50 protein-coding genes (2 of these 50 cut by a window edge) are annotated in these 57,671 nt (G+C 60.5%); 21 read left to right on the forward strand and 29 right to left on the reverse strand.

The features are described from left to right. The 8 genes from ACQZ5F_RS13810 to odc2 all read right to left on the reverse strand — a co-directional run. A protein-coding gene (locus tag ACQZ5F_RS13810; protein ID WP_046800872.1) for a methionine ABC transporter permease crosses the window boundary here: on the reverse strand, window positions 1-304 show its start. Its footprint begins 365 nt before the window's first position; only the first 304 of its 669 coding nucleotides appear in the window; the start codon lies at window positions 302-304; its stop codon lies beyond the left edge, outside the window. Next, window positions 294-1,334: a methionine ABC transporter ATP-binding protein gene (locus tag ACQZ5F_RS13815; RefSeq protein ID WP_052820841.1), complete on the reverse strand. Its 1,041-nt coding sequence runs from the start codon at window positions 1,332-1,334 to the stop codon at window positions 294-296. Before ACQZ5F_RS13815 ends, ACQZ5F_RS13810 begins: the two co-directional genes overlap by 11 nt. 370 nt (window positions 1,335-1,704) lie before the next feature. Then, entirely contained in the window at window positions 1,705-2,334 is a 630-nt protein-coding gene (locus tag ACQZ5F_RS13820) for an NAD(P)H-dependent oxidoreductase (RefSeq protein WP_137086289.1), read from the reverse strand. Window positions 2,335-2,702: 368 nt separating this feature from the next. Beyond that, window positions 2,703-4,082 carry a GH1 family beta-glucosidase gene (locus ACQZ5F_RS13825; RefSeq protein WP_448730641.1) on the reverse strand — a complete coding sequence of 460 codons (1,380 nt, stop codon included), beginning with the start codon at window positions 4,080-4,082 and terminating at the stop codon, window positions 2,703-2,705. Window positions 4,083-4,644: 562 nt separating this feature from the next. Further along, window positions 4,645-5,940 carry an MFS transporter gene (locus ACQZ5F_RS13830; RefSeq protein ID WP_225338913.1) on the reverse strand — a complete coding sequence of 432 codons (1,296 nt, stop codon included), beginning with the start codon at window positions 5,938-5,940 and terminating at the stop codon, window positions 4,645-4,647. An 89-nt stretch (window positions 5,941-6,029) separates the two neighbouring features. Continuing rightward, window positions 6,030-6,431 (reverse strand): MarR family winged helix-turn-helix transcriptional regulator, encoded by a 402-nt coding sequence (locus ACQZ5F_RS13835; RefSeq protein ID WP_046800867.1) that lies wholly within the window; start codon window positions 6,429-6,431, stop codon window positions 6,030-6,032. Between the two features lie 475 nt (window positions 6,432-6,906). Continuing rightward, window positions 6,907-7,476, reverse strand: coding sequence for a GNAT family N-acetyltransferase (locus tag ACQZ5F_RS13840; protein ID WP_046800866.1), 570 nt, complete (start codon window positions 7,474-7,476; stop codon window positions 6,907-6,909). Between the two features lie 247 nt (window positions 7,477-7,723). Beyond that, entirely contained in the window at window positions 7,724-8,857 is a 1,134-nt protein-coding gene (gene odc2 / locus ACQZ5F_RS13845; RefSeq protein WP_046800865.1) for an ornithine/lysine decarboxylase, read from the reverse strand. A gap of 537 nt (window positions 8,858-9,394) precedes the next feature. Between odc2 and ACQZ5F_RS13850 the strand changes: the two genes are divergently transcribed. Then, a complete protein-coding gene (locus ACQZ5F_RS13850; protein WP_046800864.1) occupies window positions 9,395-10,288 on the forward strand; it encodes a LysR family transcriptional regulator in 894 nt (297 codons plus the stop codon). Between the two features lie 222 nt (window positions 10,289-10,510). Here ACQZ5F_RS13850 and ACQZ5F_RS13855 read toward each other — a convergent pair whose 3' ends face one another. From ACQZ5F_RS13855 to ACQZ5F_RS13895, 9 genes are all read right to left on the reverse strand, one after another. Continuing rightward, window positions 10,511-11,464 carry a substrate-binding domain-containing protein gene (locus ACQZ5F_RS13855; RefSeq protein WP_046800863.1) on the reverse strand — a complete coding sequence of 318 codons (954 nt, stop codon included), beginning with the start codon at window positions 11,462-11,464 and terminating at the stop codon, window positions 10,511-10,513. 70 nt (window positions 11,465-11,534) lie between these two features. Next, a complete protein-coding gene (locus tag ACQZ5F_RS13860; RefSeq protein WP_052820818.1) occupies window positions 11,535-12,536 on the reverse strand; it encodes an ABC transporter permease in 1,002 nt (333 codons plus the stop codon). 52 nt (window positions 12,537-12,588) lie between these two features. Next, window positions 12,589-14,112: a sugar ABC transporter ATP-binding protein gene (locus ACQZ5F_RS13865; RefSeq protein WP_448730640.1), complete on the reverse strand. Its 1,524-nt coding sequence runs from the start codon at window positions 14,110-14,112 to the stop codon at window positions 12,589-12,591. A 194-nt stretch (window positions 14,113-14,306) separates the two neighbouring features. Beyond that, on the reverse strand, window positions 14,307-14,930 hold the full coding sequence (locus tag ACQZ5F_RS13870) for a TetR family transcriptional regulator (protein WP_225338502.1): 624 nt from the start codon (window positions 14,928-14,930) through the stop codon (window positions 14,307-14,309). A gap of 119 nt (window positions 14,931-15,049) precedes the next feature. Beyond that, window positions 15,050-18,184, reverse strand: a complete 3,135-nt coding sequence (locus tag ACQZ5F_RS13875; RefSeq protein ID WP_046800860.1) for an efflux RND transporter permease subunit — start codon at window positions 18,182-18,184, stop codon at window positions 15,050-15,052. A gap of 12 nt (window positions 18,185-18,196) precedes the next feature. After that, on the reverse strand, window positions 18,197-19,411 hold the full coding sequence (locus tag ACQZ5F_RS13880) for an efflux RND transporter periplasmic adaptor subunit (protein ID WP_225338503.1): 1,215 nt from the start codon (window positions 19,409-19,411) through the stop codon (window positions 18,197-18,199). A gap of 440 nt (window positions 19,412-19,851) precedes the next feature. Further along, window positions 19,852-21,357, reverse strand: a complete 1,506-nt coding sequence (locus tag ACQZ5F_RS13885) for a sensor domain-containing diguanylate cyclase (protein ID WP_225338504.1) — start codon at window positions 21,355-21,357, stop codon at window positions 19,852-19,854. Between the two features lie 168 nt (window positions 21,358-21,525). Further along, window positions 21,526-22,350, reverse strand: a complete 825-nt coding sequence (locus ACQZ5F_RS13890; protein WP_046800857.1) for a bifunctional allantoicase/(S)-ureidoglycine aminohydrolase — start codon at window positions 22,348-22,350, stop codon at window positions 21,526-21,528. A 197-nt stretch (window positions 22,351-22,547) separates the two neighbouring features. Beyond that, window positions 22,548-23,594, reverse strand: a complete 1,047-nt coding sequence (locus ACQZ5F_RS13895) for a class I SAM-dependent methyltransferase (RefSeq protein WP_225338505.1) — start codon at window positions 23,592-23,594, stop codon at window positions 22,548-22,550. 316 nt (window positions 23,595-23,910) lie between these two features. On the opposite strand from ACQZ5F_RS13895, the gene ACQZ5F_RS13900 reads away from it, so the two are divergent. Continuing rightward, a complete protein-coding gene (locus ACQZ5F_RS13900; RefSeq protein WP_225338506.1) occupies window positions 23,911-25,905 on the forward strand; it encodes a putative bifunctional diguanylate cyclase/phosphodiesterase in 1,995 nt (664 codons plus the stop codon). A gap of 18 nt (window positions 25,906-25,923) precedes the next feature. On the opposite strand, the gene ACQZ5F_RS13905 is transcribed toward ACQZ5F_RS13900, so the two are convergent. The 3 genes from ACQZ5F_RS13905 to ACQZ5F_RS13915 all read right to left on the reverse strand — a co-directional run bounded on the left by ACQZ5F_RS13905 (window position 25,924) and on the right by ACQZ5F_RS13915 (window position 30,360). Continuing rightward, on the reverse strand, window positions 25,924-27,000 hold the full coding sequence (locus tag ACQZ5F_RS13905; RefSeq protein ID WP_225338507.1) for an Ldh family oxidoreductase: 1,077 nt from the start codon (window positions 26,998-27,000) through the stop codon (window positions 25,924-25,926). A gap of 192 nt (window positions 27,001-27,192) precedes the next feature. Continuing rightward, window positions 27,193-29,982: a DNA translocase FtsK gene (locus tag ACQZ5F_RS13910; protein ID WP_448730639.1), complete on the reverse strand. Its 2,790-nt coding sequence runs from the start codon at window positions 29,980-29,982 to the stop codon at window positions 27,193-27,195. A 153-nt stretch (window positions 29,983-30,135) separates the two neighbouring features. After that, complete coding sequence (locus ACQZ5F_RS13915) at window positions 30,136-30,360, reverse strand: hypothetical protein (RefSeq protein WP_162249040.1); 225 nt, start codon at window positions 30,358-30,360, stop codon at window positions 30,136-30,138. Here ACQZ5F_RS13915 and ACQZ5F_RS13920 point away from each other — a divergent pair. The 10 genes from ACQZ5F_RS13920 (at window position 30,359) to ACQZ5F_RS13965 (ending at window position 38,086) form a co-directional block, all read left to right on the forward strand. Continuing rightward, entirely contained in the window at window positions 30,359-31,966 is a 1,608-nt protein-coding gene (locus tag ACQZ5F_RS13920) for an ABC transporter substrate-binding protein (protein WP_448730638.1), read from the forward strand. The genes ACQZ5F_RS13915 and ACQZ5F_RS13920 overlap by 2 nt on opposite strands. Window positions 31,967-31,975: 9 nt before the next feature. Beyond that, the gene (locus ACQZ5F_RS13925) at window positions 31,976-32,965 is read left to right on the forward strand and encodes an ABC transporter permease (protein ID WP_448730637.1); all 990 of its coding nucleotides are present in this window, start codon (window positions 31,976-31,978) and stop codon (window positions 32,963-32,965) included. After that, window positions 32,962-33,792: an ABC transporter permease gene (locus tag ACQZ5F_RS13930; protein WP_046800849.1), complete on the forward strand. Its 831-nt coding sequence runs from the start codon at window positions 32,962-32,964 to the stop codon at window positions 33,790-33,792. The genes ACQZ5F_RS13925 and ACQZ5F_RS13930 overlap by 4 nt, the downstream gene beginning before the upstream one ends. Then, window positions 33,789-34,592, forward strand: a complete 804-nt coding sequence (locus tag ACQZ5F_RS13935; RefSeq protein WP_448730636.1) for an ABC transporter ATP-binding protein — start codon at window positions 33,789-33,791, stop codon at window positions 34,590-34,592. The genes ACQZ5F_RS13930 and ACQZ5F_RS13935 overlap by 4 nt, the downstream gene beginning before the upstream one ends. Further along, the gene (locus ACQZ5F_RS13940) at window positions 34,589-35,374 is read left to right on the forward strand and encodes an ABC transporter ATP-binding protein (RefSeq protein WP_448730635.1); all 786 of its coding nucleotides are present in this window, start codon (window positions 34,589-34,591) and stop codon (window positions 35,372-35,374) included. Before ACQZ5F_RS13935 ends, ACQZ5F_RS13940 begins: the two co-directional genes overlap by 4 nt. Before the next feature lie 3 nt (window positions 35,375-35,377). Continuing rightward, window positions 35,378-36,496 carry a pyridoxal-phosphate-dependent aminotransferase family protein gene (locus tag ACQZ5F_RS13945; RefSeq protein WP_448730634.1) on the forward strand — a complete coding sequence of 373 codons (1,119 nt, stop codon included), beginning with the start codon at window positions 35,378-35,380 and terminating at the stop codon, window positions 36,494-36,496. Window positions 36,497-36,660: 164 nt separating this feature from the next. Beyond that, a complete protein-coding gene (locus tag ACQZ5F_RS13950) occupies window positions 36,661-36,849 on the forward strand; it encodes a hypothetical protein (protein ID WP_046800845.1) in 189 nt (62 codons plus the stop codon). Between the two features lie 105 nt (window positions 36,850-36,954). Beyond that, window positions 36,955-37,401, forward strand: coding sequence for a helix-turn-helix domain-containing protein (locus ACQZ5F_RS13955; RefSeq protein WP_448730633.1), 447 nt, complete (start codon window positions 36,955-36,957; stop codon window positions 37,399-37,401). Between the two features lie 14 nt (window positions 37,402-37,415). Further along, on the forward strand, window positions 37,416-37,820 hold the full coding sequence (locus ACQZ5F_RS13960; protein ID WP_137086321.1) for a VOC family protein: 405 nt from the start codon (window positions 37,416-37,418) through the stop codon (window positions 37,818-37,820). 38 nt (window positions 37,821-37,858) lie between these two features. Beyond that, a complete protein-coding gene (locus ACQZ5F_RS13965) occupies window positions 37,859-38,086 on the forward strand; it encodes a hypothetical protein (protein ID WP_046800842.1) in 228 nt (75 codons plus the stop codon). A 165-nt stretch (window positions 38,087-38,251) separates the two neighbouring features. Here ACQZ5F_RS13965 and ACQZ5F_RS13970 read toward each other — a convergent pair whose 3' ends face one another. Beyond that, window positions 38,252-40,063 (reverse strand): IlvD/Edd family dehydratase, encoded by a 1,812-nt coding sequence (locus ACQZ5F_RS13970; RefSeq protein ID WP_225338515.1) that lies wholly within the window; start codon window positions 40,061-40,063, stop codon window positions 38,252-38,254. Between the two features lie 521 nt (window positions 40,064-40,584). Between ACQZ5F_RS13970 and ytfQ the strand changes: the two genes are divergently transcribed. The 5 genes from ytfQ to ACQZ5F_RS13995 all read left to right on the forward strand — a co-directional run bounded on the left by ytfQ (window position 40,585) and on the right by ACQZ5F_RS13995 (window position 46,142). After that, the gene (gene ytfQ / locus ACQZ5F_RS13975) at window positions 40,585-41,544 is read left to right on the forward strand and encodes a galactofuranose ABC transporter, galactofuranose-binding protein YtfQ (protein ID WP_046800840.1); all 960 of its coding nucleotides are present in this window, start codon (window positions 40,585-40,587) and stop codon (window positions 41,542-41,544) included. Between the two features lie 301 nt (window positions 41,545-41,845). Then, window positions 41,846-43,369, forward strand: a complete 1,524-nt coding sequence (locus ACQZ5F_RS13980) for a sugar ABC transporter ATP-binding protein (protein WP_225338516.1) — start codon at window positions 41,846-41,848, stop codon at window positions 43,367-43,369. After that, complete coding sequence (locus tag ACQZ5F_RS13985; RefSeq protein WP_225338914.1) at window positions 43,369-44,412, forward strand: ABC transporter permease; 1,044 nt, start codon at window positions 43,369-43,371, stop codon at window positions 44,410-44,412. The genes ACQZ5F_RS13980 and ACQZ5F_RS13985 overlap by 1 nt, the downstream gene beginning before the upstream one ends. Beyond that, window positions 44,409-45,389, forward strand: coding sequence for a galactofuranose ABC transporter, permease protein YjfF (gene yjfF / locus ACQZ5F_RS13990; protein ID WP_080842777.1), 981 nt, complete (start codon window positions 44,409-44,411; stop codon window positions 45,387-45,389). Before ACQZ5F_RS13985 ends, yjfF begins: the two co-directional genes overlap by 4 nt. Window positions 45,390-45,407: 18 nt before the next feature. Next, window positions 45,408-46,142, forward strand: coding sequence for a FadR/GntR family transcriptional regulator (locus tag ACQZ5F_RS13995; protein WP_046800837.1), 735 nt, complete (start codon window positions 45,408-45,410; stop codon window positions 46,140-46,142). 60 nt (window positions 46,143-46,202) lie between these two features. Here the strand turns inward: ACQZ5F_RS13995 and ACQZ5F_RS14000 are convergent, their stop codons facing one another. The 3 genes from ACQZ5F_RS14000 to ACQZ5F_RS14010 all read right to left on the reverse strand — a co-directional run bounded on the left by ACQZ5F_RS14000 (window position 46,203) and on the right by ACQZ5F_RS14010 (window position 48,110). Beyond that, window positions 46,203-46,640, reverse strand: a complete 438-nt coding sequence (locus tag ACQZ5F_RS14000) for a YqaA family protein (RefSeq protein ID WP_046800836.1) — start codon at window positions 46,638-46,640, stop codon at window positions 46,203-46,205. Between the two features lie 97 nt (window positions 46,641-46,737). Further along, complete coding sequence (locus tag ACQZ5F_RS14005; RefSeq protein ID WP_225338517.1) at window positions 46,738-47,007, reverse strand: hypothetical protein; 270 nt, start codon at window positions 47,005-47,007, stop codon at window positions 46,738-46,740. Beyond that, entirely contained in the window at window positions 47,004-48,110 is a 1,107-nt protein-coding gene (locus ACQZ5F_RS14010) for a CobW family GTP-binding protein (RefSeq protein WP_225338518.1), read from the reverse strand. The genes ACQZ5F_RS14005 and ACQZ5F_RS14010 overlap by 4 nt, the downstream gene beginning before the upstream one ends. A 360-nt stretch (window positions 48,111-48,470) precedes the next feature. On the opposite strand from ACQZ5F_RS14010, the gene ugpB reads away from it, so the two are divergent. The 4 genes from ugpB to ACQZ5F_RS14030 all read left to right on the forward strand — a co-directional run bounded on the left by ugpB (window position 48,471) and on the right by ACQZ5F_RS14030 (window position 52,651). Then, window positions 48,471-49,781 carry a sn-glycerol-3-phosphate ABC transporter substrate-binding protein UgpB gene (gene ugpB, locus ACQZ5F_RS14015; protein WP_170979857.1) on the forward strand — a complete coding sequence of 437 codons (1,311 nt, stop codon included), beginning with the start codon at window positions 48,471-48,473 and terminating at the stop codon, window positions 49,779-49,781. 68 nt (window positions 49,782-49,849) lie between these two features. Further along, window positions 49,850-50,731, forward strand: a complete 882-nt coding sequence (ugpA, locus tag ACQZ5F_RS14020; RefSeq protein WP_046800832.1) for a sn-glycerol-3-phosphate ABC transporter permease UgpA — start codon at window positions 49,850-49,852, stop codon at window positions 50,729-50,731. 10 nt (window positions 50,732-50,741) lie between these two features. Further along, window positions 50,742-51,590 (forward strand): sn-glycerol-3-phosphate ABC transporter permease UgpE, encoded by an 849-nt coding sequence (gene ugpE / locus ACQZ5F_RS14025; protein ID WP_052820799.1) that lies wholly within the window; start codon window positions 50,742-50,744, stop codon window positions 51,588-51,590. Continuing rightward, window positions 51,590-52,651, forward strand: coding sequence for a sn-glycerol-3-phosphate import ATP-binding protein UgpC (locus tag ACQZ5F_RS14030; RefSeq protein WP_046800830.1), 1,062 nt, complete (start codon window positions 51,590-51,592; stop codon window positions 52,649-52,651). Before ugpE ends, ACQZ5F_RS14030 begins: the two co-directional genes overlap by 1 nt. Window positions 52,652-52,722: 71 nt before the next feature. Here the strand turns inward: ACQZ5F_RS14030 and ACQZ5F_RS14035 are convergent, their stop codons facing one another. The 5 genes from ACQZ5F_RS14035 to ACQZ5F_RS14055 all read right to left on the reverse strand — a co-directional run. Continuing rightward, window positions 52,723-53,166 (reverse strand): glyoxalase superfamily protein, encoded by a 444-nt coding sequence (locus ACQZ5F_RS14035; protein WP_225338519.1) that lies wholly within the window; start codon window positions 53,164-53,166, stop codon window positions 52,723-52,725. Between the two features lie 209 nt (window positions 53,167-53,375). Then, on the reverse strand, window positions 53,376-54,074 hold the full coding sequence (locus ACQZ5F_RS14040; protein WP_225338520.1) for an OmpW/AlkL family protein: 699 nt from the start codon (window positions 54,072-54,074) through the stop codon (window positions 53,376-53,378). Between the two features lie 373 nt (window positions 54,075-54,447). Then, window positions 54,448-55,758 (reverse strand): xylose isomerase, encoded by a 1,311-nt coding sequence (xylA, locus tag ACQZ5F_RS14045; RefSeq protein WP_225338521.1) that lies wholly within the window; start codon window positions 55,756-55,758, stop codon window positions 54,448-54,450. A 234-nt stretch (window positions 55,759-55,992) separates the two neighbouring features. Then, window positions 55,993-57,447: a xylulokinase gene (gene xylB, locus ACQZ5F_RS14050; RefSeq protein WP_225338915.1), complete on the reverse strand. Its 1,455-nt coding sequence runs from the start codon at window positions 57,445-57,447 to the stop codon at window positions 55,993-55,995. Between the two features lie 105 nt (window positions 57,448-57,552). Beyond that, window positions 57,553-57,671: the final stretch of a LacI family DNA-binding transcriptional regulator gene (locus tag ACQZ5F_RS14055; protein ID WP_225338522.1), read on the reverse strand. 904 nt of this gene lie beyond the right edge of the window; the window shows 119 of its 1,023 coding nt (coding positions 905-1,023); its start codon lies off the right edge, out of view; it ends in the stop codon at window positions 57,553-57,555.

Consider the following 57,671-nt stretch of genomic DNA (forward strand, 5'->3'; position numbering starts at 1 on the left):
CGGTCGCGACCGTCAGCGGCACGATGGCCGCATTGGTGCCGATCGACGTGCCGGCGACGAGACGGGTGAAGGGAATGATCGCCACCACCAGAATGATGAAGGGGGTGGAGCGCGCCGCATTCACGATGAGGCCGAGAATACGGTTGGTCATCGGGGCGGGAAACAGTTCGCCCTTGCCGCTGGTGGCGAGGAAAACGCCCATGGGCACGCCGATGATGGAGCCGACGATGCCGGCGACCGCGACCATGTGCATGGTCTGTAGCAGGCCCTTCAGCAGAAGGTTGAAGATCATATCAGGCGACATAACCGAGCACCTCCGTGTGAAGACCGGTTTCCGCATAAAAGCGGCCGGCGCGGGCCGTGACGTCAGCCGAAGCCGGATAGGAGACAACGAGCGAGCCAAAGGGTTCGCCGGAAATTTCCTCGATGGTGCCGGCGAGAATGTTCACGTCGGGGCCGATTTCAGCGACCAGACGGGCCGTCAGCGGCTGGAACGCCGTTTCGCCGAAGAAGACGAGACGCACCAGAACGCGATCGCCTTCCGCCGCCTGCGGCTTCAGACCCGAAGTGACCCAGTGCGGCAGCTTCACGCCGACCGAGGACGACAGCAGGCTGCGGGTCGTCTCGTGTTTCGGCGCGGTGAAGATATCGAAGGTCGTGCCTTCCTCGACGATCAGGCCCCTGTCGATGACAGCCACCTGCGAGGCGATGGTCTTTACCACTTCCATTTCGTGGGTGATGAGCAGCACGGTCAGGCCAAGTTCGGCATTGATGCGCTTGAGGAGTTCGAGAATGGATTGCGTCGTTTCCGGGTCAAGCGCCGAGGTCGCCTCGTCGGAGAGGAGCAGCTTCGGCTGGGTGGCGAGCGCGCGGGCAATGCCGACACGCTGCTTCTGGCCACCGGAAAGTTCGGCCGGATAACGCCTCGCCTTGTCGGAGAGCCCGACGAGATCAAGCAGCGGTCCAACGCGGGTCTCGATTTCCCTTTTGCCCATGCCTGATATTTCGAGCGGCAGCGCCACATTGTCGAAAGCGGTGCGCGACGACAAAAGGTTGAAGTGCTGGAAGATCATGCCGACCGAGCGGCGCAGCGTGCGCAGGCTCTTTTCATCCAGCGCCGCGACATCGACGCCATCGACGACCACACGGCCGGACGAGGGTTTTTCAAGGCCGTTGGCGAGGCGGATGAGCGTCGACTTGCCGGCACCGGAGCGGCCGATGATACCGGTGATGGAGCCTTTCGGCACGACATAATCGATACCGGCCAGAGCGGCAAAGCCGGGCTTGCCGCTCGTACCGCCGAATGTCTTGGTCACGCCTTCAAACGTGACCATCGGGTCGTTGACCGCCCGCTCCGGGGCCGCCTGTGGCCGGGTCGCGGGCGGTGCCGCGGATGATGGAAAACTCATTGTAAACTCTGGGAAAACGCGTGACGGATCGGGTCTCAAAAAATCCTGTTGCGGTACGAAACCGCTCTCTTCATGCAGCCTAGGGGCACATTCGATAACAGCTGATTTTCCGGGTCATTTCGTCAGGCTTTCACTCAGAAATGCCGGGGATCGGCAATTCGATGGCGCATACTTGCCCGCACGCGCCACCTTTTAACAGGGATGTTTTTTCAATTATCTGAAAAGAGAGAAAAAATCTACCGCAAAGCCGCCTTGGCGACCCTGCGGCAGTCAAGATTTCGCGACGATATGAAAATCACACGCGGCTGGTGAATTCCGCAAGCGGGCGGCGCACCTTTTTCAGGTTCACCAGCCAGTCGCCATCGGGCTGGCGATAACCCAGCGGCAGGATGGTAACGGAGCGTAGACCCTTTTCTCGCAGGCCCAGAATTTCATCGAGCTTCGCCGGATCAAAACCTTCCATCGGGGTGGAATCCACACCCTCGAAAGCGGCCTGCGCCACCGCCATGCCGAAACCGATATAGGCCTGACGGGCGGCATGTTCGAAATTCACCTGCTGGTCGCGCTGCGGATAGGAGGTAAGAAGCATCTGGCGATAGGCTTCCCAGCCTTCATTCTTGATGCCGCGTTCTTCATTGACCAGATCAAACATGTGGTTGATCCGCTCTTCGGTGTAGTTGTCCCACGCCGCAAATACCAGCAGATGCGAGCCTTCGGTCACCTGCGCCTGGTTCCAGGCGATTTCACGGATCTTTGCGCGCACGTCAGGATCGGTGACGACGATCACCTCGAAGGGCTGAAGACCGCTGGAGGTGGGCGCCAGCCGCGCCGCCTCGACAATGCGCGCGACCTTGTCTTCGGACACCGTCTTGGAAGGGTCCATTTTCTTGGTGGCATAACGCCAGTTGAGTTTTTCGATAAGCATGTTCGTTTTCCCTTGGGAGGACCAGCCCGCCCTGCCCCTTGGGCGACAGAACGGGCGCTACGCTTCGTAGCCTGTCTGACATAGGCGACGGGCTGGCGGGCACAAGCAGGCACCGCGGGGTAACCGATAAAAAAGTTTGGAAAACTGATAATAAGGAGAGAGAACTTTTTACGGGGAGGCTTCGCGTCCTCGCCTGTCAGGGGTGCGACAGGTGAATTTCACGCGCCTGCCAGCCTCCCCACCCTCATTCCTGTGCTTGTCACAGGAATCCAGCCGGCGCGTGTCTGCGCGACGGAGAGACTCCTTTCAGCCCAAGGACTTGGGCTGGCTGGATCCCTGTGACGAGCACAGGGATGAGGGCGAAAGCCTCACCCCTTCGCCACACCATGGTTGCCCTTCGGGAAACCCGAAGCCAGCGCGCTGTACCATTTGCCGCTGTTCTTCAAAGTACGCACCTGCGTGTCATAATCCACATGCACGAGGCCGAAGCGCATGCGATAACCTTCGGCCCATTCGAAATTATCCATCAGGCTCCAGGCGAAATAACCGCGCATCGGGTAACCGTCACGAATGAGATCGGCGACGATGCCGAGGTGTTCGGCGTAATAATCAAGCCGCGGCTGATCATTCACCTCGCCGTTTTCTATGCCCATATTATAGCAGGCGCCGTTTTCGGTGATGTAGCACTCCGGCAGGTCGTAACGCTTGTAGAGGGTCTCGACCAGCGACTGCAGCGCCGGCGCGTAAACCTCCCAGCCGATATCGGTCTCCACATCACTGACGGCGGGAGCCGGTGTGGTGGCGGGGAATTCCGCACCCGGCATCGCATCGTGCGCAACCCGCATTGGCGTGTAATAATTCAGGCCCCACCAGTCCAGCTTTTGGCTGATGATGGCGAGGTCTTCCGCCTCCACGACAGGCATGCGATCGCCCAGCGCTTCCATCATCTCAGCCGGATATTCACCCTTGAAAACCGGATCGAAAAACGCGCCGTTGTGGAACTGGAATGCCCGTTCGGCCGCTCTTAGATCAGCTTCGCTGTCGGAAGCGGGAATGACGGAATGGGCGTTCAGCACCAGCCCCACCGGCACCCTGGGCGCGACATGGCGGGAGGCCTCCACGCCGAAACCATGGGCGAGATTGATGTGGTGCATGGCGGCAAGGGCCGCCTCCATGTTGCGTTCGCCCGGCGCATGAATGCCGTAGAGATGGCTGAGCCACACCGCGCACCAGGGTTCGTTGAAGGTCGCCACCGCATCCAGCCGGTCGCCGAGGCGGGCCATGACGGTCTTGGCATATCGCTGGAAGGCATGGGCGGTGGAACGCGACGCCCAGCCGCCGTCGCCCATCAGCGTCAGCGGCAAATCCCAATGGTAAAGAGTCGCATAAGTCTTGATGCCGCGCGCCTTGCAGCCATCGACGAGCCGGTCGTAAAAATCGAGCCCCTTCTCATTGATCGGCCCGAAACCGTCAGGAATGATGCGCGGCCAGGCAATGGAGAAACGATAGGCCTCGACACCCATCTCCTTGATGAGATCGAGGTCTTCTTCCCATCGATTATAATGGTCGCAGGCGATATCGCCATTGTGCCGCCCGAAGACATGGCCCGGCATGTTGCAGAAGGCATCCCAGATGGAGGGCTTGCGGCCATCCGCTTTGGTGGAGCCTTCGATCTGGAAGGATGCGGTTGCCACACCGAACAGGAAATCGCCGGGAAAACGGGCTGCAAGCGCTTTGGGATCGGTCATCGGAGAGGCCTTCTCATATCCATCGAGCGTGAAAAGATGAACAGCGGTTTAGACCAAGTCGGTCAGGAGGTACAGCCGGAGCCGCGGAAATCTACAACGTTTCAGAATGGGAGGTTAACAAGTCCAAAGCGCTTTACGCACGGAAATTCACCGCGGCGGCAAGGCAGCGGGGCGAGACATCGGTCCGGCAAATGCGGATAGGATGAAAGTGTGGTGAAAGTCGTGCATTTGCCGGACCGCGTCTTGCTGGCCGTGATGATGGCCCTTTTCGGTCAGGGTATTTTCACGGCACCTATCGGATCGGTCCCTCCCCGCTTCTGGCATTGCGGGGCGCCTTTCCGAAACATGGTCTGCCAGAACCACGCTTGTCGATGCCGGCCACCGGTTCGCGAAGGACGCCGCGCGTATCGCCCTGCCGTTCCGGTTGCGGGAACAATGATGCGGCCGAAAGAGGCGATGGGGAAAAGCGGGGAGCAATTTTGCGGCAAGTGATTGGGCGAAAAGAGCCGGCGGCGGAAAATCATCCGCCGCCGGCCTGTGTTATTCGAGCAATGCGTGGCGGTCACGCCGCTTGCGGCGCAAGACTGGCCGAGCCAGGCTTTCTGAGCAGCAGCACCGAGACGGCGGCAATCATGCACATCAGGCCGGCAATCTGCAGCGCGGGCATATAGGTGTCGAAGTCGCTCTTGAAGAAACCCGCGCCGAAGGCGGCAGTGGCGGCGCCCAGCTGATGGCCGGCAAAGACCCAGCCGAATACCAGCCCCGCCTTTTCGCGGCCGAAATTCTCTGCGGCGAGCTTCACGGTTGGCGGCACGGTCGCCACCCAGTCCAGCCCGTAAAATACGGCAAAGACCGAAAGCTCCACGAAGCTGAATCCGGAAAAGGAGAGATAAAGCAGGGACAGGCCACGCAGACCGTAAAACCAGAACAGCAGGAAACGGTTATCGAAACGGTCGGAAAGCCAGCCGGCAAAGATGGTGCCGAAGAAATCGAAAATGCCGATCACCGCCAGCGTGCCCGCCGCCGTGACGGCGGCCATGCCGAAATCACCGCAGATCGAAATCCAGTGGGTCTGGATAAGGCCGTTGGTGGAAAGCCCGCAGACGAAGAAAGTACCGAACAGCACCCAGAAAACCGGGTTTCCGGAAACGCTTTTCAACGTCAGAATCGGCGATACCAGCGTTGCGAGGAATTTGTGATCCTGCTTTGGCGGGTGCACCACAACCGTCTCGCCATAGGCCGGCAGGCCGAGATCGGCGGGATGATCGCGCATCAGCAGCAGCACGAGCACCATCGCGACCGCAATCACCGCAACCGTCATCGTCAGGGCCATCCGCCAGCCATAAGCTTCGGTCAACGCGGCGAGCAGAGGCAGGAAAACCAGCTGGCCGGTGGCGTTGCTCGCCGTCATCAGGCCGATCACCAGTCCCCGCCGCTTGGAAAACCAGCGTGTCGCAACCGTCGCCCCGAGCACCAGCGCCGTCATGCCGGTGCCGACCCCGATCACCACACCCCACAGCAGCAGCAATTGCCAGACCTCAGTCATGAAGAACGAAAAGACGATGCCGCCCATGATCAGGGCAAGCGCCGTCGACACCACCTGCCGGATGCCGAAATGGTTCATGAAGGCGGCGGCAAAAGGCCCGAGCAGGCCGAAAAGCACCAGCCTGACGGCCATGGCGGAGGAGATATCGGCGATATCCCAGCCGAATTCCTGATGCAGCGGCTGGATCATCACCCCCGCAGAGCCCATGGCGCCGGCGGTGGCCAGCATGGTCAGAAAGGTGGTGGCGGCGACAAGCCAGCCATAATGCAGGTTTCTGCCGGCCATCCAGCTGGCAAGGCGTGTGGAGAGCATGTTCAAGGTCCCTTTCCAGCGGCCTTCGGCCGAATCTTGCGGGTACATACCCGATTTTACGGGCAGATACCCGCTTCATGATCAAAAAATTACAGGGCGGCGAGCAATTCCTGCAATTGCGCGGTCTTTTCGGGCCCCAGCCGGGCCTCGATCTCGTCCTGAACGCCGTCCCAGAGCGGCGCGCCCGTCTTCAGGATCGCCTGCCCCTCGTCCGTCACGGTCAGCACCGCTTCCCGCTGGTCCTCGCCGTGGCCGATCGCCACCAGCCCCATGCGCGCCAACACCTTGGCGTTGCGACCGACGGTGGAACGATCCAGCTCCACCCGGAAAGCAAGATCAGTGAGCGACACCGGCGCGGTGCGATTGATGTTTCGCAACAGGCTGAACTGGCCGATATTGACGCCAAGCGGCGCCAGCGCCTCGTCATAATAGGACGAGACCTTGCGGGATGCTTTGCGCAACAGAATGCAGTGGCAGCTATTGTTTGGCATTTGTCTGGGTATATACCCGCAAATCCCCAAGGGCAAGAGGCGTTCGGGAAAATTATCGGCGGGGAAAGGGGTCGTGCCTCATGAACCATGTGATGGAAACAACAAGCACCAGCTTCTTGACGGAGCGACCGCTGGCAAAGCCGTGGCAGCTCTCCTGCGACATACCGAACTTGTCCCATTGCTGTCCGGTTCAAATTTCTGGACAAGCCACCAGACTCTCATTCGAATAGGCTTTCAGGATTTTCGCCTTAACCGGACACGAAAGCAGAGCGGCGTCGTCCGATGAGAAGGAAAGTCATGCCAATTGCGCCGACGTCATCCTCGGGCCTGTCCCGAGGATCTGCCAACGTATTGATTTTATTCGGCGTGGTTAGATCCTCGGCACAAGGCCGAGGATGACGTCAGAGTTGGCTGCTAGCCTGGTCAGCAGACTAGAAGCCGGCCTTTCAGCCGAGGGAAATGGCTTCAATTCGCCTCAGGCCGAAAGCCGGCGGCCATTTGCCACCAAAAGACCGGCAGCGCCTTCCAGCCATCCGGCTTTCAGCTCCAGCGCCAGGAAACGGCTGCGCTCGAACGGGCCGGGCATGATCAGGTGCTGCGCCTTGTTGGCAAAAAAGCCGAAGCGCTCGTAATAGGGCGCATCGCCGACCAGAAGGATGGCACCATGGCCGCGTCTGGTGGCTTCGGCGATCGCCGCGCGCATCAGCGCCGAGCCGATGCCCTTGCCCTCATGGGCGGCATCGACGGCCAGCGGGCCGAGCAGCAGCGCATCGACGGCGCGGCCTTCGCGCGAAATGCCGGCTTCGACATTCCACAGGCGTACCGTGGCGATGACATGGCCGTCCTCATCACGGGCGACCAGCGCCAGGCCTTCGGCCGGAACGCGGCCGGCGCGCAGCTTCTCGGAAGACTTGCGGCGGCGACCGGCGCCCATGGCGCGGTCCAGCAGGTTCTCACGGGCAACGACATCGCCCGGATTTTCCTGATCGACATGAAATGTCTGCGGTGTAAAAAATGCGCGTACCGAATTCAAAAGAGCGGCCATCCTTGGCCTCCCGTCACACAACCGCCCACACGCGGCCCTTGATGAAAAATGGTGGAGCCGTTCCGGCCCGCCGACACGCTTTCCTCGGCTGGAAGAGGATCAGCAAGCAGGGATTTGCGCAACAGCACAATCGGCAGGGCCGGAACGGAAGCTTGGTCGAGACACCGCCCTTTTCAGCGGACGGCGTTCGGACTTTCAATCAGCATCGGATTTCCCGAAAAGCGCGTACGCCTTTCGGTTGGATGCCTTAGATGACGTAGGCCTTCAGCGGCTCGAAGCCATTAAAGGCAACTGCCGAATAGGTCGTCGTGTAGGCGCCTGTGCCTTCGATCAGAACTTCGTCGCCGATGGTCAGCGAGACCGGCAGCGGGTACATGTTCTTTTCATACAGCACGTCGGCGCTGTCGCAGGTCGGGCCGGCCAGAATGCAGGGCTGCATCTCGTCCTGATCACGCTCGGTGCGGATCGGGTAACGGATAGCCTCATCCATGGTCTCGGCGAGACCGCCGAACTTGCCGATGTCGAGGAACACCCAGCGGTGGTTGTCATTGTCGGACTTCTTCGACACCAGAACAACTTCCGCCTTGATGACGCCCGCATTGCCAACCATGCCGCGGCCCGGCTCGATGATCGTCTTCGGGATCTGGTTGCCGAAGTGCTTGCGCAGCGCCGTGTCGATCGCCTGGCCGTATTCTTCAGCGGCAGGAACGTCGCGCAGGTACTTGGTCGGGAAACCACCGCCCATATTGACCATCTGCAGGTGAATGCCCTGCTTGGAAAGCGAAGCGAAGACGCGCTTTGCATCGGCAAGTGCTGCATCCCATGCGTCGAGGTTCATCATCTGCGAACCGACATGGAAAGACACGCCGTAGGATTCGAGACCCATCTGATGCGCATAGACCAGAACGTCGACGGCCATCTGCGGCACGCAGCCGAACTTGCGCGACAGCGGCCATTCAGCGCCTTCGCCATCCGTCAGAACGCGGCAGAACACGCGGGCGCCGGGGGCGGCACGGGCAACCTTCTCGACTTCCTCATGGCTGTCCACGGCGAAGAGATCGATGCCGAGCGCGTAAGCGCGGGCGACATCGCGTTCCTTCTTGATGGTGTTGCCGAAGGAGATACGGTCGGCCGTTGCACCGGCATCGAGTGCCATCTGGATTTCAGCCACGGAGGCGCAATCGAAGCTGGAGCCGAGCGAAGCGAGCAGCTTCAGGATTTCCGGAGCCGGGTTTGCCTTGACGGCATAATAGATCGCGCTGTTCGGCAGGGAATGCCGGAACGCGTTGAAATTGTCGCGCACGACGTCGAGATCAACCACAAGGCAAGGGCCTTCGGGACGTCGGGTCTTGATGAAGTCGAGAATGCGTGCAGTCGTCATCGATATATTCCCTATAAAACCGACTCCGGAAAAATCCGGAGGACAAAGGACGCTCGAGATATGCATTCGAATCAGCCGGTGGAGGCGCAGAATCGATAGCATACGCTCAAGGCGTGAATATGAACGATGCCCTGCCAGAGCATCATTCGGCTTTGTCTGCCATCGATTGGAGGGATTGACCCGACCGCACTTCAGGCAATGATGGTGTGCCTCTTCAGTACCCCGGCTGATGGAAAGCCGGCAGAGAACCAGAAAGGCCCGCACCGTCGTTGCTTCATATGTCCTCGCATTTCCCGGTTGGCCGGAATAGCGACTGGAGGGGTTAGTTCCAGGTACCTTACCTAAATCCTCACCACATCGAGGACTCGGCGGACACACATGGGCACGTGCGACTTTGGGCAGCACGGGAGATAAGAATATTCGCAGTCATAATCAAGAGGTTTTTTTCACCATTTAGCGGATTTTTTCAGCAATGAATTTAGGGTTGAACAGTCGCCCTTCAGCGTTCAATTATATGGAACGAACCGGAGGATTTCCATGGACACGCTGACCCGCATCCGCGCCTTTATCGATGTCGTCGAGGCGGAGGGTTTTTCCGCCGCCGCGCGCAAGACCGGGCGCTCCAAGGCGCTTCTGTCCAAATATGTGCGGGAACTGGAGGATGATCTCGGCGCATTGCTCCTCAACCGCACGACAAGGCAGTTCTCGCTGACCGAGGCCGGGCACACCTATTACCGCACCGCTTCCGACATTCTGAAGGAGATCGACAACCTCGCCGATCTGGTGCGCGAGAAGAATGCCGATCTGAAGGGCAAGCTCAGGATTTCGGTTCCGCGCACCTTCATCGACGCCGATGTCGGCCAGAGCCTGATCGATTTCGCCAAGGAAAACCCTGAACTGTCGCTGGAAATCGTCGCCGAAGATCGATTCGTTGATCTGATCGAAGAGGGTTTCGACCTTGCCGTCCGGATAACCCGGCTCGAGGATTCGGGCCTCATCGCCCGCAAGCTTTCCGATTTCCGCGTCTATGCGGTGGCGACGGCGGATTTCGTGGCCCAGCATGGGCCGCTCAACGGGCCGCAGGATTTTTCCCGCGTTCCCTTCATCATCGACACCAATACGCGTTTTCACAATACGGTGCGATATCTGGAGCCGGATGGCGGCTCGAACTCAGTCACGATCAGCGGGCCGATCGAGGTCAACAGCCCGCAGGCAACGCTGCGCGCCGCCCGCGCCGGCCTCGGCATCGCCATGGTGCCGGATTTCATCGCCCGGCCCTATATCCAGTCCGGCGAGCTGGTGACGCTGTTCGACGATTATATTTCCAAGGACCGCGGCATTTATGCGGTCTATCCGCATCGCCGTTACCTGCCGGCCAAGGTGCGCAGCTTCGTGGATTATCTTTCCGCGTGGTTCAGGAAGAATGGGTGAGGACGCGGGCGTTTTAGCCGCAGACAGCCATCTTCTCCGTCATCCTCGGGCTTGACCCGAGGATCCATGTTTCGGCAGGCGGTGGATCCTCGGGTCAAGCCCGAGGATGACGTTGCGTATGAGGGAATGTTTGCTTCATTCCTCTTCGCGCGTTGAGAAAAAGGTTTCCACCCATCACCACGCCCGCCTTTCAGCGGGCGTTGCATGGCCGGAACCCGCGTATCAGAACGGCGAATCCGGGAAGTAGAACTGCTCGGCATTCTCCTTGGTGATCAGGGTCGCGTCGAGAATATAGTTGCCGGCAACCGGCACCTGATCGTAAAAATGTCCGGCCGTCAGCTGCATGGCTGTCGCCACCATCGCCGGCGGATAGAGCACGTCGACCGGCACCAGCTTGTCGCCATCCATGACCTTCTTGATCATGTCCTTGGAGCCGGCACCCGCAACGATATACTGGATATCGGTGCGTTTCGCCTGCTGAATCGCTTCCAGCACGCCGATCGCCATGTCGTCATCCTGGCACCAGACCACATCGATCTTCTTGTATTTGGTCAGATAGTCCTGCATCACGCGGAAGGCGTCGTCGCGGTTCCAGTTGCCGTATTGGCGGTCGAGAACCTTGACGTTCGAGCCGGCGATGCCCTTGTCGAAACCATCCTGGCGCTGCTGGTCGATGGGGATCGGCAGGCCGCGAATGACCACCACTTCCGCATCCGGCGTGGTTTTCTTGATGTATTCGCCCGCCACCTGGCCAAGCGCCGGGTTGTTGCCGGCGACATAGAGATCGCGGATGGAATTATCGTTGACGCTCGGCGCGCGGTCCACCAGCGCGACGAAGGTGCCCTTGTCCTTGATCTCCTTGATGGCGTTGACCAGTGGATCGGGATCGGAGGGCAGCACGACCAGCGCGTCCAGCCCCTGAACGGCCAGATCCTGAAGCGCGTTAGCCTGATTGGCGGCGTCCGGCGATGTCTTGACGATCACATTGAGCCCCGGATGCTCCTGCATCAAAAGCTTCGCCACCCGCTCGGCATGGTAGACGACACCCGCCGTCCAGCCGTGATCGGCCGCCGGAATGGATACGCCGATGGTGACCTTCTTGTCCTGCGCATGGGCCGAGCCCGCCAGCACCGCAGCCAGCGCGGCAAAGGCCACGCCGATGAATTTTCTACGCATAGTCTCTTTCCTCCCAAGACCGGGGCGTTCCTCCTTCAACCGCACCTGCCCCATGGCGCGGCGTGATACGTCACCTGCGGCTGAGCGAGCGCTGCACCAGCATGGCGATGATGATGATGGCCCCCTGAATGGCGCCGATCAGATATTCGCTGACGAAGTTCGACAGGATCATGATGTTGCCGACGATCTCCAGAATGAAGGCGCCGCAGATCGTGCCCCAGATGCGCCCCACCCCGCCGCGCAGCGCCGTGCCGCCGACAACGACGGCGGTGATGGCCTGCAGCTCCCACAACATGCCCGTGGTGGCCGAGGTGGAGGCAAGACGCGGCACATAAAGCAGCACCGCGACGGCGACGCACAGCCCCTGCACCACATAGGCGATGGTGCGAACCCGGGCGACCGAAATACCGGAGTAACGCGCCACATCCTCACTGGACCCTACTGCGGTCAGATGCCGGCCGTAACGGGTGCGGTACAGCACGAAGGCGGCTATTGCCGCAGTGACGAAGATGACGATGACTGGTACCGGCACGCCCAGAACATTGCCGAAATAGACCGGGCGATAAAGCGTCTGGATTTCCGGATTGCGCAACGTGATAGCACCACCCTGCGACAGCCATGTGGTCAGCCCGCGATAGATGCCCATGGTGCCGAGCGTGGCGATGAAGGGCTCGATGCGGCCGATGGTGGTTATGAGGCCGTTCGCCAGCCCGCAGGCCGCGCCGATGGCGAGCGCCAGCGCCATGGCGGCAAGCAGCATCAAAAGCGGACTGGCGATAACGCCGCTGTTCATGAACAAGATCATCAGGCTGGCGACGAAGGCAACCATGGCTCCAACAGAAAGATCAAGCCCGCCCGAGGTGATGACGTAGGTTGCGCCAAGCGCGATGATGGCGATGAAGGCGCTGCGGGTGACGACGTTCAGAAGATTGTCGATGCCGATGAAATTGGGATTGGCGATGGTGCCGAGAACCAGCAGCAGGGCCAGCGCCACGAACGGCGCCACGGCACGCAGGTCCCAGTCCTTCGAGGTCTTCGGCGTCTTGCCGGTGTCAGTTGCGGCCTCGGTCATGTTTCCCCTCAATTGTCTTTTCTTCAGGCCATATCTTTCGAAACCCGCAGCCTCAGGCGGGTTCCTGCGTGTGAACGCCGGTCGCCAGCGCCACGATGTCGTTTTCGGTCATGCGCTCGCCCGTCACCTCGCCGACGATCCGGCCGGAACGCATCACCAGAATGCGGTCGCAGATGCCGATCAGTTCCGGCATTTCCGAGGAGACGACGATGATCGAACGTCCTTCGTCTGCAAGCTTGGCGATGAAGCGGTAGATCTGTTCCTTGGTGCCGATATCGATACCGCGCGTCGGCTCATCGATGATGACGATGGACGGGTCGAGCAGCATCATCTTGGCGAGAAGCAGCTTCTGCTGGTTGCCGCCGGAAAGCTGGCCCGCCAGCAAATCCTTGCGGCCGGTGCGGATATCGAAATCATGGATGGCATCGTCCAGCGCCGCCGTTTCCTGGCGGGTATCGATCTGGAACAGCCGGCTGAATTTTTTGAGCGAAGCAAGCGTGAGATTGACCCGCAAATCCTTGGTGAGCAGCAATCCCTTGCCCTTGCGGTCTTCGCTCAGATAAACGATCCCGGCCTTCAGGCTGTCTTCGGCCTTGGCGAAATGCACCGGTTTGCCGAGATGACGGATCGTGCCCCGCCCGGCCCGCAGGCCAAGCACGCCCTCCATAAGCTCGGTCCTGCCCGCACCGACCAGACCGGCAAAACCGAGTATTTCGCCTTTGCGCAGGCTGAAACCGGCATCCTGCGCATAACCGGGGACGGTGAAATGCTCCACCTCAAGAACCGGCTCACGCTCGCCGCCAGCGTTTCGGTCGGGATAGAGCTTGGCTACATCGCGCCCCACCATCAGCCGCGCCATATCAGCCGGCTCCAGCTCTGAGGCCGGATGCGAGGCGACCAGCCTGCCGTCGCGCAGCACCGTCACCCGGTCGGCTATCTCCTTCACTTCAGGCAGGCGGTGCGAAATATAAAGCACGGCCACACGCTTCGCCCGGATGTCGCGGATGACGTTCAAAAGCGCGTCGGTTTCGATAGGCGTCAGGCTCGCGGTCGGCTCGTCGAAAATGACGACGCGATGCGGCACCAGCAGCACACGGGCGATCTGCACCAGCTGCCGCTGGGCAATCGACAGGCTGCCGACGATGGCGTCGGGATCGATCGTGCCGCCGAGATCGCCAACGGCCTTGCGCGCACCATCACGCATGGCGCTGTCGTCCATCATTGGACCTTTATGCAATTCGCGGCCGAGATAGATGTTCTGCGCCACCGTCAGATCTGGCGCCAGCAATATTTCCTGATGTACGAGAACGATGCCGCGATGTTCGGCATCCACCGGCCCGCCAAGCGTAACGGCTGCGCCATCGATGAGGATTTCACCACCCGACGGCTTTTCATTGCCGGCCAGCAGCTTCATCAGCGTCGATTTGCCGGCGCCGTTCTCGCCGATGATGGCGTGCACCTCGCCGGCGCGCACCGCGATCTCGATATCCTTCAGAACCTGAACCGGCCCGAAGGATTTCGACAGCCCGACCGTCCGGACAAGAACGGGGGCTGAAGTTTCGTCAGCAGAAGCCATGCGCCGTCACCGACAGCCGGTGAGAACGAACGGTTTTTGCCCCTCGATTTTTCCTGATTTGACCATAGGCGAACTCCTCCCAAAGCTCAGGGAAGAAGCTAACGTCCGTTTTGAGGTACGTAAAGCAAATTTCGCTCGTCTTTTAGAATACACTGAAATTTGAAGGGGACTTCCCGGCCCGACGGCGGATCGGGTCAGGGATTTGCGGCGCGCCTGAAGCCTTTCATCAGGCTATGCACGGCCTTACCGCCGTCTTTTGCAAGGTCGAAGCGCTTGCCGAACAGCAGCCAGTCGGAACAGATGCCTTTCAGCAGCCAGTAGAGTGCCCCGAGCGCCGATTCCGCTGTCCAGTTGTCGTTGAAGGCACCTTCCGCCTGCGCCCGCTCGAAAGCGGCTTCCAGCCGATCCTTGTGGTAGCGGTCCAGCTCCTCCTGCGCATGCAGGACAGGGGCGAATTCGTCTGAATAGCTGGTACGCAGGCTGATGGTCATGATGCGCTGGCGTTGTTCGTCCTGCGCCAGAAGTGCCAGCCACTTGCAGGCCGCCTCCTCGATCTTGGCCAGCAGGGTCAACCCCTTGAGATCAGGATCATCGAAATTAAGCAGATCCGATTCAGGCAGCGCCACCGATTTGTAAAGGCCGATGAAAAGGTCGGTCTTGCTGGAGAAATGCCAGTATATCGCCCCGCGCGTCACCCCGGCCGCGACCGCTACCTCGTCCAGTGAGCTATTGGCCACGCCCTTTTTGAAGAACACACGCTCGGCAGCGGCAAGGATCGCCTGACGCGTCTCTTCTGCCTCGGCCTTGGTACGGCGCATGCTGATGTCTCCTTCCAATCGTGACACGGCGCTTTCGCACCGTGCCTTTTCTTGTCGTGCCGGGCTGTCATTCACATGAATACACTCACATGACTTTCGGCCAGGCCTTCACATCCGTTTTATTCCGCCGGCGACACGGCGTCAGCAGCAATCTTGTCGTCCTTCTTCCGATCCCCGAAAAACTTCATGACAAACACGAAGAAGACGGGGACGAAGAAGATGGCAAGGATCGTCGCCGAGATCATGCCGCCCAGAACGCCGGTACCGATGGCGTTCTGGCTCGCCGCACTGGCGCCCGACGCAATTGCCATCGGCAGCACGCCGAGCGAGAAGGCGAGCGAGGTCATCAGGATCGGTCGGAAGCGCAGGTGCGCCGCCTCCACCGTCGCATCATAGGTGGATTTGCCCTCTGCCCGCAGATCCTTGGCGAATTCGATGATCAGGATCGCGTTCTTCGCCGAAAGCCCGATGATCGCGACGAGGCCAACCAGGAAGTAGACATCGTTCGGCATGCCGCGCAGCATCACCGCCGCCACCGAACCGATGACGCCGAGCGGCACCACCAGCATGACGGAGAGCGGAATGGACCAGCTTTCGTAAAGCGCCGCGAGAAGCAGGAAGACGAACAGCACGCTGAGGCCGATGAGGGCCGGCGCCTGCGAGCCGGACTGGATTTCCTGCAGCGACTGGCCGGTCCATTCGAAACCGAAGCCGTTTGGCAATTCGCCCGCCAGACGCTCCATTTCGGCAATCGCATCACCCGAGGAATAACCGGGCGCCGACTGGCCGCCGATGCGGATCGCCGGATAGCCGTTGTAACCCACCACCTGCGAGGGGCCGCGCACCCATTCCACCGTGGCGAAGGAGCTGACCGGCACCATGCCGCCATTGGCATTGCGGACATTGAGGTTCAAAAGATCCTCGGTCTTCATGCGCTGTCCCTGCTCCGCCTGCACCGTCACGCGCTGCATGCGGCCGGCATTGGGGAAGTCGTTGACGTAGGACGAACCCATATTGGCCGAGATGGTGGCGTTGATGTCGCTGAAGGTCACACCGAAGGTATTGGCCTTTTCGCGGTCGATGATGAGGTTGACCTGCGGCGAATCCGGCATGCCTTCGACACGCAGGCCGGCCAAAATGGGGCTTTTCTGCGCTGCCGCCATCAACTGTGCTCCGGCGGCGCTCAGCGCCGTCTGTCCGGCACCTCCGCGATCCTGCAGGCGGAAGGTAAAGCCGCTGGAGTTACCGAGACCCTGAATGGGCGGCGGCGACAGCGTGAAGGACATGGAACCCGGCAGGCCCCACAGCTTGCCGTTGATGCGTTGGGCGATGGCGGAGGCGGAATCCTCCGGCCCACGCTCGCTCCAGTCCTTCAGCGTCGCGAAGGCGAGACCGGCATTCTGGCCGGAACCGGAGAAGGAGAAGCCCGAAACCGCAATCACGCGATCGACCGCCGGCTCCGCCAGGAAGATCTTTTCGATTTCCTGGATGGATTGCAGGGTGCGTTCGCTGCTGGCTTCCGCCGGCGCCTGAATGTCGACGATCAGGTAACCCTGGTCCTCATTGGGCAGGAAGGAGCTGGGCAATTGCATATAGGCCCAGCCGAGACCGGCAAGCAGCGCCGCATAGATGACCATGAAGCGGCCGGAACGCTTGATGATGCTGCCGACCGACGAGGAGTATTTATGCGAGGCCTTGTCGAATCCGCGGTTGAACCAGCCGAAGAAGCCCTTCTTCTCATGGTGCCCGGCCTTGATCGGCTTCAGGAACGATGCGCAGAGCGCCGGCGTCAGTGACAGCGCAAGGAAGCCCGAAAACAGGATGGAAACCACCATGGTCAGGCTGAACTGCTGGTAGATGATGCCGACGGCGCCGGGGAAGAAGGCCATGGGCACGAACACCGCCGTCAGAACCAGCGTGATGCCGATGATGGCGCCGGAGATCTGGCCCATTGCCTTGCGGGTCGCCTCCTTCGGCGACAGATGTTCTTCCGCCATGATGCGCTCGACATTTTCCACCACGACAATCGCGTCATCAACGAGAATGCCGATGGCGAGAACCATGGCGAACATGGTGAGAACGTTGATCGAGAAGCCCGAAATATACATGATGGCGCAGGTGCCGAGCAGCGCCACGGGCACGACCAGCGTCGGGATGATGGTGTAGCGGATGTTCTGCAGGAAGACGAACATCACCACGAAGACGAGGATGATCGCCTCCACCAGCGTGTTGATCACCTTCTGGATCGAGATTTTCACGAAGGGGCTGGTATCGTAGGGAATTTCATATTCGATACCCGCCGGGAAATAACGCGACAGCTCCTCCATCGTGGCGCGCACGCCCTCGGAAGTCTGCAACGCATTTCCCGTCGGCGAAAGCTGGACACCGATGGCCGCACTGGGCTTGCCGTTCAGGCGGCTCGAGAAGGTGTAGCTTTCCCCGCCCACCTCGACCCGCGCGACGTCGCGCAGCCGGACGGAGGAACCATCCGGATTGGCGCGCAGCACGATGGAGCCGAATTCTTCCGGCGAGGTCAGCTGGCCCTGCACGTTGACGGTGGCAGAAATCTGCTGGCCAACGGGGTTTGGCGATGCGCCGATGCGGCCAGCCGCAACCTGCGAGTTCTGCGCCTGGATGGCGCCGATGACATCGCTCGAGGTCAGGCTGAGACCCAGCATCTTGTCGGGGTCCATCCAGATACGCATGGAGCGCTGGGTGGCGAACAGCTGCGCGCTGCCGACGCCGGGAACGCGACGCAACTCACCGACCACGTTACGGCTGAGATAGTCGCCAAGGCCGATGGCGTCCGTATTGCCGTCCACGGACGTCAGCGCCACCATCATCAGAAACGAGGTTCCGGCCTGCTCAACGCGCAGGCCCTGCTGCGTCACCGCCTGCGGCAGTCGGGGTTCGACGCGGGCGATACGGTTCTGAACCTCGACCTGCGCCTCACCGATATTGGTGCCGGGTTCGAAGGTGACATTGATCGAGATACGGCCGGAGGATTCCGACGTCGATTCGAAATAGATCAGACCCGGGACGCCATTCAGCTCTTCCTCGATGGGACGCGTGACGCTCTGATAGATATCTTCCGGCGATGCGCCCGGATAGGTCGTGCCGACGGAAATCTGCGGCGGGGCCACATTCGGATATTGCGCAATCGGCAGCATGGGAATGGCGAGCAGGCCCGCCAGCATGATGAAGATGGCGACGACCCAGGCAAAAATGGGCCGATCGATGAAAAAACGTGCCATGGAAATCGGTCCTTATTGCTTCGCGGCCGGGGTCTCAGACGAGGTCTCGGCCGACGCCGCGCCTTCGCTGCTGGCGGCGGCAGCGACATCGGGCTCCGCAGACCATGGCTCAGGCTTCACCTTGGCGCCCGGCGCGGTTTTCTGGAAACCTTCGGCAACGACGCGGTCGCCGTCCTTCAGGCCTTCCGTAATCACCCAGCGATCGCCAATCGAGCGGCCGACGCTGACGCGGCGCTGTTCGACCGTGTCTTCGGCATTGACGACAAGCACGCTCGCCTGCCCGCCCGCATCGCGCTGCACCGCCTGCTGCGGCACGGCAAAGGCCGCCTTCTGGATGCCCTGCTGGATCTGCACGCGGACATACATGCCCGGCAAAAGGTCGCCGTTCGGGTTGGGGAATTCACCGCGCAGCGTCACCTGGCCGGTGGTTTCATCCACCGCCGCTTCGGAGAACAGCAGGCGGCCCGAAATCGGATAACGGGTGCCGTCATCAAACAGCAGATTGACTTCCGCCTCGTTCGGGCCTGTCATCAACTGGCCATCCTGCAGGGCCTTGCGAAGGCGAATGAGATCGGCGGCCGGCTGGGTGAAGTCGGCATAGATCGGATCGAGCTGCTGGATCGTTGCCAGGTTCTCCGAGCCGGTGGCGCTAACGAGTGCGCCTTCGGTAATGCGCGCCCGACCGATCATGCCGCTGATGGGTGCGGTGACATTGGCATATTGCAGATTGAGCTTGGCTTCCGCAACGCCGGCCTCGGCCACCGCCACTTCGGCATCCGCCTGCGCAAGCTGGGCGATGGCATTGTCGAACTCCTGCTGCGAACCAACATTCGAACGGCGCAGCTGCTGCTGCCTGTCAGCCGTCTGCCGCGCCTGCAGCTGTGCGGCCTGCGCCCGGCGCAACGTGCCTTCGGCGCTATCGACGCGCACCTGGAACGGCGCGGGATCGATCCGGTAGAGCACATCGCCTTCCTTCACCAGCGAGCCCTGCTCGAACACCCGCTCGACAATGATGCCGGAGACGCGCGGGCGTACTTCGGCAAGCCGCGTCGGCGCGATGCGTCCCGGCAATTCGTTGGTGATGGGCAGCTCTTCCTGGCTCACGGTCACGACCTTGACCGCGCCGGGCGGCGGCGCGCCGGGCGCAGAGGCCTGCTCGTCGCTACATCCGACCAGAACGATGCCCGTCAACAACACCGCTACGATCTGCCTCAATTTCTTCGCCATACTGCGCTCCGAATCCACAAAAAAGGTCACATTTACATACATACTAAGACGTATGTAAAATTCGGGCAACGGAATTGTTGCAGCGCAACAGCGGTCTCACGCGCTTGTGAAGATGTGTAAGGCCCTGACAGAACACTGAGGAAGAGTGGAACCGTGAAATGGGAGAGAGAGTCGGGCCAATTGCGCCGACGTCATCCTCGGGCCTGTCCCGAGAATCTGCCACCGTATCGATTTTATTCGACGTGGTTAGATCCTCGGCACAAGGCCGAGGATGACGTTGAGGGAACGTTCACCCTTCATCACCGACTTCAAAGGGAATGCGACCTGTCCGGAAGTTTAAACCGGACAGCAGTGGGACAAGCCCACGGATGACGTCGGGATGATGCAAATCGTCGCGGAAGACAAGAACGCCCCGCGCCTTGAAGCGCCCTCGCCTTTCTTCAGAACAGACGCTTTAGCGAAGTGGCTTCCGGCTGCGGACTGTTCTTCGTCGTCTCGCTATTGTCGGCGGATCTGCTGCGCAGGGCCGCATAATAGGCGTTCTTATGTTCGTACATATTCATATCGGCGCGGCGCACCAGCGATTCCATCGCCTCGCCGGCTTCGCTGGTCGCCACTCCCAGCGACAGGCTGAGCGGCGCACTTGAATAAAACTGGTTGTTGATCTTCAGCAACTCATAGACTGTTTCGACCATGGCAGCGGCAATCTGCTTGTCGGCGCCGGGAAGAAGAATGGCGAACTCATCGCCGCCGATGCGCGCAGCATGGTTGGGCGCGGCCACCACGCCGTTCAGCACCTCGCCCACCCGCCGCAGCAGGGCGTCGCCGGCATCATGGCCGAGCTTGTCATTGGCCTCTTTCAGGCCGTTGAGATCGATGACAATGGCAGAAACGGGCCGCAGCGCACTGCGCTCCAGCCGGTTCAACTCGTCCGAATAAAAGGCGCGGTTATGCAGTTTGGTCAGCACGTCGTGCTTGCCGAGATATTCGAGATAGGCTTCCGCCTTCTTGCGCGCGGTGATGTCCGTCAGCGCCACCTGCACCAGCGACCAGTCATGCTCGTGGCCGGGGAAGACGGAAAAATGCAGGAGAACATGACGCTCCGAACCGTCAAGCGCATAATTCACCACCTCGCGATGGTGAGTGAGATTGCCGTTCCAAAGCTCCATCAGCTGCTCGCGGAACGGCTTTTCCATCTCGCCGCGGAAAATATCGCCGAGCCGCTGCAATAGAACCTGCCGGTCCGGCGCGCAGAACAGGTCAAGCGTGGCGCGATTGACGTCGATGACGCGGATTTCGCTCATGCATTGCCGCACAAATTCGGGATGCACATCCATGAACACGCGGAAATCGATGATACCGCGTTCCCGGACTTCCTCGATCAGTCGCCGCACCCGGCTGAAATCCTCCACCCAGAGCGAAACCGGCGAATGCTTGAACATGCCCTCGGCATAACGGCGGTTGAGAAGCTCCTTGCGGCGGGCTTCCTCCCGTTCCGTCACATCCTCGGTGGTCAAAAGCAGCCGGCCGAGCGTGTTCTCGTGGCCGGGTATGACCGCGCCGCGCAGCTGGATATCAAGCCGCCTGCCGCCGATCGAATAATTCACCGCATTGCTGGTGAATTCCGTCCGCCCCGCCCAGAGTTCGGAAAGCTCGTTCACATGGCTTTCCAGCATGTCGTCGCGAAAAATCCGATGCAGATTGTCGACGAGATGCGCCTGATCGCGCGCCTCGAACAGTTCGAGCGTCTTGGCATTGACCTGGATGACGCGGATTTTCTGCGAACACGCCGCCACACGCGATAAATCTTCCAGAAGAAACGCCCTGAGATCCTCGACGCCCTCAGCCCGCCAGATATCGAACTGGCTCTTCACCGCGCTGAAATCCTCGATCCACATCGCCACCGGCGCGAGATTGAAGATATTGGTATCGATCGTCTCACTCATACGGGCAGTCTTCTCAAGGGTGGATGCAGGCGGATGCCAAACGGTGCGGCACGGCGACGACCGCCCGCATATCGGGATTTATTAGGGATATTCGATTTAACGCAAGCATTTATCGCGCAACCTGTCGGATTGCGCGATAATTCACGGATTTCGCCGCTGGGATGCCCTTTACCAGAGCTTCACGTGACGGTTCACATCCTTGTAGAGCAGGTAACGGAACCGGCCCGGGCCGCCCGCATAACAGGCCTGTGGGCAATAGGCGCGCAGCCACATGAAGTCGCCCGCCTCAACTTCCACCCAGTCCTCGTTCAGCCGGTAGACCGCCTTGCCCTCCAGCACGTAAAGACCGTGTTCCATCACATGGGTTTCCATGAAGGGAATGGTCGCACCCGGCTGGAAAGTGACGATGTTGAGATGCATGTCGTAACGCACGTCTTCGGGATCGATGAAGCGGGTCGTCGCCCATTTGCCATCGGTATCGGGCATGGCCGACATGGCGATCTCGTCTTCATGCGAAAAGATCGCCGGCGGCGGCTCCAGCCCGTCAACCGCCTGAAACGCCTTGCGGACCCAATGGAACTTGACGGGCGCCTTGCCGGAATTCTTGACCTGCCAGCGCGCACCGGCCGGCAGGAAGGCAAACGAGCCCTCCCGCAGCGCATGCTGCGCGCCCTCGAACGTCACGGTCATTTCGCCTTCGACAACGAAGATCGCCGCTTGCGCCCTCTCGTCCGGCTCCGGCCGCTCGCTGCCGCCATCGGGCTGCACTTCGACGATATATTGCGCGAAAGTCTCGGAAAACCCCGTCATCGGCCGGGCGATGATCCAGGCCCGCGTGCCGGTCCAGTGCGGCAGCACGCTTGTCACGATATCGGACATCACGGTCTTGGGGATGACCGCATAGGCGGTCTTGAAAACAGCCTTGCTCGACAGCAGTTCCGTCTGCCCCGGCAGACCGCCCATATCCGAATAATATCTCTTCATTTCAGCCATTCCATTCTGCAACGCATTCCGCGCGGATTCTTAGGCCCGCGATGTGGTTTAATCAAATGGTTATTGGCAGAGGGCGGCCTAAACAACGATGACATTGGGCACGGAGGTGGCCGCGCATTTCTTCTCCCCGGCGGGGAGAAGAAATGCGCGGCACGCGCTCGCTTCCCGCAAAGGAATAACGAGCGCGGCTTTCTGTCTCACACCTTCTTACGCATCGTCGCATAGACGATATTGTGGTTCTCGCCGAAGAACACCTCCGCCTCGATACTTGCAGGATCGGCGCTGGCATTGACGATCCGCCACATATCCGCCTTCGAGCGCAGCAGCAGCGCCCAGTTCATGAAGGTCTCCATATAACCGTCGACGACGATATCTTCGGAGAAGTTGGCAAAGAGGAACATGCCGCCGGGTTTGAGCATCTCCATGCAGCGCCGTGTCAGCTTGATCGCCACACGGTCGTTCAGATAATCATACAGGCCGGCCGCATAGATCAGATCGAAGCTGCCGAGCTCCTGCGTGCGCAGCACGATATCGCGGACCGAACCGTCAATTGCCTCCACACCGCGACCGCCGAAATCACGGGCGACGGAGCCGACACTCAAGGGATCCTGATCCAGTGCCACCCAGCGCTTGATCCTGCCCTCTTTCAGCGCCACCGAAGCATCGGCCTCACGCAGGTGCCCGGAGGCAATGGTGAGGATTTCCGTCTCTTCGCCGTGGCGGGCGGCAGCCTCATCCACGAACCGCGTCAGCAGATCCCGCCGCTCGCGCACGGCAACCGAGGAACTGGCGTCCTTTGTGTAATCGTAAAGGGCGGACCCCAGCGGCGAAGCGTTCTTCACCAGTTCGGCAACGCTGTCATGAGCGTAGATGAAGTCGAGCAACTGGGCGTCGCCGGAATAGCCCCTCGGCTTTTCGAACGACCACCGGGTGAAGGGATCTTCGAGAAAACGCTCCGACACGGAGTGATTCTGCACAAGGGGGATCAACTCCGCCCACACGCTGGAGTGGAGCTTATCTCGCAATCCATGCAGTGCGCCCGCCGTTCGATGTATTATCTCACGCGCCGAAACGCCATTGTCGAATTGCTGCTGTGCCAATTCGAGAATGATGGCGATCTCTGCTTTCGCAACTGCGAACTGCTCATCGAATGTCTCCGTTCTGCGTGCAAAAATCTCTTTTGCGACAGTATCCGGGGTAATCAGACTTGCCCCGTCAAGATTTTTCTTCTTTACCCGCACCACTTCAGCCTCCAGTATTAACACATTGTTAACTATACGTTTCTCGGAGACGGAAGGCCACTCGCTTTCGATTTTTGAGCGGTGTAGGGATAGATTAGTAGATTAGCGTATTTTTTTGGTCACACTCGTGGGCATAGGAGAAAGCGGATACGCGATTTAGTGAAACTTAATGTTGCGAACGTATGATGCGTTCTTCCTTTCCATGTTCTCCGCACGCATCGGCGGAGATCGGCAGGAACCCGCACCGGGTGCGACAGCACACGGAAAAGTGGAATAAGCAGTTACTTAATAAAGTATACGCAACACTATGGGAAAGTGCATGAAGCACACATTGGGAGAGGTGGGTGGACAGCAAGACTATCGGCGGCCGGACTCCCGGTTTTCTGATGAACTTCTTGCCCTTTACCAGCAGGAAGGTGAGCGCAGCCGCCGTGGTTCGATCAGACAGGGCCTGTGGACGGCCGTTTTCATCTATCTTCTGTTTGCCGTCACCGACATCATTCTGATACCCGACGTCGCTTTCTACGCCATCATCGCCCGTCTGGTCGTGGTCTTCTCCTCGCTGCTGACGCTGGAAATCCAGCTGCACAGGGGCGCCAGCACGGCTGCCCTCGACCTTACCTGCGCGACTGCGCTCGTCATGGGCTATATCGGCTGGCTGCTGCCTTCGCTTTTGACCGACAACCTTGAAAACATGTCCTATTACATGGTTTTCGGGGCGATCTTCATGATGGGCGCCAACCTGTTCTTTACCTTTCGTTTCCACCTGTCGCTCGTGTCATCAGGTATCATTCTCGTCACCTATTTTCTGGCGTTGACGCAGTTTCCTGAAGATGTGTTCTACAAGGTGGCTTTCGGCACCTTCTATATTTCCTGCTTCGTTTTCACCTCCTATGTGAACTGGAACCTGAACCGGGAACGTTATCACGTCTTTCTCAACGCGCTGGAGGCCAAGGCCCAGCAGAAGGCTGCGGATGAACGCGGCCAGGCGCTGCTGCGGCTTTCAAATACGGATTCGCTCACGGGCCTGCAGAACCGTCGCGCCATCGACCATCAGCTGCGCCTGCTGTGGGACAGTTGGAGCAAGAAGGAGGAAGGTTTCGCCGTTCTCCTGATCGATGTCGACTTCTTCAAGAAATACAATGACCGTTATGGCCACCAGGAAGGCGACAAGTGCCTGGTGACGGTGGGTAATGCGCTGCAGGATGCAATCGCCGGGCATGGCGCTTCCATCGGCCGTTATGGCGGTGAGGAGTTCATCGTTCTCGTGCCGTTCAAATCCAAGCAGCAGGTGGGCGAGTTGGCCGAAACGATCCGCCACACCGTCGAAGACCTGTCGCTTGCCCACGACCAGCGCCGGGACGGCACCTTCGTCGTCACCGTCAGCATCGGCGCGTCCTTCACCCGCGCCAATCCGGACGGCAAGCTGGAGAAAATCATCAACGAGGCCGACCGCGCGCTCTACATTGCCAAGGGCAATGGCCGCAACTGCATGAAGCTGTTCGATCCGGACGATCCGCAGACCAGTGACGAGACGGAAAACATCGCAGCGCTTCTGAAGATCGCCATTGCGGAAAACCTCATTTCCCTCGTCTACCAGCCGATCCTCAACGTCTCGACCAATGAAACGCCGGGTGCCGAAGCGCTGATGCGGCTTCGCCTGCTCGATGGCAGCGCCGTTTCGCCCGGCATCTTCATTCCGATTGCCGAGCGCACCGGTACGATCATGGAACTCGGCCTCTGGACCATCAAGACCGTCTGCAAGCAGATTCTTGCCGATGACCGGGTGGACGTGGTCAGCGTCAACGTATCACCCATGCAGCTGAAGAACCCGGGCTTTGCCACCTCGGTTGCAGCAATCCTCGTCGAGGCCGGCATCGCCGGCAACAGGCTCGCCTTCGAGATCACCGAAGGTCTGGATATGGAGATGCATTCGGATGTGCTGCGCTGCCTGAATGACCTGAAAACGCTCGGTATCAACATCTGGCTCGATGATTTCGGAACCGGGTTTGCCGGCCTTTCCTGGCTGCGCATGACCGATTTCGACACCGTCAAGATCGACCGCTCCTTCCTGCATGACAGCAATACGCCGCGCGGCCGGGCAATGCTGCAGGACATGATCCGCCTCATCCGCAACCGTGGCCACAAAATCCTGATTGAAGGCGTGGAGACGGAAGAACAGCTGCGGCTGGTGCGCCAGCTGGAGATCGATTATGCGCAGGGCTATTATCTCGGACGCCCGGTCGTCGCCGAACGGCTGGGGGCGGCGAGAACCCCCTATCCGCGTCCCAACATGCTGCTGCGTCCCGCCTGACGGACTACGGCCCCTGCCTTAGTGATAGGCGGGCGGCACGATCGAGAATTTCGACGCCAGTTCCGCAAAGGCCGCGCGGGTAACGGGATCGACGGGCGCGCCTTCCCTTTCCCGCCTTGCCGCAACCGCCCATTCCCGGTCGCCCGGTGCCATGACCTTGCAGTCCTCGCGCGCGGGCGAGCCGCGCAGCACTTCGAGATAACGTTTCATGCCCTCATCGAACACTTCCCGTTCAAGGAAGGCTTCCGGCTTCAGCGCCAGAACGAAGGCTCCTAGTCCACGCGGCGTGGAAAAATCGGGCCCGCCCATGGGGTCTATGTCGAAACTGAGTTTCATTCCGCTGAGAACGGCGCTGAAAATCTCGACCATGCCCGCCAGCGCCGCGCCCTTGAAGCCGAAAGCGCCGCCGAGTGGCGCCAGCATTTCAACGGCATGGGGATCTCGCGTGTCGATGCCGTCACCGTCAGACGCGACACCATCAGGCAATTGCTGTTCGAGGCTGCGGTAAAGCAGAACCCGATTATAGGGCACGGCACTGGTGGCCATGTCCAGAAGCCAGGGCATGTCATCCGCCGCCGGCACGCCAACGGCAATCGGGTTGGTGCCGTGGAAGCGCATCGCGCCATCATGCAGGCGCACGAAACTGTCGGAATTGCAGACGGCAAGGCCGATATAACCCTGCCGCGCCGCTTCCAGCGCATAGGCGCCGGCGGGGCCGAAATGCGAGGAATTGCGGATCGCCACCGCGCCGATACCGAATTTTTCGGCCAGCGTCATGGCATTGTCCATGGCCGCATAGGTGGCGCGGGCGCCGTGGGCATGGTCGGCATCGATGGTCGCCACCGCGCCGAAGCCCGAGACGCGGCGGATCTGCGGCCGCCGATTGAGGCGTCCGCCTTCAAGGGCGGTGATGTAGTGGGCAAGCAGGCGCACGCCGTGGCTGTCGACGCCGAGCCTTGTGCCATGCATCATGGCGCGGGTTGCGGCATCGGCCGTCTCGTCATCCGTGCCGGCGGCCAGGAAGGTGCTGCGGCAGAACCGCTCCAGCTCATCCAGCCTTGCGAGAACGGTGGCGTTTTCATTGCTGTGCGACATGCGGGGAACCCTCCCGATTCCAGAATCCATGCCGCACAGGCTATTCACGGAGCGCGTTTTTGCAATCGAATATCGCGCCCAGCATATCGGCCCGAAAATCGGAACGATTTTCGACAGGAACGATGTGCGGACTCTGAGTGTTAGAGCGTCCTTTGCGCGCCCGAACGGGCGCACGGCGCTCTCATAATCAAATCAGTCGTCCGCACCCATCGCATCATAGGGATCGCGCTCACCGGCGATGATCGCGCGCTTGCCGACATGGTTTGCAGGGCCGACAATACCTTCCTGCTCCATTCGCTCCACCAGCGAGGCGGCGCGGTTGTAGCCGACCGACAGGCGGCGCTGGATATAGGAAGTCGAGCACTTCTTGTCGCGCATCACCACCTTGACGGCCTTTTCATAGAGGTCGTCGCTGTCATCGTCGCCCATCGAAGTCTTGTCGAAGACGGCGACATCCTCTTCCGCCTCTTCATCTGCCTCTTCGGCGTCTTCCGTGACGGTACCGAGATATTCCGGACGCCCTTGCGTCTTCAGATGTGCGACGACCTTTTCCACTTCCTCATCCGATACGAACGGACCGTGGACACGGGCGATGCGGCCGCCACCCATCATGTGCAGCATGTCGCCCTGGCCGAGCAGATGCTCTGCGCCCTGTTCGCCAAGGATGGTGCGGCTGTCGATCTTCGACGTCACCTGGAAGGAGATGCGGGTCGGGAAGTTCGCCTTGATCGTGCCGGTGATGACATCGACCGAAGGACGCTGGGTGGCCATGATGAGGTGGATGCCGGCGGCACGCGCCATCTGCGCCAGGCGCTGGATCGCCCCTTCGATCTCCTTGCCCGCGACCATCATCAGGTCGGCCATCTCGTCAACGATGACGACGATGTAGGGCATGGCCGTAAGGTCCATTTCCTCCTGCTCGTAAACAGCCTCGCCGGTGGCGCGGTCAAAGCCGGTCTGCACGTTGCAGAACACCGTTTCGCCCTTGGCGCGGGCAGCGGCTGCCCTTGCATTATAACCGTCGATATTGCGCACGCCGAGACGCGACATCTTGCGATAGCGGTCTTCCATTTCGCGCACGGCCCATTTCAGCGCCATGACCGCCTTTTTCGGATCGGTAACAACCGGCGTCAACAGATGCGGAATGCCGTCATAGACCGAAAGTTCGAGCATCTTCGGATCGACCATGATCAGGCGGCATTCTTCCGGCTTCAGACGGTAGAGCAGCGACAGGATCATGGTGTTGATGGCGACCGACTTGCCGGAACCGGTGGTGCCGGCAACCAGCAGATGCGGCATCTTGGCCAGTTCGGCGATGACGGGTTCGCCGCCAATGGTCTTGCCGAGGCAGAGCGCGAGCTTCTGGCGGGTTTCGGCATAATCCGTCGCTTCGATCAGTTCACGCAGATAGACCGTTTCGCGCACCGGGTTCGGTAGTTCGATGCCGATGACATTGCGGCCGGGCACGACGGCGACACGGGCCGAGAGCGCCGACATGGAGCGGGCGATATCATCGGACAAACCGATGACGCGCGAGGATTTGACGCCGGGGGCCGGCTCGAATTCGTAAAGCGTCACGACAGGGCCGGGGCGGACATCGATGATCTCACCCTTGATGCCGAAATCCTCCAGCACGCTTTCCAGAAGCCCGGCGCTCTGTTCCAGCGCTTCGGGCGTCATGGTCGTGGTCTGCTGGACACGGGCTTCCTGCAGCAGATCGATGGAGGGATATTGATATTCTCCCTCGGCAAAGACCGGCGCTTCGCGGAACATCGGCTGCGAAGCCTGAATAGGTGCGCGGGGCGTGAAGCGCGGCTCTGCCGCCACTCTTGCTGCCGGCTGGCTTTCAATCGGCTGGGCCTGCTCGATCGGCCGCTGCGGCTCGACGAAGACGGGGACTTCCGCCACAGGCTGCGGCGCGATTTCCTGTTCTGCGGCCGGCGTGGCGACCGGAACGACAGCCTGACGCACGCCGATTTCCCGGTAAAGCCGGATCGCGGAACCGCCCGGCACGGTGACGACCGGAGGCTCGGCTGAAAGCACGACGGCAGCGGCCGCCGACACAGAAACGGCAGGGATCGACACCGTCAGCGCCGGGTTCGTCAAAGCGGGATTTACCAGGGCGGGATTTGCCAGAGCGGGATGTGCAAGGGCCGGATCGGCAAAATTGGCGCGCAGATAGGCGGGAACGGTCTCGCCCGCTGCCACCGGCAAATCAAGCGTCATGACTTCCCAAAACAGCTCATCCGGCAGATGGGCGGCGAAGGCGGGAACGGATGCAGCCGGCATGGGGGCCTGCGCCGCAGCAACTGGCTGGACGGCAGGCAGCGACTGAACGGAGGAGAATACCCTCTGTAACGGCGCTTGCACCATGGGCGCGAATGTCGCGGCCTCCGCTGGCGCCAGTGCGGCGGCAGCGGCTTCTTCCGCCTGCTTGCGGGCAAGTTCGAGACGCAATTTATAGGTCAGCGCCCTGGCACCGCGCGCATCGGGCGGCTGCGGCAGGAACGGCATGCGCGGCGGCGGCACACGCTGCTCCGCCGGCTTTACGACCGGCTGAGATATGGCAGCAGCGTCCTCATGCGCGACGGCCTGCTGCGCCGTCGCCTCCGGCTCCACCGTGTCCGGCGCAGCGACAGCCACGACTTCCTCTTCGAGAATATGGAGTTCTTCCGGAATATTCGGCGTCTCAACCGGCATGCGTCGGCTGAAGGCGCTTTCCGGCGTGCGGGTAAAGCGCACATTGGGGCCAAGCACAAAAGCATTCTGCCAGCCGGGCATTTCGGCACGGCCTTCAATGGCGTCGGCTGCGCTGACATCGGCATTTGGACGGGGCGCGGCACTTGCCTTCATCGCCGTCTGCTGCCCGGCAGCCGCCTTGCCGCCGGCATGACGGGCGTTTTCGCTCCCCCCCCCTGCGTTATTGGACGAATTCTGGAATCTGGATCGGGAGAAGCTCATGGCAGCGTGCACACTCATCATAAACGTACATATTTCGGTCTCCCTGAAATAGAAAATAAAGGTTAATTACCCCTTTCCAAACGGCGCCTCGGCGGCAGATTTCACCTCACCCACTGGCCCTTTTGGGTATGCGCCCATGGCAAAAACGAAGATCAACAGTTTGTTTTTATTTCCTTAAATCGATTTTTCCGCAGGCTGGGGATATTCCGCAGCAACCGGGGAAAACCAGATTGGCGTGCGTGAGGCATATTGTTTCTTCAAACTCACCCGCAACGTAAAATCATTGCTGTAAAGGCCGCGAATTAACGTGGACACTGCCGAGGTTGCAGTCTTAAGATCGGCGTGCCGCGGGCCAAGCGGAAAAGCCCGTCTCGCCCTCATTTCCGGAGTGAAATTCATGTCGCCTGTCCAGCTTTCCCGCCGCTCGCTTCTCAAGACCTCGCTTGCTCTTGCCGCAACCACGGGACTGGCGGGAATTGCCGCAGCGCAGGAGAAAGCCGCAGGCCGGCTGATCGTCGCGGCCGATTCGGAGCCGAAAAACCTCAATCCGGCCATCGTCGCCTCGAACGGCGTGTTTTATATCGCCAGCAAGATCGTCGAGCCGCTGGCGGAAGCCTCCTTTAATGGCAAGGACGGGCTGGAGCCGCGGCTTGCGACCGAATGGCAGGGATCGGATGATGGCCTCAGCGCCACCTTCAAGCTGCGCGAAGGCGTGACCTGGCATGACGGCAAGCCCTTCACCTCTGCGGATGTGGCCTTTTCGGCGCTCTCCGTGTGGAAACCGTTGCAGAACCTCGGCCGGCTGGTCTTCGCCAATCTGGAAAAGGTGGAGACGCCTGATGACCACACGGCCGTCTTCCGCTTTTCCAAGCCCACGCCGTTCCAGCTCATCCGCAATGCGCTGCCGGTCGTCACCAGCGTCGTGCCGAAACATCTCTATGAAGGCACCGATATCGCCACCAATCCGGCCAACACCAAACCGGTCGGCACCGGGCCTTTCGTTTTTGCCGAATACAAACCCGGCGAATATTACCGCCTGACCCGCAACCCGAATTACTGGGACAAAGGCCAGCCGCAGCTCGAGGAAATCATCTATCGCGTCTTGCCCGACCGCGCAGGGGCCGCCTCGGCGCTGGAAGCGGAAGAAATACAGCTGGCCGCCTTCTCCGCCGTGCCGCTCGCCGATCTTGCCCGCATCGCCAAGCAGCCGGGCATCAAGGTGATTGCCGACGGCTACGAGGCGCTAACCTATCAGCTGGTGGTGGAAATCAACCACCGCCGCAAGGAACTGGCCGACCTCAAGGTCAGAAAGGCCATTGCCCACGCCATCGACAAAAAATTCGTCATCGACAAGGTGTTCCTCGGTTATGCCACTGCATCGACAGGTCCCGTGCCGAAAAACGCACCGGAATTTTACACCGACGATGTCGAAACCTATGATTTCGACGTCGCCAGGGCCAATGCACTGCTGGATGAGGCCGGTTATGCGCGCGGACCCGACGGAAAGCGTTTCGCGCTGAAGCTTCTGCCCGCGCCCTATTTCAACGAAACCAGACAATTCGGTTCCTATCTTCGTCAGGCGCTTCAGGAAATCGGCATCGATGCCGAGCTGGTCAATAATGACGCCGCCGCCCACCAGAAGGCCGTCTATACCGACCACGCCTTCGATCTGGCCGTCGCGCCGCCGGTGTTCCGGGGCGATCCGGCAATCTCCACCACCATTCTCGTGCGATCCGGCATTCCCGCTGGCGTCGGTTTCTCCAATCAGGGCGGGTATGAGAACAAGACGCTCGATACGCTGATCGATAAGGCGGCGGAAACCGTGGATACGACTGCGCGCACCGCGCTCTACAAGGATTTCCAGAAACAGGTTACAGCCGATCTGCCGCTCATCAACGTCGCCGAATGGGGTTTCATCACCGTGGCGCGCGATACGGTCAAACATGTCGCCAGCAATCCGCGCTGGGCGGTTTCCAACTGGGCGGACACCGCGGTCGATACCTGAGGCAGCGCCGTGAGACGCACGGCGACATTGCTGCGGCGAAGGGCACTCAGCGCCATTCCGGTGATGCTGATCGTTCTCATCTTCACCTTCGTCCTGCTTGAAAATGCCTCCGGTGATGCGGTGGATGCCTATCTCGTTTCCATCGGCGGCGGCGATGCCGGGCTGCGGGACGCGCTGCGCGAACAATATGGCCTCAACGGTTCGATGCTCGCCCGTTTCTGGCTTTATGCCAGTTCGGTGCTGCGGCTCGATCTCGGCTGGTCGCTTGCCTTTGACCGGCCGGTGCTGGGGCTGATCCTCGAGCGGCTGCCGAACACGCTGTTGTTGATGGGCAGCGCCACGGCACTCGCCTTCATCCTCGGCACCGCGCTCGGCATCGTCGCCGGCGCGCGTCCCGGCGGGCTGACGGACCGCGTACTCTCCACCTTGTCGCTCACGCTTTACGCCACACCCGGCTTCTGGCTCGGCCTCGTTCTGGCCATCGTCTTTGCCGTGCAGCTTCGCTGGCTGCCAACCTCGGGCATCGAAACCATCGCCTCGGGCAAACAGGGATTTGCAAGGGCGCTGGATATTGCCCGCCATCTCGTGCTGCCCGTCGCCAGTCTCGGGCTCATTTATCTGGCACTGTTCCTGCGCGTCATGCGCACCGCCATGGCGGCGGTCTGGCCGCTGGATTTCGTGCTTTTTGCCGCGTCCAAGGGGCTTTCCAGACGGCGCATCGTGTTGCGTCACGTTGCCCGCAACGCGGCGCTGCCGCTCATCACTGTGCTTGGCCTGCAGGCCGCCACCATGCTGGGTGGCAGCGTGGTGATCGAAAGCGTTTTTGCCATTCCGGGTTTCGGCCGGCTGGCGCAGGAGGCTGTCAGCGGCCGCGATACGCCGCTTCTGATGGGCATTATCCTCACCAGCGCCGTCTTCGTCATCCTCGTCAATCTCGTCGTCGACATTCTCTATTCCGTTCTCGATCCGCGCATCGGCAGCGGGGAGAGTGCGGCATGAATTTCGTTCTCCGGCTCCTGCGCAGCTTCGAAGGTGTGACGGGCACGGTCATCCTCACATTGCTGGCGGTGACCGCGCTTTCCGCTCCACTCCTGTTTCCCGGCGACCCGCTGGCGATCGTCGGCGAGCCGCTGATTGCGCCCTTTACGGATGTCGCCCTGCCGCTCGGCACCGACCGGCTGGGCCGCAATGTGCTGGCCGAACTTGCCCATGGCGCGCAGGCATCGCTGCTCGTCGGCATGGGTGCGGCCGCCGCAGCACTTGTTTTTGGCACCGTTATCGGCACGATTGCCGGTTTTGCCGGCGGCCTCGTGGATGAAGCGCTGATGCGCGTCACCGATGCCTTCCAGATCGTGCCGAACTTCCTGCTGGCGCTTGCCTTCGTCAGCACCATCGGCCCCTCCATGCCGACAGTCATTCTGGCCATTGCGCTCGGCGCATGGGCGGATCCGGCACGGCTGATGCGGGCGCAGGTGCTGAGCATCCGCGAGCGCGACTATGTGCAATCCGCCCGCGCCATCGGCATGCATCCGCTGGAAATCGCCTTCCGGCAAATATTGCCCAATGCCCTGCCGCCGGTTCTGGCGCTCGCTGCCATCATCGTCGCCGCCGCCATCCTCACCGAGGCCGCGCTCTCCTTCCTCGGGCTTGGCGATCCCAATATCGTCACCTGGGGTTCGATGATCGCGGAAGGACGCAACGTGCTCCGCTCAGCGGCGTTCCTGTCCGTCATCCCCGGCATCGGCCTGCTGGTCACGGTGCTCGGCGTCTATCTTCTCGGAGAAGGCATCAACAGGGCGATGGCAACGAGGAGGCAAGCGCCATGAGCGGCAACGCGCTTTGCCGGATCGACGATCTCAGCGTCCGCTACACCGCGGCCGACAGCCCGGCGCTGTGCAAGGTTTCCCTGACGATACGGCAGGGACAAAGGCTGGCGATCATCGGCGAAAGCGGCTCGGGCAAATCCACACTCGGCAAGGCAATCGCCGGTCTTCTTCCCAGAACAGTACGGGTCTCGGGCGATATATCCTGGAGCCGCGACAGTGGTCTTTTCACCGGCAGGCCGATGCCGGGGCGCGATATCGGTACGATCTTTCAGGATACCGGCGCGACGCTGAACCCGGTCCTGACCATCGGCGAACAGGTGGCCGAAGGCGCGGTGCGGCATCTCCGCCTCTCACGGAAGGCGGCGCGCGATCTTGCCCGGGATCTTCTGGAAAAGGTGCGGCTGCCACATCCCTCCCATCTGCTAACCGCCTATCCCCACCAGCTTTCCGGCGGGCAGAGGCAACGTGTGGCGATTGCCGCGGCCATTGCGGCGCGCCCTTCGATCCTGATTGCCGACGAGGCGACGAGCGCGCTCGACACGGTCACCCAGGTGGCCATCGCCACCCTTCTCGATGATCTCGTGCATGAGGAAGAAAGAACGCTTGTCTTCATCACCCATGATATCGGTCTCGCCTCCAGCCTTGCTGACGACATCGCTGTTTTAAGCGCCGGAGAGCTGGTGGAACACGGCCCGGCCCGGCGGGTGCTTTCCGCGCCCGCGCATGCCTATACCCGGACCCTGCTTGCCGATTACCTCGATCTTTCGACCCCGCCGCTCGTGAGCGAGGCCGCGCCATGAACGAAACCCTTCTGAGCGTGGATGGCCTTTGCAAAACCTACCGCACCGGCGCAAGAACGGTGACGGCGCTCTCCGATATCTCGTTTTCGCTCAAGCGTGGCGAGACGCTGGGGCTTGCCGGCCCCTCCGGTTGCGGGAAATCGACACTGGCGCGCATCCTCATGCGGTTGATCCCCGCCGACGAAGGCGCGGTCCGTTTTGAAAACCGCAACTGGCTTGCACTCGGCGGCAGCGCGTTGCGCACCGCCCGGCAGCAGATGCAGATGGTGTTTCAGGATACGCATGGTGCCTTCAACCCACGCGCAACCGTCGAAGATGCCATAGGCGAGCCGTTGCGCATTCACCGCATCGTTCAGAGGCGTGACCGCCCGGCGGAGATACGCCGCCTTCTCGACCGTGTCGGCCTGCCCGCCGCCTATGCCGGTCGCTCCGTTTTCGAACTTTCGGGCGGGCAGAGGCAGCGTGTGGCGATTGCGCGCGCCATTGCGCCCAAACCGTCGCTTCTCATTCTGGACGAAGCGGTCTCGGCGCTCGATGTTTCGGTTCGCCGGCAGATTCTCGAACTCCTGGTGGAAATACAGCGGGAAACGGCGATTTCCTGTATTTTCGTGTCGCACGATCTCGCCGTCATCCGCGCCGTCTGCCACCGTGTCGCGATCATGGAGACGGGTCGGATCGTCGAAATCGGTGGGACCGGGGCCATCATTTCCGCGCCGCAATCCTCAACCGCCAGAAGCCTGATCGCCGCTGCCCCGCGGCTCACCACCACCATGCAAGGATAAGACATGCCCGCCCCGGATTACGCATTGCTCCTAGACCCGCCCGCTTTCCCGGCCGAACGTTACGCCATGCTGGCCGACCGGCTGGCGGCCCTGATGGGCACAAAAAACGACGTGCTGCTGATACAGGCGGAAGCCGTGCTGGCGCTGGAGGCGGCGGCGACAAGCCTTGCGCGGCCGGGGCTGAGGGCGCTCAACATCGTCACCAGCCCCTATGGCGCATGGTTCGGCGGCTGGCTGGAGCGCGGCGGCGCTACGGTGCGCAACCTGACGGCCAGCCCGGCAAAGCCGGTGACGCTGGCCGAGGTGGAACGGGCGCTGGATGAAGGGCCGGGTTTCGATCTTCTCGCCATCGTGCATGCGGAATCGGCAAGCGGCATTCTCAACCCCCTGCCCGCCATCGCCGCGCTCGCGCGGGCGAGAGGCGTCGTCACCCTTGTCGATGCCGTCGCCTCGATTGGCGGCCATGCCTTCGAGGCCGACAGGCTGGGCATCGATATCGCCGTCATCGGGCCGCAGAAGGCGCTGGCTGGCCCGGCCGGCATATCGGCCATTTCGGTCAGCCAAAAGGCATGGCAACTTCTTTCGCATGACAGGGCGCCCACCAATTCCATGCTCTCGCTTCTCGACCAGAAGCAGCTTTGGCTGGATGCCGGTCGCGGCACGCTGCCCGGAACGCCGGCGCCGCTGGAATTCTACGCGCTGGAGGCGGCGCTCGACAGGATCGAGGCGGAGGGCCTGCCAGCCGCCAATGCGCGCCACGAGCGGGCAGCGGCGGCCACCCGTCATGGCATCAGGGCACTCGGCATCACCAACTGGGTGGAAGACACGCACGCGTCAGCCCTCGTTTCCACGGCGATCCTGCCGGATACCGTCGAAGCCGGAGCGTTTCTCGCCGCCATATCGAAGGAGCATGGCGCGGATATTTCCGCCGGCGTCGGACCCGGCGCGGAGCGGCTGATAAGGCTCAACCACACCGGCCGGCGCGCGCATCCGGAGGCGGTGAAAGCCAATATCGCAGCCGTCTCAAGCGCCCTGAAAAACCTCGGCCATGCCACCAATACCGATTCCGCACTGGAAGCGGCTGCAAATAGCTATTCCGAGGCCGCTTCGAAAGAGGTTTGACGGCACCGACAAACATTCATTGCGTGAAATCCGGCACCGGTGAAATACCAATCACGACATTGTTGTTAAAAATAGTAGACAAATTCCATGGCCAATCTTGACGAAATCATGGCAACGCGCGAAACTTAACACACCGTTAACTCGCGTGAAGAAGGGAACTGGCCATGGTAGCAGGGTTCAACATGCTCTCCTTTGACCTCTTTGGCATCGGCCGAAGAATGCCCGTCGTCAATGAGCGGGTGGAGACCGAGTTTCAGGACAAGACACCGCGCAGACCGGATGACGAACAGCATGATGACGACCGTGACCAGGAATATGAACTGTTCTTCTGGTCGCTTTATCCGGTGATCTAAATCACCCGCAGTGGCTAGCTGGCATGAACCTTGCCAAGAACGGCAGGTTCATTCAATGATTGCCACATGCCGTCTGGAAATGAAAAGAACTCTGCAAACAGAGACTTGTTGCTCCTGCGCCGCCTGCTGCGCGCCAGGGATCATATGGACGCGGCACCGCATGAGGCATGGCCCGTTTCACGCCTTGCAAAAGTCAGCGGTGCCTCGCAGGCGCATTTCGCAAGATCGTTTCGCGATGCCTTCGGCATACCCCCTCACCGCTATCTGCTGACCCGCCGGGTGGAGCGCGCCGTGGCGCTTTTGCGCGACACCGACTTTCCAGTCATCGACATCGCCTTGCAGACCGGCTGGAACAGCATCGGCACATTTGGCCGCGTCTTCCGCGATGTAACCGGTGAGAACCCGAGCGAAGTGCGACGACAAATGCGGCTTTCGCCTGCCAATCTCGAGCAGGTTCCCCATTGCTTCGTCAGCGCCGCCCACCGCTCCCATCTCACAATCGCAGTTTCGGAGAAGCGCCGACAGGCGAAAGGCGCTACGCACGGTGAGTGAAAGGGAGATAGCTCATGAAAAATGGTGTTCAAGTCGTCGGGCTTTACGTTCATGACCAGGACGAGGCGCTGCAATTTTATGTCGAAAAACTTGGATTTCGTGTGCATACGGACGCACGCAACGGCGATTATCGCTGGTTGACCGTGCAGCATCCGGACCAGCCGGATTTTCAGCTCGGCCTGTTTCGGCCGCAGACCCCGACCGTTGACGAGGCGACGGCGCAGGATCTGAACGAAGCCGTGGCCAAGGGCGCCATGCCGCCTTTGGTTCTGGTGGTCGAGGATTGCCAGAAGGCCTTTGACGCCATGCACAAACGCGGCGTCGAATTCACCCAGGAACCGATCACGCGTTACGGCTCGGTGGATGCGAGTTTCCGCGACCCTTCCGGCAATGGCTGGAAGCTCGTTCAGGCCCGTTGAGGCAACCGTGTGTCACATTCCATCATGGATGCTTTTTCTTGGGGGCGACTTTGATCTTGCAAAAATGGATAAGGCAGAGCCATCGGTGGTTGGGCATTCTGCTGACCGTCACCATTCTGGCGAACTTCGCTTCGATGGCTTTCGGCCCGACACCACCGGTGATCGTTTATGCCCCGCTTCTTCCGCTGACTTTGCTTGTCGCCAGCGGGCTCTACATGTTCTTCCTGCCTTATCTGGGAAAGCCACTCTCCCATTCGAAGGAGTAGGCAGGCGGGCGACGAGGCGCTGTATGTCTCACACATCAGGAACATTACGGCGGTTTTGAAGAGCGACGCTTATCGAATGTCCGAAAATATTTCAGCCCCGGGGCGGCACCCCGGGGCTGATTTTTAGCTGATTTTTAAAAGCGGTCGGCCGAAACGGCCTTGCCTTTAGTGGTTGTCGCGCGGCAGGCCCTTGGTCTGGGCGATGCGCTGATACTTCACGGCCGGTTCCAGAACCGCGCCGGTTTCCATCTGGCTGACGATGCCGCGCTGGATTTCCTGCCATGGCGTCTGGTGGTCGGGGAACTTGTAACCGCCCTCAGCCGACAGCGCCTCGTAACGCTTGGCCAGTTCTTCACCTGAAATCAGGATATCCGCCTTGCCGCGGCCCACATCGATGCGGACGCGGTCGCCCGTCTGCAGGATGGCGAGACCGCCGCCGGCTGCTGCTTCCGGAGACGCATTGAGGATGGACGGGCTGCCCGACGTGCCGGACTGGCGGCCGTCACCGATGCAGGGCAGCGAACTGACGCCTTGCTTCAGAAGATAATCCGGTGCGCGCATGTTCACCACTTCCGCTGCACCCGGATAACCGATCGGGCCTGCACCGCGCATGAAGAGGACGGTGTTGGCGTCGATGCCGAGCGACGGATCGTCGATGCGGTGATGGTAATCTTCCGGACCGTCGAACACCACGGCACGGCCTTCAAAGGCTTCCGGATCATTCGGGTTGGAGAGGTAGCGGCCACGGAATTCTTCCGAGATCACGCTCGTCTTCATGATGGCCGAGGAGAACAGATTGCCGCGCAGAACGCGGAAGCCGGCACGCTCCTTGAGCGGCTGCTCATAGGGGCGGATGACCTTTTCGTCTTCGATGATCGCGCCACGGCAATTGTCGCCGATGGTCTTGCCGTTGACGGTCATGGCATCTTCCATGATCAGTCCCTGGGTCATCAGCTGGTTGACGACTGCGGGAACGCCGCCGGCATGGTAATAATCCTCGCCGAGATATTCACCGGCCGGCTGCAGGTTGACGAGCAGCGGCACGTCTTCGCCATAGGTCTGCCAGTCATCGACCGTCAGTTCGACGCCGACGTGGCGGGCAAGGCCGTTCAGGTGGATTGGCGCATTGGTGGAGCCGCCGATGGCCGAATTGACCCGGATGGCGTTGATGAAGGCATCCTTGGTCATGATATCGGAAGGCTTGAGGTCTTCCTTGACCATTTCGACGATGCGCAGGCCGGTGAGGTAGGAGACTTCCTGACGGTCACGGTAAGGCGCCGGAATGGCGGCGGAGCCGGGAAGCTGCATGCCGAGCGCTTCGGCCAGCGAGTTCATGGTCGTTGCCGTGCCCATGGTGTTGCAATAACCGGTGGACGGCGCCGACGAGGCGACGAGCTTGACGAAGCCCTGGTAATCAATCTCACCCTTGGCCAGCAGTTCGCGCGCCTTCCAGACGATAGTGCCGGAGCCGGTGCGTTCACCACGGAACCAGCCGTTCAGCATGGGGCCGACGGAAAGGGCGATGGCCGGAATGTTGACGGTGGCCGCCGCCATAAGACAGGCAGGCGTGGTCTTGTCACAGCCGATGGTCAGAATGACGCCATCGAGCGGATAGCCATAAAGCACTTCCACGAGGCCGAGATAGGCAAGGTTGCGGTCGAGGCCGGCGGTCGGGCGCTTGCCTGTTTCCTGGATCGGATGGACCGGAAATTCAATCGCGATGCCGCCGGCTTCGCGGATGCCTTCGCGCAGGCGGTTTGCCAGTTCCAGATGGTGACGGTTGCACGGCGAAAGATCCGAACCGGTCTGGGCAATGCCGATGATCGGGCGGTCGGACTGAAGCTCGGCCTGGCTCAGACCAAAATTCATGTAACGCTCGAGATAAAGTGCCGTCATATCCGCATTGGCGGGGTTGTCGAACCACGCGCGCGAACGAAGCTTGCCTTGGGTTGCAGGCAGATTGTCGGATTTGGTCATGATGCAGGTCTCCAGCCGGAAGTGGCCAACGGTAAAATATTACGAAATGCGACAAGCTTATGTTGTGCGCAAGGAAAATGGAATCAGCTTTCGGAGATCACGCATAACCGACAGAGCCGGTCCAGACGAGTGGATCGGCACCGTTCTTCGGCTTTAGCCGAATATTTTTCGGTGCTTACGATGATACCGGCTATGTGCAACGGTCTCTCCCTCCCTGCCCTGGCGGATAGCGACTGGCCTTGGGCGCCACGCTCCGTGTCAAGCTGATCTATTTATTTGTATTACTATTAGATGTCATCTTGGCCTGTCAAGGCGGATTGGGCGCCATTTCGAATGCATTTTCGAAGAGAAAAAAGATGAGTAAAACACGCATAAATCTTTGATTCATTGGAATTTAAGGTGAAATTTCGTTCCAGCTGACATCAAGCAAATTTCGAAAGCGCTAAAAAACCACTTTTCAAGAGTATTACTATATGCTCATAGTATCGCCGTCACGCTGACATCATCTCTGGGAGGATAAGATGAGAAAAGCTCTTGCGGCATTCACTGTCGCCGTTTCCGCATGCCTTGCATCCAGTGTTTCCGCACAATCGCTTACCGTCGGTTTCTCGCAGATCGGCTCGGAATCCGGATGGCGCGCGGCTGAAACCACCGTCACCAAACAGCAGGCCGAAAAGCGCGGCGTCACGCTGAAATTCGCCGACGCACAGCAGAAGCAGGAAAACCAGATCAAGGCGGTCCGTGGCTTCATCGCGCAGGGTGTCGATGCGATCCTGATCGCGCCCGTTGTCGCCACCGGCTGGGACGCGGTGCTGAAGGAAGCCAAGGAAGAAAAAATCCCCGTCATCCTGCTCGACCGCCAGATCGAGGCGCCTGATGATCTTTACCTGACCGCCGTAACCTCCGATCAGGTGCACGAAGGCAAGGTTGCCGGCGACTGGCTGGTCAAGGATGTCGGCTCCAAGGATTGCAAGGTGGTGGAATTGCAGGGCACGACCGGTTCTTCGCCCGCCATCAACCGCAAGAAGGGTTTCGAGCAGGCCATCGAATCCCACAAGAACATCAAGATCGTGCGCTCGCAGACGGGTGACTTCACCCGCACCAAGGGCAAGGAAGTGATGGAAAGCTTCATCAAAGCCGAAGGCGGCGGCAAGGATATCTGTGCCGTCTACGCCCATAATGACGACATGGCCGTCGGCGCCATCCAGGCGATCAAGGAAGCCGGCCTGAAGCCCGGAACCGACATCAAGATCGTCTCCATCGACGCCGTGCCTGACATCTTCAAGGCCATGGCGGATGGCGAGGCCAATGCAACGGTGGAACTGACGCCGGACATGGCAGGTCCTGCCTTCGACGCGCTTGAAGCCTATCTGAAGGACAAGAAGGCGCCTGCGAAGTGGATCCAGACGGAATCCAAGCTTTATACGGCGTCCGATGACCCGATGAAGGTCTACGAGGCGAAGAAGGGCCTGGGATACTGAGCCATGTCTTCGGAGGGAGCGGCGCATGGTTTGCGCCGTTTCTTTCGGCTGAGGAGAGGAAAGACCTTTCCGGTTCAGTCCGCAGAGTCATTGCGTATCGAACGAGCCGGTGCTGCTTGTTTCTTCTCCCCGCCGGGGAGAAGTCCGCGGCAGCGGGATGAGGGGGCGACGGTAGCGATAGACCGAGAGGTTACCCCCTCATCCGACCCTTCGGGCCACCTTCTCCCCGGCGGGGAGAAGAAACCCGCCGCTCCCTACGCGATCACTCCACCGAGACCCATTTCGATACGGAACCTGCTCAATGTCCGAAAAGGCACCACTTCTGGAAGCACGCGCCATCGGCAAATCCTTTCTCGGGATCACGGCGCTTGATGGCGTCGATTTTTCGCTCGGGCGCGGTGAAATCCACGCCCTGCTCGGCGAAAACGGCGCGGGCAAATCGACGCTGATCAAGATCCTGACCGGGGTTTACCACCGCGACAGCGGTTCGATCTTTCTGGAAGGTAGCGAGATTTCACCCGCCAATGTCGGCGAGGCGCAGGCGCTGGGCATCGGCACGGTCTATCAGGAAGTGAACCTTCTCGAAAACCTGACGGTTGCCGAAAACCTGTTTCTCGGCCGCCAGCCGCGCCGCTTCGGGCTGATCGACCGCAGCACGATGCAGAAGGATTCGCAGGCGCTGCTTGCCCAATACGGGCTTTCCATCGACGTCAACGCGCTTCTTTCAAGCTATTCCGTCGCCATCCGCCAGATCATCGCCATTGCCCGCGCCGTCGATCTTTCCGGCAAGGTGCTGGTGCTGGACGAACCCACCGCCAGCCTTGATGCCCATGAGGTCGAGATGCTGTTCGGCGTCTTGAGAAACCTGCGCGCACGCGGCATCGGCATCGTCATCATCACCCACTTCCTCAATCAGGTCTATGATATTGCCGACCGGGTGACGGTGCTGCGCAACGGCCGCCTTGTCGGCACCCGCGATATCGGCAGCCTGCCGAGATCCGAACTGATCTCGATGATGCTCGGCCGCGAGCTTCAGCACATCACCCACGAACATCAGGCGACCGAAGATACGGTTGCCGAGGGCGAGCCGCCGATCCGTTTCGAAGGTTACGGCAAACGCGGCAGCATCGCCCCCTTCGACCTCGGCATCCGCCCCGGCGAAATCGTCGGTGTTGCCGGGTTGCTCGGTTCGGGCCGAACGGAAACAGCCTTCCTGCTGTTCGGCATCGACCGGCCGGATACCGGAAAGGCTGTCATCGACGGCCAGACGGTGGCGATTTCTTCGCCGGAAGCCGCCATCACCGCCGGGTTCGGTTTCTGTCCAGAAGAGCGCAAGACGGACGGCATCATCGGCGACTTTTCCGTCACCGACAATATAGCGCTGGCGCTTCAGGCCCGTCAGGGCTGGGCGCGGCCGATCTCACGTCGGCAGAAAGCCGAACTGGCCGAAAGCTTTATCAAGTCGCTCGATATCCGCCCCGCCGACCCCGACCGGCCGATCAAATTCCTGTCCGGCGGCAACCAGCAGAAGGCCATTCTGGCACGCTGGCTCGCCACCCATCCCCGGCTGCTGATCCTCGATGAGCCGACACGCGGCATCGATATCGGCGCACATGCGGAAATCCTGAAAATGATCGAAAAACTCTGCAGCGAAGGCATGTCGCTCGTCGTCATCTCCTCCGAACTGGAGGAACTCACCGCCGTCGCGCACCGTGTCGTCGTGCTGTCCGACCGCCGCCATGTCAGCGAATTGAAGGGCGGCGAAGTGACCGCCGATAACATCATGCGGGCGATTGCCGATGCGGCAAAAACGGAGGCGGCATGATGGCAGCAGTGACACGACGCCTGAAAAGGCTTGCTCCGCAGCTTGCCGCGCTCTTCATCATTCTGGCAGCGATTACAATCCTTTCGCCGGGTTTCCTGCATGTCTCGTTCCAGAACGGCAGGCTCTATGGCAGTCTGGTGGATATTCTGGTGCGCGCCGCACCCGTTGCGCTTTTGACCATCGGCATGACGCTGGTCATCGCCACCAAGGGCATCGATCTGTCCATCGGCGCTGTCATCGCCATCTGCGGCGCGGTCGCGGCCACCCTTATCAGCAACGGCCATTCCATCCCCACCGTCATCGTCATCTCGCTTGCCGTGGGCATTGCCTGCGGGTTGTGGAACGGCGTGCTTGTCGCCCTTCTCGACATACAGCCGATCATCGCCACGCTGATCCTGATGGTGGCTGGGCGCGGCATCGCCCAGCTCATTACCGAAGGCGTCATTCTCACCTTCAACAATGACGGTTTTTCCGCCATCGGCTCCGGCTCATTCGCGGGCATTCCCCTGCCCGTCATCATCTGGGTGGCGGCCGCACTGTTGATCGGCCTTCTGGTGCGCAAGAGCGCGCTGGGCTTCCTCATCGAAGCGACCGGCATCAATCGCCGCGCGGCAGCGCTTGCCGGGGTACGGGCGCGCTTCCTCCTGTTTTTCGTCTATGCGGTTTCCGGTCTCTGCGCCGCCATCGCCGGCATGATCGTCACCGCCGATATTCGCGGCGCCGATGCCAACAATGCCGGGCTGTGGCTGGAGCTGGACGCCATATTGGCGGTGGTCATCGGCGGCACATCGCTGAATGGCGGGCGCTTCTCCATCACCGCCTCGCTTATCGGCGCGCTCATCATCCAGACCATCAATACCGGCATTCTCGTCTCGGGCTTTCCGCCGGAATTCAACCTCATCATCAAGGCCGGCATCATCATGGTGGTGCTGACGCTGCAATCGCCGGCGATCATGGTCGTCCTCGGTTTCGTGAAAGCGCCGAAGCCGCACGTCAAACCGGCAGCCACCAATGGCATGACCAAGGAAGGAACCGCGCGATGATCCACAGCCGCAACCTGCCCTTCCTCACCACGCTGACGATCTTCGTGATCGCCTATCTTCTCTGCGTGCTGCAATATCCGGCGATCTTCTCGACACGGGTGATCGGCAATCTTCTGACCGACAATGCCTTCCTCGGCATCGCGGCCGTGGGCATGACCTTCGTCATCCTGTCGGGCGGCATCGATCTGTCCATCGGTTCGGTCATCGCCTTCACCAGCGTCTTCGTCGCCGTCATGGTCGGCACCTATAATATCCATCCGCTGCTGGCCTTCGCCATCGTGCTGGTGGTCTCCACCCTGTTCGGCTGCCTGATGGGGGCGATGATCCGTTTCCTGTCCATCCCGCCCTTCGTGGTGACGTTGGCCGGCATGTTTCTGGCGCGCGGCGCGGCTTACCTTATCTCCACCCAGTCTGTGCCGATCTCGCACCCCTTCATCGATGCGATACAGGGGTTTTATTACCGTTTCCCCGGCGGCGGCAGGTTGACGGCGCTCGCCATGCTGATGCTTCTCGTCTTTGCCGCCGGCATGCTGATCGCCAGCCGCACCCGCTTCGGCGCCAATATCTATGCGCTCGGTGGCAACCCGCAATCGGCCGAGCTGATGGGCGTGCCGATCGGTGCGACGACCATCGGCATCTATGCGCTTTCCGGTTTCCTCTCCGGCCTCGCCGGCATCGTCTACACGCTCTACACCTCGTCGGGTTATTCGCTGGCGACGGTTGGGGTTGAACTCGACGCCATTGCCGCCGTCGTCATCGGCGGAACGCTGCTCACCGGCGGCACCGGGCTGGTGGCGGGAACCTTCATCGGCCTGCTGATCCAGGGGTTGATCCAGACCTATATCGTTTTTGACGGAACACTGTCCTCCTGGTGGACGAAAATCGTCATCGGCGTGCTGCTTTTCGTCTTCATCGTGTTGCAGCGCGCAATCATCTGGTATTCAAACAGGAGACTGGCCGGACCGCATCCGGCATAACCGCAAACGGAGGCTTGCTTGGGGCTGCTCGAAACGACGATAAGCGGACGAAAACGCCGGAACAGCCACGCCCATGTGGTCTCCGAACTCGGCAGCGCCATCGTCTCGGGCCGAATTGCGGAAGGTTCCCTGCTGCCCAACGACGCCGAACTGTCTTTACGTTTCGGCGTCTCGCGCACCGTGCTGCGCGAAACCATGAAGACGCTGGCGGCGAAGCGGCTGGTGGAACCGAAAGCAAAGGTCGGCACCCGCGTTCTTGATCGCTCAAGCTGGAATTTCTTCGATCCTGACGTGCTCGGCTGGCGCTGCGAAGCCGGCATAGACGAGGAGTTCGTCACGCATCTGGCGGAAATCCGTCTGGCGCTGGAGCCGGCGGCGGCAGCGGCGGCGGCCCTGCAGGCCTCCAATGATGATATCGTTTCGCTTTACGTCATCGCCGCGAAATTCGATAATCCGCAGCATACGCCGGAAAGCATCGCCAAGGTCGATCTCGAATTCCACCTTGCCGTGGCGCATATGTCCGGCAACCCCTTCATGCGCTCGGCAAGCGGGCTGATTGAAGCCGCGCTCGCCATCTCCTTCCAGCTTTCGTCACCGGCCGCCTCACCCGGCACCATCGCCGAAATCGCCTCGAACCATCTGCGCATCGTGCATGCCATTGCCGCACGTGATGCCGATGCCGCCATAAAAGCCATGCGCCACGTGATCGAGGTGGGCAAGGACCGGACCCAGAAGGCGATCAAGACGCCCTGAAGAGACTGCCGCTCCCCTGTCTTCGGAAGCGAGAAACGGGTCGCAACGCCCTGAAAAGAATCAGAGAAAATTCAGCGTCACCAGCGCCAGCAAAAGGTAGCGCCCGACCTTGGCGATGGTGACCAGCAGCAAAAAGACCGGCAGCGGCTCTTTCATGATGCCGGCCGCAACCGTCAGCGGATCGCCGATCAATGGCGCCCAGCTTAAAAGCAGCGACCACCGGCCGTAACGCCGATACCAGTTCTGGGCGCGTTGCAGCGCGGCCTCGCCGACGGGAAACCAGCGCCTGTGCCTGAAACCTTCGATACCGCGGCCAAGCAGCCAGTTGACGAAGGAGCCGGCCACATTGCCGGCACTGGCGACGGCCACCAGCAGCCAGACCGGCTGCGATTTCAGGAGGATGAGACCGGCCAGCGCCGCCTCCGACTGCATGGGCAGAATGGTCGCCGCCACAAAGGCCGTCAGAAACAAACCCGCATATACCGCCAGATCGGCCATTGTCCGCCCTTCATCATCAGCGAATTCCGCCGCTGCCCCTGAAGTGCCGGATGATGGCACGCACCGTCAAGCACGCCCTGACATCACTGAGGGGATATCAGGCCGAATTCGTCGCGATGACACGCACAATATCGTCATGATCCACCTCCAGCAGCGCCTTGTGAATGGACAATTGCCTGATATCACCAGATGCGGACAGGATGACGATCACCGTTTCGCGTGGCGGGCAATCCGGCAGGGCGCAGGACAGCTCGCTGACGGTGACGATGTCATCCGCATGCAGATTTAACAGGTCGCGCGCCCATTGTTTCAGAAGCCGGGCCTGCGAGACGAGCGCGGAGCCGTTGCGCGCAAGGGGGTTGTTCATGAAACACCCATTCGCCTCGCCTGCGAGGCCAATGTGTCGAAAAGGTCGCGGATCGGCTGTTGCGGCATATCCATGCCGATCAGCACGAGACGCGTGGCACGGTCGCCATCCGGCCAGCTTTCCAGCCTTGCCAGCGGGTAAAGCCGGTGCTGTACGGCGTGGGCAACCACCGGCCGATCCGGATCGTCCGTCGCCTGGAAAATACCTTTCAGCCGCAGCAGGCCGGAATGCACGTTGCTGGTGACGAGTTCGAGAAAGGTAACGATCATCTGCGGATCAAGAGCGCCGTCGAAAGTGAGGTCAAAAGCCTCGACGCCGACACCATGGCGGTTGATATCATGGACATGGTCCGCATGCAGGCTCAGCCTGTCGGCCGCCAGCCATCCCGGCACATCCTCCGGCTTGCCGCGCAACGAGTAATTCTTCGTTGCAAAAAGCGACATCAGATCGAAGCCGGCCGCATTGCGGTCATGCAACAGGGCGGCGGGGTTGAGGTCTGCAAGGCCTTCACGGTCCATCGCGGTCGCGTCGGCAAGGTCGGTTTTCGTCAGGACAATGTGGTCGGCAAAGGCAAGCTGTTTCCAGCCTTCAATGAAACTGTCGAGCATCGCCCGGCCGGACGTGACATCGAAAACAGTGACCACGCCGGAAAGATGAAAGTGCCGGGCGACGATATGGTCGCGCAGGCCAAGCGCCGGTGTGCCGCCGGCAATCAGGCTGTTGATGATCGGCGCGGGATCGGCAAGTCCCGTCGTTTCGATAACGACACGCGAGATTTCCGGCATCCCCCCTTCCAGAAAGGCCTGATGCAATTCGTAAAGCGAGGTGCGGATATCACTGGTCGCGTTGCAGCAGATGCAACCGGTCGTGGTTCTGAAATACCGTTCCGAGCCGGTGCGAACCAGACCGTGATCGATGGGCACGGATCCGAATTCATTGACGATGACGGCAGCGTCATGCATGGCCGGTTCGTTCAGAAGCTCGTTCAGCAAGGTAGTCTTTCCCGCACCCAGAAAGCCGGTAAGCAGGGTGACCGGCACCGTCCTGACGGGCGGGGAGACAGCCGTGTCATCTCCTCGCGCAACCGTTTTCTTCCGCTTCATTCCGAACACATCCACACCTTTTAACCGCATAAAATCCGCGGCAGCTTAATATGTAATGTAATAACATATCAATACTATTCTGAAAGCATCCGACACTCCCCAACATCGTTACCCGGCTGCGAAAAATCATGCGGCCCGAGACATCGGCATAGAGACGCATGAAAAAACCATGAGCAGGAAAAATGGAATAATAAAATCGTTTCTTTCGCTTTCGTTTTATTCGTTCCACGCTCTATTGCATTTTCGTTCAAGTTCGTTTTTAATTCCAAATGCTAATACAGAAAAGATCGCCCACAGCTGGATCGAGGAGGAAGGCTGTAATAAGGGACTGTATCTTTTACTGTTTTCACAATGGGAGGAATCGCCTTGAAAAAACTCAGCTACCGCCTTGCTGCGGCATCCGCGCTTTCGTTTTTTGTCACATCGAATGCTTTCGCTGCGACGGAGATCCAGTGGTGGCACGCCATGACCGGCGCCAATAACGAAGTCGTGGACGCGCTTGCGAAAGAGTTCAACGACAGCCAGAAAGACTACAAGATCACGCCCGTGTTCAAGGGCACCTATCCGGAAACGCTGAATGCCGGCATCGCCGCCTTCCGCGCCAAGCAGCCGCCGGCCATCATTCAGGTCTTCGATGCCGGTTCCGGCGTGATGATGGGTGCCGCCGGCGCCATCAAGCCGGTGGCGGATGTGCTGAAGGAAGGTGGCTACACCTTCAACAAGGACGAATATCTGGCCGGCATCGTCGCCTATTATTCCAAGCCTGACGGCACCATGCTGTCCTTCCCTTACAATTCGTCCTCGCCGATCCTCTATTACAACAAGGATGTCTTCCAGAAGGCTGGCCTCGATGCCGCCAATCCGCCGAAGACCTGGCCGGAAGTTTTCGAAGCCGCCAAGAAGATCAAGACCAGCGGTGCCGCGCAGTGCGGTTTCACCTCCACCTGGCTTACCTGGATCCAGACCGAAAATTTCGCCGCTTGGAACAATGTCTCCTATGGCAGCAATGAAAACGGGCTTGGTGGTACGGATGTGAAGCTTGCGGTCAATGCGCCGCTCTTTGTCGAGCATTTCCAGGCCATCGCCGATCTCGCCAAGGACGGCACCTTCCGTTATGGCGGACGCACCTCGGAGGCCAAGCAGCTATTCATGTCCGGCGAATGCGGCATCCTGACCGAATCCTCCGGCGGTCTCGGCGATATCGTCAAGACCGGCATGAATTACGGCATCGGCCAGCTGCCCTATTACGAGGGCCATGGTCCGCAGAACACCATTCCCGGCGGCGCCAGCCTCTGGGTCTTCGGCGGCAAGAGCGACGCCGAATATAAGGGTGTTGCCGAATTCTTCCATTTCCTCTCGCAGACCAAGATCCAGTCTCGCCTGCATCAGGTCTCCGGCTACATGCCGGTAACGATCGCGGCCTATGAGGAAACCAAGAAATCCGGCTTCTACGACAAGAACCCTGCCCGCGAAACGCCGCTGCTGCAGATGATGGGCAAGCCGCCGACAGAAAACTCCAAGGGCGTGCGCCTCGTGAACCTGCCGCAGGTGCGCGACATCATGAACGAAGAGTTCGAGGCGATGCTGGCCGGCAAGCAGGACGCGAAAGCCGCCCTCGACAAGATCGTGGAGCGCGGTGACGCAGCCATCAAGCAGGCCGCCGGCAACTAAACGATCCCTGCCACCGCCCGCGCTCTCACAGGGTGCGGGCGGCGTTTCCATCCCATCAGGAGATCGCCGTGCAAAGCGTCGTATTCCCCAACAAGATCCTGCCTTATCTGCTGGTCGCACCGCAGATCATCCTGACGGTGATCTTCTTTTTCTGGCCCGCAAGCCAGGCGCTTTACCAGTCGACCATGCGCGAGGACGCCTTCGGGCTGAACAGCAATTTTGTCGGTCTGGCCAATTTTTCCGCCGTGCTGTCAGATGAGAGCTATCTCAACTCCCTGCACGTCACCGTCATCTTCAGTGTGCTGACCGCACTCGTCTCCATGGGACTTGCGTTGCTGCTGGCGACGGCGGCTGACCGCGTGGTGCGCGGCAAGGGCTTTTACCGCACCATGATGATCATGCCCTATGCCGTGGCGCCTGCTGTCGCCGGCATGTTGTGGCTGTTCATGTTCAACCCGGCCATGGGCACCTTCTCCTATATCCTGCGCCGCAACGGCATCATGTGGGACCCGTTGCTCGACGGCAATCAAGCCATGCTGCTGGTGGTCGCCGCCGCTGCGTGGAAGCAGATCAGCTATAATTTCCTGTTCTTTGTCGCAGGCTTGCAGGCAATTCCGAAATCATTGCTGGAAGCTGCCTCCATTGACGGCGCGCGCGGTTCTCGGCGCTTCTGGACCATCGTTTTCCCGCTGCTGGCGCCGACAACCTTCTTCCTTCTGGTCGTCAACACGGTTTACGCCTTCTTCGATACCTTCGGCATCATCCATGCCGTCACCGGCGGCGGCCCCGCCAAGGCGACGGAAACGCTGGTTTACAAGGTCTATAATGATGGCTTCGTGAACCTGAACCTCGGCTCTTCCGCCGCGCAATCGGTCATCCTGATGGTGATCGTCATTGCGCTCACCGCCTTCCAGTTCCGCTTCGTCGAGAAGCGCGTGCATTACGGCTGAGGATTTCACAATGATTGAAAATCGCCCGGTCGCCCGCATGGTCGCCCATCTGATGCTCATTCTCGGCATCATCGTTGTGGCCTTCCCGATCTATTACACCTTCGTCGCTTCTTCCATGACGTCGACGGATATCATCCGCCCGCCCATGTCGCTTTTGCCCGGCGATCATCTGAGCGCCAATTACACCGAAGCCATGGTCGGCGGCGTTGAAAGAGTGGTCGGCGTCAGCCTCGAGCGGCTGCTGTTCAACAGCTTCGTCGTGGCGCTCGCCATCGCCATCGGCAAGATCGTCATTTCGTTCCTGTCGGCCTTCGCCATCGTGTTCTTCCGCTTTCCCTTCCGCATGGGCTTTTTCTGGATGATCTTCATCACGCTCATGTTGCCGGTGGAGGTGCGTATCCTGCCCACCTACAAGGTCATCGTCGATCTTGGGTTGATCGACACCTATGCGGGACTGACGCTGCCGCTGATGGCGTCAGCCACGGCAACCTTCCTGTTCCGGCAGTTCTTCCTGACCATTCCCGGTGAACTGGTCGAGGCGGCGCGTATCGACAATGCCGGTCCGTTCCGCTTCATGCGCGATATTCTGCTGCCGCTGTCGAGAACCAATATCGCAGCACTTTTCGTGATCCTGTTCATCTATGGCTGGACCCAGTATCTCTGGCCGCTGCTCGTGACCAACGACGCCAAGATGAACACGATCATCATCGGCCTCAAGCGCATGGTGGATTTCACCGACGCTTCGACGCCCTGGAATTATGTGATGGTGACGGCGATCCTCGCCATCATCCCCCCGATTATGGTTGTGGTGCTGATGCAGCGCTGGTTCGTCAAAGGTTTGGTGGAGACCGAAAAATAATGGCAAAAATTGCGCTGAAAGACGTCCGCAAGGTTTATGGCGGCAATGTCGATGCGATCAAGGGCGTATCGATGGACATCGCCGATGGCGAAATGATCGTGCTGGTCGGCCCCTCCGGCTGCGGCAAATCCACGCTGCTGCGCATGATCGCCGGGCTGGAAAGCATATCGGGCGGCGAGATCGTCATCGGCGACCGCGTCGTCAACGATCTTGAGCCCTCCGACCGCGACATCGCCATGGTGTTCCAGAATTATGCGCTTTATCCGCATATGACGGTGCGCCAGAACCTTGCCTATGGCCTGAAGAACCGCAACACGCCGAAGGAGGAGATCGAGCGGCGCATCACCGAGGCGGCCAAGGCGCTGGAGATCGAGCAGTTCCTGGAGCGCAAGCCGCGCCAGCTTTCAGGCGGCCAGCGCCAGCGTGTGGCCATGGGCCGCGCCATTGTGCGCAAGCCGGCGGCCTTCCTGTTCGACGAGCCGCTCTCCAACCTCGACGCCAAGCTGCGCGTGCAGATGCGGGTCGAAATCCGCCGCCTGCAGCGTTCGCTCGCCACGACAAGCGTTTATGTCACCCATGACCAGATGGAGGCCATGACGCTGGCCGACCGGCTGGTGGTGCTGAATGCCGGCCGCATCGAGCAGATGGGCACGCCGATCGAGCTTTACGAAAAACCGGCGACCACTTTCGTCGCCACCTTCATCGGCTCGCCTTCCATGAACCTTCTCGCCCATGGCGCAGCCTCATCCACTGGCTCGACCGGCTGGTCGGTGAACGGCGCGACAGTGCTACCGCAAACTGTCGCAACGCTCGGCATTCGCCCTGAAGATATCACCCTTGCGACGGAAGCCCCTGCTGACGCCGCCTTCGCCGGCACCGTGCAGGTGGACGCCGTGGAACTGGTCGGCGCCGAAAGCTATGTTCACGGCTCCTTCGCCGATGGCACCACCATCGTCTTCCGCGTCCACGGCCGCTCGCAACTGCGCATCGGCGAGACACTGAAGATTGCCGCCCAGGCGAAGGATTTCCATCTGTTCGATACGACGGGCAAGCGGATTTAAACTTATCGACGAAAATCGAACACCCGCCATTCGGCGGGTGTTCGAGCATCGCCAAAACCTCGGGCAGCCCCCTACCACACCAACTCCACCTGCGGCCGGCCGTTGGAGGTTTTTTCCACCGTGCGGCCGGATGCGTCGATATTGCAGTGGACGCGCTGCCGGAAGGCGGAGAAGCTTTCGAAGGTCACGACGTCGACGGGATTGTCGAGATGGAGGGTGAGCCGATAGCGTTCCGGGTCACCGCCGAGCGTCTGGACGCCGAGCACGGAGGCGACGAAAGGCTGGCCGAGATAAAGGCCTTCCACTCTCGAACCCAGAAGATAGGGATTGAAGGCAGGGCGGTTTCCGGCTGCCGCATGCAGGGTATTCCAGTCACGGAAGCCATATTGCGCGGCGATGAGTTCCAGCGCCTTTGAGTGGGTGATTGTCTGTCCCTGTTCCTCAAGCGCTGAGCGCAGGCGTTTTGCCTGTTCTTTCAGCCCCTCAAGGGCGGGAAGCGGTTTGGACACGTGCATAACGGTTCTCCAACATTGACATGCCGAATTTTCCGAAGGGGGTCCGCGTTGCCATCGACGACATGCAAAACATGGGATGACCGTTATCAGGGATAAGAGCTTCACCAGGGGCAAAAATGCCTGCGGACGGCCGGGGCTCTCTGCCCGTGGCCGTCCGTATAGCTCAGAACGCGCCGCCCGTCAAAGGCGGCGCTGAAGCCGTTCCGGGATCAGAAGCGATAGGTGATACCAGCGCCGATCAGCCAGGGATCGAGCTTCGCCTTGCCGCTGACTGGTGTACCACCCAGTTCGGCGGTCCAGTCGGTCTTCAGGAAGATTTTTTTCACGTCGAAGTTCACGCCCCAATGCTCGTCGAGCATATAGTCGAAACCGACCTGCACGGCAGCACCTAGCTTGTTCTTGACGTCGAGATTGCTGAAGCCGGGCTCTTCGGACTGGTTGTAGAACAGCGAATAGTTCACGCCTGCACCGATATAGGGCTTGAAGGCGCCGAAATCGGTGAAGTGATATTGCAGCGTCAGTGTCGGCGGCAGCAGCCATGTCTTGCCGACCGGCGTGCCGGCCAACACACCCTCGCCATTGATCTTGGCATAGGTGGTGCCGAGAATGAGTTCAGCGGCAAAATTCGGCGTGAAGAAATAGGTGATGTCCAGTTCCGGGATCACCGTATCCGAATAGGAAAGGCCGGCACCCGGCACACCGTCAACGCTGCCGCTGTCATTGGTGATGACGCCGAGACCGCGCACGCGCAGCATCCACGGGCTTGCCGCCGCAATTGCCTCTTCGGCGGTGGGCGCCGGTGCTGGCGCGGCCAGATCGGCGGCCATGGCATTGGCCGATACCAGCATCGCCGCAACACTAACCGCAACGCTGGCAAGCAAGGCGATTCTTTTGTTCCTGTTCGTCATTCCATCTCTCCTTTAGCGCAGCCTGCATCCGTTCGGACATTCCCCAGGTCGCATCTCACCTTCTCGAACCGGCGCATCCGAACTTGCCGATGCCACAGCCGTCACCGGGCAACCCAGAAACCGGCTGATGACGGCCGGCTGCGAATCCTCGGTGCCAAGACCGTCACGGCCACTATGGCGAAGGGCGGGACACACCAATTGAGATGGATCAAACCGTAACGGCATTGCCCCCTACAGACGACGTACGAGCGAAGATTGTGACAATTGCGCAACAAAAGAAGGCGAGAGACCGGCGCGAAATTGCCCTGGAACAGCGCACAAAAAAGGCGGGAGATGATCCCCCGCCGCGCTTTTTCAACAATGGACTTCCGTGTCAGACGTAACGATTGACGACGTTTTCCAGATATTCCTGACGACCGGATTTCGGCTCGGGATTGATATCCTCCCGCTCCACCAGCGCGGTAATCTCGTCAAGCTTCAGTTCGCCGCGCAGCATCTTCTGGGCCTCGGGGGAATCCCACTTGGCGTAACGCTCCGCAAGCGGCTTCGACAGCGCGCCGTCCTCGACCATCTTCGCCGCCGCCTTCAGGCCGCGGGCGCAGCAATCCATGCCGCCAATATGACCGATCAGCAGATCCTGCGGATCGAGCGACTGGCGACGCAGCTTGGAATCGAAATTGGTGCCGCCATTCTTGAAGCCGCCACCAGCAAGCACGTGGTAATAAGCGAGCGCCATTTCCGGCACGTTGTTGGGGAACTGGTCGGTATCCCAACCGGACTGGTAATCGTTGCGGTTCATGTCGATGGAGCCGAAAATGCCGAAGGCATTGGCCATGGCCAGCTCATGTTCGAAGGAATGGCCGGCGAGAATGGCATGACCCTGCTCGATATTGACCTTCACTTCCTTTTCCAGGCCGTTCTTCTGCAGGAAGGCATAAACGGTGGCGACGTCGTAGTCGTACTGGTGCTTGGTCGGCTCCTGCGGTTTCGGCTCGATCAGGATCGTGCCTTCAAAGCCGATCTTGTATTTATATTCGACCACCAGGTTGAGGAAGCGGCCCAGCTGGTCAAGCTCACGCGACAGATCGGTGTTGAGCAGGGTCTCATAACCCTCACGGCCGCCCCACAGAACGTAGTTCGCGCCGCCGAGCTTCTTGGTGGCGTCCATGCAGGTCTTCACCGTGGCGGCGGAGAATGCAAAGACATCCGGATCCGGATTGGTTGCCGCACCGGACATGAAACGCCGGTTGGAGAAAAGGTTCGCGGTGCCCCACAGCAGCTTCACGCCGGTCTGCGCCTGCTTTTCAGCAAAATAATCAACGATTTCGTTGAGGTTCTTCGTGTTTTCAGCAAAGTTGCGGCCTTCAGGGCGCACATCGGCGTCATGGAAGCAATAAAATGGCGAACCGAGCAGCGAGAAGAATTCGAAGGCCACATCTGCCTTCAGCTTCGCAGCCTGCATGCTGTCTTCGAACCACGGGCGCTGGAAGGTCTGGCCGCCGAAGGGGTCACCACCCGGCCAGGTGAAGGTATGCCAGTAGGCCACCGCGAAACGCAGATGGTCTTCCATGCGCTTGCCGGCAACGACTTCATCGGGGTTGTAGTGGCGGAAGGCCAGCGGATTGGTGCTGTCGGGGCCTTCATATTTGATCTTGGCGATATCGCCGAAAAAACCTGTGCTCATGGTGATCCTCCTCTTGGGGTGGGTTAGGTGGTGTTCGGTATAGGTTGGAGGGCGCGGCTCACCCCCCTCTGTCCTGCCGGACATCTCCCCCTCAAGGGGGGAGATCGACAAGCGGCTACGTCTTGTCCTCACGCGAGGTTGAAGATGGAGCGAGAGGTAGCATCCTGCCGATCTCCCCCCTTGAGGGGGAGATGCCCGGCAGGGCAGAGGGGGGTAAACCGCACACTCCGCGTCTCAATGCGAAAGCGCCCGAATAGCCGGATAAAGCGCGTGATACCGCCGATAGGCCTCCTCATAGGCCCCGGCCAGATCAGCCACCGGCTCAATCGTCCGCGCCGTCTCCGGCTGCGAGCAGACCGCCACCGGATCGGCCCCTGTCGCGGCGATCAGGCCAAGGCGAGCAGCACCGAAGGCCGCACCGAAATCGCCTTCTGCCGGAATATCCACCGGCACGCCGAGCGAGGTGGCAATCGAGGCAAGCCAATAGGCCGAACGCGAGCCGCCGCCGATGGCGGTGACGCGGGAAATCGAGGTGCCGGCGGATTTCAGCGCTTCGAGATTGTCCCTGATAGCAAAGGTCACACCTTCCAGCACCGCCTGGGTCAGCGCCTTGCGGTCGCCTTCATGCGAAAGACCGATGAAGGAGCCACGAATGGCCGCGTCATTATGCGGGGTGCGCTCGCCGGAAAGATAGGGCGCGAAGGTAACGCCGGTGGGCGCAAGCAGTGTCTCGCCCAGCTCGCCGGTCAGATCGGCGGCGGATTGCCCGGTGAGGCGGGAATACCAGTTCAGCGCATCGGTGGCGGAGAGGATGACGCCCATCTGGTGCCAGGTGTTGGGCAGCGCGTGGCAGAAGGCGTGCACGGCGCTTTCCGGCTTCGGCAGATAGGAGGCATTGGCGGCGAAGAGCACGCCGGATGTACCAAGCGAAACGAAGGCGTGGCCCTCCTTCACCGTGCCCATGCCGCAGGCGGAGGCGGCGTTGTCACCCGCACCGCCGGCCACCACGGCACGGCCGGAAATGCCCCATTCACCGGCGAGTTCGGCGCGAAGAACGCCCGCCTCATCCGTGCCTTCCACCAGCGACGGCATGTGTTTTTCATCCAGGCCGGTGGCGGCGAGAAGTTCGGAAGACCATTTGCGCGCGCCGGTATCAAGCCATGAGGTGCCGGCGGAGTCCGACATCTCGGAGATATATTCGCCCGTCAGCCACAGCCGCAGATAATCCTTCGGCAACAGCACCTTGGCCACTTTGGCGAAGATTTCAGGTTCGTTCTTCGCCACCCAGGCAAGCTTCGGCGCGGTGAAGCCGGGGAAGACGATATTGCCGGTGATCCTGCGGAAACGTGGATCGGCGTCGAGTGCTGCGGCCTCGGCATGGGAGCGGGTGTCATTCCACAGGATGCAGGGGCGCAGTACCTTGCCCTCGGCATCAACAAGCGTCGCGCCATGCATCTGGCCGGAAAGGCCAATGCCCTTCACTGCGGCAAGCTCCTTCGGGAACTTCTGCTTCAGGCCGGCGACGGCGGTTTTCGCGGCGGCTATCCAGTCCGCGGGATCCTGTTCCGACCAGCCATGATGCGGACGCGAAACCTCCAGCGAGCCGTTTGCCGAACCGACAATCTTCTGATCGCCATCCATCAGCAGGGCTTTGATGCCTGAAGTGCCAAGATCGAGACCGAGATACATGTATTTCTCCATTCCGGCGCTCCATGCGCCACTTTCAGCGTTTTTTAAAAGTCACCGCATTTCCGGACGGAAAACCGGCGGCCACTTTTCCTGGAAATGCTCTCATCAGGGAAGATTGTCCCTCAGGAATATGTCGATACGGATACGTTCCTGCGCTGCGATGACGGGCTGGCCGTCGGCACGCGCTTTCAACACGCGGATGGCGCTGCGCACCTCATGGCCGG

The organism is Agrobacterium sp. 22-210-1 (assembly GCF_053522525.1).

Bases quoted from the DNA above. Each gene is read 5' to 3' on its own strand.
- ACQZ5F_RS13945 (WP_448730634.1), top strand. From the start codon at position 35,378: ATGCCCGCCCCGGATTACGCATTGCTCCTAGACCCGCCCGCTTTCCCG.
- ACQZ5F_RS13860 (WP_052820818.1), bottom strand. From the start codon at position 12,536: ATGACCGAGGCCGCAACTGACACCGGCAAGACGCCGAAGACCTCGAAG.
- ACQZ5F_RS13875 (WP_046800860.1), bottom strand. From the start codon at position 18,184: ATGGCACGTTTTTTCATCGATCGGCCCATTTTTGCCTGGGTCGTCGCC.
- ACQZ5F_RS13880 (WP_225338503.1), bottom strand. From the start codon at position 19,411: ATGGCGAAGAAATTGAGGCAGATCGTAGCGGTGTTGTTGACGGGCATC.
- ACQZ5F_RS13855 (WP_046800863.1), bottom strand. From the start codon at position 11,464: ATGCGTAGAAAATTCATCGGCGTGGCCTTTGCCGCGCTGGCTGCGGTG.
- ACQZ5F_RS13905 (WP_225338507.1), bottom strand. From the start codon at position 27,000: ATGTCGCACAGCAATGAAAACGCCACCGTTCTCGCAAGGCTGGATGAG.
- ACQZ5F_RS13835 (WP_046800867.1), bottom strand. From the start codon at position 6,431: ATGCCAAACAATAGCTGCCACTGCATTCTGTTGCGCAAAGCATCCCGC.
- ACQZ5F_RS13840 (WP_046800866.1), bottom strand. From the start codon at position 7,476: ATGGCCGCTCTTTTGAATTCGGTACGCGCATTTTTTACACCGCAGACA.
- ACQZ5F_RS13885 (WP_225338504.1), bottom strand. From the start codon at position 21,357: ATGAGTGAGACGATCGATACCAATATCTTCAATCTCGCGCCGGTGGCG.
- odc2 (WP_046800865.1), bottom strand. From the start codon at position 8,857: ATGACGACTGCACGCATTCTCGACTTCATCAAGACCCGACGTCCCGAA.
- yjfF (WP_080842777.1), top strand. From the start codon at position 44,409: ATGATCCACAGCCGCAACCTGCCCTTCCTCACCACGCTGACGATCTTC.
- ACQZ5F_RS13985 (WP_225338914.1), top strand. From the start codon at position 43,369: ATGGCAGCAGTGACACGACGCCTGAAAAGGCTTGCTCCGCAGCTTGCC.
- ACQZ5F_RS14005 (WP_225338517.1), bottom strand. From the start codon at position 47,007: ATGAACAACCCCCTTGCGCGCAACGGCTCCGCGCTCGTCTCGCAGGCC.
- ACQZ5F_RS14035 (WP_225338519.1), bottom strand. From the start codon at position 53,166: ATGCACGTGTCCAAACCGCTTCCCGCCCTTGAGGGGCTGAAAGAACAG.
- ACQZ5F_RS14040 (WP_225338520.1), bottom strand. From the start codon at position 54,074: ATGACGAACAGGAACAAAAGAATCGCCTTGCTTGCCAGCGTTGCGGTT.
- ACQZ5F_RS13930 (WP_046800849.1), top strand. From the start codon at position 32,962: ATGAATTTCGTTCTCCGGCTCCTGCGCAGCTTCGAAGGTGTGACGGGC.
- ACQZ5F_RS13960 (WP_137086321.1), top strand. From the start codon at position 37,416: ATGAAAAATGGTGTTCAAGTCGTCGGGCTTTACGTTCATGACCAGGAC.
- ACQZ5F_RS14030 (WP_046800830.1), top strand. From the start codon at position 51,590: ATGGCAAAAATTGCGCTGAAAGACGTCCGCAAGGTTTATGGCGGCAAT.
- ACQZ5F_RS13900 (WP_225338506.1), top strand. From the start codon at position 23,911: ATGAAGCACACATTGGGAGAGGTGGGTGGACAGCAAGACTATCGGCGG.
- ACQZ5F_RS13850 (WP_046800864.1), top strand. From the start codon at position 9,395: ATGGACACGCTGACCCGCATCCGCGCCTTTATCGATGTCGTCGAGGCG.
- ACQZ5F_RS13915 (WP_162249040.1), bottom strand. From the start codon at position 30,360: ATGAATTTCACTCCGGAAATGAGGGCGAGACGGGCTTTTCCGCTTGGC.
- ACQZ5F_RS14000 (WP_046800836.1), bottom strand. From the start codon at position 46,640: ATGGCCGATCTGGCGGTATATGCGGGTTTGTTTCTGACGGCCTTTGTG.
- ACQZ5F_RS13950 (WP_046800845.1), top strand. From the start codon at position 36,661: ATGGTAGCAGGGTTCAACATGCTCTCCTTTGACCTCTTTGGCATCGGC.
- ACQZ5F_RS13870 (WP_225338502.1), bottom strand. From the start codon at position 14,930: ATGCGCCGTACCAAGGCCGAGGCAGAAGAGACGCGTCAGGCGATCCTT.
- ACQZ5F_RS13890 (WP_046800857.1), bottom strand. From the start codon at position 22,350: ATGGCTGAAATGAAGAGATATTATTCGGATATGGGCGGTCTGCCGGGG.
- ugpE (WP_052820799.1), top strand. From the start codon at position 50,742: ATGATTGAAAATCGCCCGGTCGCCCGCATGGTCGCCCATCTGATGCTC.
- xylA (WP_225338521.1), bottom strand. From the start codon at position 55,758: ATGAGCACAGGTTTTTTCGGCGATATCGCCAAGATCAAATATGAAGGC.
- ACQZ5F_RS13910 (WP_448730639.1), bottom strand. From the start codon at position 29,982: ATGATGAGTGTGCACGCTGCCATGAGCTTCTCCCGATCCAGATTCCAG.
- ACQZ5F_RS13820 (WP_137086289.1), bottom strand. From the start codon at position 2,334: ATGCTTATCGAAAAACTCAACTGGCGTTATGCCACCAAGAAAATGGAC.
- ACQZ5F_RS13935 (WP_448730636.1), top strand. From the start codon at position 33,789: ATGAGCGGCAACGCGCTTTGCCGGATCGACGATCTCAGCGTCCGCTAC.
- ACQZ5F_RS13920 (WP_448730638.1), top strand. From the start codon at position 30,359: ATGTCGCCTGTCCAGCTTTCCCGCCGCTCGCTTCTCAAGACCTCGCTT.
- xylB (WP_225338915.1), bottom strand. From the start codon at position 57,447: ATGTATCTCGGTCTCGATCTTGGCACTTCAGGCATCAAAGCCCTGCTG.
- ACQZ5F_RS13815 (WP_052820841.1), bottom strand. From the start codon at position 1,334: ATGGTCACGTTTGAAGGCGTGACCAAGACATTCGGCGGTACGAGCGGC.
- ACQZ5F_RS13970 (WP_225338515.1), bottom strand. From the start codon at position 40,063: ATGACCAAATCCGACAATCTGCCTGCAACCCAAGGCAAGCTTCGTTCG.
- ACQZ5F_RS13940 (WP_448730635.1), top strand. From the start codon at position 34,589: ATGAACGAAACCCTTCTGAGCGTGGATGGCCTTTGCAAAACCTACCGC.
- ACQZ5F_RS13830 (WP_225338913.1), bottom strand. From the start codon at position 5,940: ATGCTCTCCACACGCCTTGCCAGCTGGATGGCCGGCAGAAACCTGCAT.
- ACQZ5F_RS14010 (WP_225338518.1), bottom strand. From the start codon at position 48,110: ATGAAGCGGAAGAAAACGGTTGCGCGAGGAGATGACACGGCTGTCTCC.
- ACQZ5F_RS13865 (WP_448730640.1), bottom strand. From the start codon at position 14,112: ATGGCTTCTGCTGACGAAACTTCAGCCCCCGTTCTTGTCCGGACGGTC.
- ACQZ5F_RS13825 (WP_448730641.1), bottom strand. From the start codon at position 4,082: ATGACCGATCCCAAAGCGCTTGCAGCCCGTTTTCCCGGCGATTTCCTG.
- ytfQ (WP_046800840.1), top strand. From the start codon at position 40,585: ATGAGAAAAGCTCTTGCGGCATTCACTGTCGCCGTTTCCGCATGCCTT.
- ACQZ5F_RS13980 (WP_225338516.1), top strand. From the start codon at position 41,846: ATGTCCGAAAAGGCACCACTTCTGGAAGCACGCGCCATCGGCAAATCC.